Source organism: Pseudomonas sp. 203-8 (assembly GCF_020708595.1).
Lineage (GTDB): Bacteria > Pseudomonadota > Gammaproteobacteria > Pseudomonadales > Pseudomonadaceae > Pseudomonas > Pseudomonas aeruginosa.
The window spans coordinates 167,621-225,291 of sequence record NZ_JAJFDF010000006.1 but is presented as its reverse complement, the minus strand read 5'-3'; the positions used below and the strand labels follow the sequence as shown (position 1 = coordinate 225,291).

Here is a 57,671-nt window from a genome sequence, read left to right as displayed (position 1 = left end):
CCCGCTGGACCACGTGAAGCGGATAATTCGGTAAAACCACTCGCCCTTGCCTAGGCATCGCGGAGCCTCCTTACGGCGTCTGCACTGGAGCCTCCCTGCTTAGAAAATTAGAGTAGGGAAAATAAATCTGTCCCCTTTATGCTGGTCCCCTTTATGCTGTGTCCCCTTTATGCTGTTGGCGCAAGATCAACAAACTCTTGCCGTTCGACTAAATGTTTCTGGAACGCGTGGCCATTCGCAACCTCCTCAGACAGGAGCTGAGAATTAAGCCTGCCTTGATTGATAGCACTTTCTGCGCCGGAGCTACCTTTTGCCCCAACTAAATATCAAAAGACTCTCTGCGACGGTATACAACCCTACCCACCTCCGAAAGCCCCGGAAGGCGTTCACGCCCCACGATCAACTCAGACCTGCATCTCAAACTAGAGCCCTGATATGCCGTATATTGGCAAACAACATCCTCAATCTCCTCAACGTCCTCTTCGTTGCTCTCTTCAAGATAAAATCTCAATACCCACTCATCGCCATCCCATAACAATGCAATCATTCTAAAATTGGCAGATATCGCACCTACCAACGCTTGAATTAGCATTAACACTTGAAAATTCCATTCTTCCAACGTTGGCTGGCTACTCATTTGGGACTCCAGTTTGGATTTGTAGGGACAATACTTGGACTCTTTGTGCCCTTGATAATAAATACATTGGTTGCCTGATCAGTTATACCAACACCGAGATTAACGTTAGTTCCAGTAACGCCCTCAAACTTGACTACTGGGAATCCCTGAGCATTTCTCCCTAGGATTTTCACTTGGCCGGTATGGTAGGCATCAAGCACTTTTTGAGCATCAGAGACACTGTTTAAGAAACCACCGCCTCCCCGTGCCTCAAGCTGCTGTGTTCCAGCAATATGGCGAAGCTGCTTCTGGCTTATCTTGGTAGAGACATCAGGAAAATCTTTCAGTGTAAGTATTCCTTTCGGACCATCCGTAACGACGCCCTTGCCTGCCCCTGCCAACCCTCCATCAATGGCCAGCCCAACCTCAACTCCCAATGCAGTCGAACTCGCGGCGTTGTCCCGCACCACGCTGGCACCCTGGCCTTGCATGGTGTGCAAGGCATCCAGATAGCCTTTCATACGGATGTCTTCAGGTAACGAGGCAACCGAGTTCCAAGCGTTCTGGATATCCCGCTCCGCACAGCTTGAACAGGTTAGCGCACCCATCAACCACAAGGCAGTTTTTGAAGGCGCGCTGACGATCCCTTCCAGTGCCAGCCCAAAGCCCGCTTGGCTACCTTCACCTTTGGCATTCAGCACTTCCGCACGGTTCGCGGGGTCCCTCGTATAGCTCGCGGGATTCGCTAGGGCTATGTTTTCCAGAACGCTGGTCAGGGCCTCCTTGTTCTTGAATAGCGCCGTCAGCCCCACCCGCTCGTTGTAGTAGTCAGCCTGGGTCACCTGGAAGAGATTGCTGTCCGGGCCTGTGCCCAGCTCCGTACGCAGATACTGAGCAGCCCGGGCAGCGTTGATGTCTGTGCCGGCCAAGGCCTGGTTCCAGCCATTGTCCACCATCATGGCGGCCGTGCTGAGAAGCTCTTTGCGGGCGGTGTCCTCGCTCAGCCCATTTTCCTGGGCATAACGTTTGACGCGCTCCACATCCGATGCGAATTTGATTTCATCTGGGTGTAGCTGCCGGTTGTACGCCGTCCCGCTTTTGGCGATCTCGGCGCCCAGACTCACATCGCCATTGACCGCACTTGCCGCGGCTACGCCAACGAGTTGCGAGGCCATCAGTTCGAGGTTTTGATCGCCACCTACCATTTTCCCAAGGAGGTTGATCATGGCCTCGTTGGCACCAGCGGCCGCCGCTCCAGTCTTGAAGTCACTGCCGGAGGCTTCGGCCAGCAGACCTCCCATCAGGGCGTGAGCCATGATTTTCGGCGGGCTGCCATCAGGGTATTTGACCGAGTCGCCAATGAAATTGAAACCTACCGCCATTCCCAGGTTGCGCGCCTGACCTGCCATGGCATTACCGAGGTTGTCGATGTAGCTGCCGCCATAGGCGGCCTGCTGCATGACCGATTGAGCAAAGCCTTGGGCAATGCTGTAGGCAGCAAATCCACCGATTCCCTCAACTGTGCTGAGCTTGAATCCTTTGGTGACTTTGTTGATGTTGTCACTGGATACGCCGAATGCCTTGTCCAACTGCGGGCTGACGAGATAAGCCGTGGCCGCTGCGATGGCGTACCCTTTCAGACTGTCAGCGCTGGTGGCCTGTTGCAGCCCCTTGCCAAGGTCACCGCCATTGTTGATGGTGCCAATGGCGAGGTTGCTGGCCATTGCGCCATACACCGGGCCGAGGTAAGCAGCTGCAACGATGGCAATGGCCAGTGACGGCGCAGCCCCCAACCCCGAGTTGCTGTACTTCCAGCTATCGTGCACCTCCTGCACCATGCGCCAGTCCACATCCCCGCGCTGCTCGGCCTCCTTCAGCCACGCCAGTTGCGGATCCGCCTGCACCATCGCGTCGATGGTCTGGCTCACGGTCTTCTGGTCGATATGCTTGAGGTCGATCTTCAGCCCTTCCACGGCCTTGATCGCCAGATTCCCCTGGGCCACGATCTGGCTCTGGCGCACGGTTTCGTCGGTCTGGCCCTTGCCCTTCGACGACTGCCACGCCAGGTCGCCCTTGCTCTTCTCGTGGCTTTCCTGGTGCAGGTCCTTTACCGCCTCGAAGGTCACCGCGCCGCCGCTGACGATGGCCAGGTCGTTGCCCGATTCCAGCTTCGCGCCCTGGTAGGTCTGGTCACCACCGCTGAGCAGGGTGAGGTCGCCGCCGCTGCTGATCTGGCTGCCCACCGCCTTGACGTCGGTGACTTCGTCGCGCCGGGTTTCCTTGCGGCCGAAGTCGCCTTTCTTCTTCTTGTCGTACAGGTAGTAGTTGCTGTCGTTGGCGGCCAGCAGTTCCAGCTTGTCGCCGGCCACCAGGTAGGCCTCGTCGCCGGCGCTGGCCTGGCTCGCGATCAGGCGCAGGTCCTGTCCGGCATTGATCGCCAGGTCGCCGCCGGCATCCACGCGGGTGCCTTGCTGGGCGACCTTGTCTTCCTGGTAGGTGACCTTCCTGGTCTTGCTGTAGGCATGCTCCTCGTTCGCCGCCGCCGCCAGGGTCACGTCGCGCCCGGCGGAGAGGGCGATGTCGCGGCGCGCTTCGAGGGCGCTGGCCACTGCGCTGAGGTCGCGCCCGGCGCTGACGTTCAGGTCCCGCCCGGCACTGACTTCGGCGCCGAGCTGGGTCACGCTCTGTAGCCGCGACGTGTTCCAGCGGGTCTGGCCCTGGCGGTCCTCGACGGCGGCGACGGTGACGTCGCGTCCGGCGTCGAGGCTGAGGTCGCCGCGGCTCTGCAGCACCCCGCCGAGGTTGGCGATGTCGCGTCCGGCCTGGACGTTCAGGCTGTTCGCCGCCTCCACCCGCGCGGCGCTGTCGGCGAAGCTGCGTTCCCAGGTGCGGCCGTCGAGCGCGCTGTCGTAGCGGGTCACGCTGCGTTCGTTGATCACGTCGCCGGTCAGCGCGGTGAGGCTCACGTCACGCCCGGCGATGACCCCGCCCTGGCGGTTGCGGATCGAGTCGCCGGCGAGCAGATCGAGGCGCTTGCCGGCCTCGATCAGGCCGCTGTTGTCGAGGTTGTCGGCCGTCGCCGAGAGGTCGTTCCGCGCGCGCAGGGTGCCGACGTTATGCAGGTCGCCGCCGCTCACCAGCTTCACGTCGCGGCCCTGGATCAGCGCACCGTTGGGTGCCAGCCGACCCTCCGCCTGGGCCAGGTAGACCACTGGCGCGAGGACCTTCTCGCCGTTCACCTCGACCTCTTCCAGCCACACGATGTCGTGGGTCAGCGCCGCCATCTGCTCCGCGCTCAAACCCACGCCCAGTTGCAGCTGGAGCTTGTCCTTGTAAGCGATGGCGTTGTCCATCAGGTAGCGGAACAGCGCCTCGTCGCTGCTCAGCCCGTCGATGTAGCGCTGGCCGGTGCGCGCCACCACCGCGTCGCGGATCAGCCGCTGCTCGTAGAGACCGTCGCCGAGACGCTTCTTGCTATCGTCCGGGTTCATGCCCAGGCCGCTGAGCAGGTAGTCCGAGTTGAGGAACTGCTTCAGTTCGGTGAGCGCCGGGTTGGTCTCGATCAGGTACTTGTGGCTGGCGCTCGGCGTGGCGTTGCCGGGCACGCCCTGGACCCGGGCGACGCCCGGCAGGCTACCGCCGAGCGTGCTGCCGCCCTGACCCTGGACGTTGGCCGCGCCAGCCAGGCCGTCGACTCGCACGCCCTGGCCCTGCCAGGTACCGGCGACGTTGCCGGCGCCCTGCTGGCCGACCGAGACGCCGCTGCCGCCCTGGGTGCGGTCGGCGCCGGCACCGAGCGCGGCGCTGCCATTGCCGTCCTCGGCGAAGCGCGAGCTGAGACGGAACAGGCCGTTGTCGCCCTGGGGCAGGCTGAAGCCGGGCAGGGTGACCGGGTTGACCTGGCGCCGCGCCAGGTCGGGCGGCAGTTGCGAGGTCAGCGGCACGACCACCGAAACCCCGCTGCCGCCCACCGCGCTGTCGCCCACCTGGCGGCCGCTGCCGACGAAGGTGTAGCCGGGGCGGGTGACGCCGTTGTCGATGCGCGTGCTGGCATTGACCGTGACGTCGCCGGCGGCCTGGATCACCGCTGCGTAGGACTGGTCGCCACTGCTGATCGGGGTCGGCCCCTTGCTCGGGAATTCGTACTCGAAGGACCAGTCGCTGAGGATCGCGTTGAGCGCGGCGGGGATCTCGCCCGCGCGCGCCGGGTCGAAATTGGCGCTCTGGTACCAGTAGAGGTTGGTGAAGTTGCGCGACTTCTGATCGATGCCGCCGATATCGCCGCCGCGAGCGGTACGCAGCACGCGGATGGTTTCCAGCTCGCCGGTTTCCAGGCCCTGGTTGTCGAGGACTTCGAGGTTGGCGGTGAGGTTGCCGCCGCTGCCGATCAGGCTGGAAAGGTTGTTCAGGGTGCCGCCGTCGATGGCGAAGTCGCCTCCGGCCAGCAGTTGCCCCATGGCGCTGCTGGCGGTGACCTCGGTCTTGTCGCGCTGGGTGATGGTCCAGATGGCGTTGCGCTTGCCGCTGCAGTCGCCCGCGTTGACGCCTTCGATGCAGGCGGTCTGCTCCATCTTCGCGGTGTACAGGCCCGACTTGCTTTCCAGCACGGCGCGACGGTTCTCGATCAGGCTGGCACGCAGGCTGAAGTCCTTGCCGCTCTCGATCACCCCGGAAAGGTTGCGCAGGCTGGCGGCACGGTTGCCGGCATCGTCGCGGGCGATATCCAGCCTGCCGAGGCTGTACACATCCCCGTAGAGGTTGGTGATGTCGCCGGCGCGCAGGGTCATGTCGGCGCCACTGAACAGCAACCCGCGCTCGTTGAGCAGGGCGGGCGCGTTCAATCGCAGGTTGCCGCCGCCGCCCAGGGTGCCGTAGTTGTTCAGGCTCGCGGCGCTGGCCACGAGGTCGCCGGCGGCGGTGATCCGCCCACGGTTGACCAGCAGGTTGCCGGCGCCGAGCGTGACATTGGCGCCGCCGGCGAGGCTGGCGGCATTGCCGAGGTCGAGGCTGGCGGCGTTCAGGGCGAAGTCGCCGAGGCTGGTGGCGCGGCCGTTGCCACGGTAGCCGCCGCTCAGCTCGAGGCGCAAGCTGCCGTCGCTGGCCAGCAGGCCGTCGTTGCTCCAGTCGCCGCCGCGGCCAGTGAAGGACTGCACCGCCAGCAGCTTGCCCTCGGCCGTCTGGCGGAAGGTGCCGATGTCCAGGTTCAGGCGTCCGGCTTGCAGCACGCTGCTGTTGGTCCATTCGCTGGCGCGGATGTCCAGCAGGCCATTGGTGGTCAGTTCCCCGCCAGCGCGGATCACCTGCCCGGAATCCAGGCCAAAGGTGCCATTGCCGGTATGGAGGATGCGCCCGCCGGCGTTGGCCAGGCTGCCCAGTTGCAGGTCGAGGTCCTGGTTGGCGCTTTCCAGCACGCCGTAGGCGTTGTTCAGGCCGCCAGCGACCAACCGCGTGCTGCCGCTGCGGCCGAGGGCGCGCAGGCTGCCGCCGCTGTTGTCGATCGCGGCGGCGCGCAGGTGCAGCTCGCTTTCGCTTTCCAACTGGCCGAAGCGGTTGGCCAGCGCGCCGGCCAGGCTGAAGTCGATGCGCCCGGCGCCGACCTTGCCGCCCTGGCCCGCCGCCGCGCCCTGGTTGAGGAAGCGCTGGCCGTCGAGGCTGAGCAGGCCGCTGGCGTAGAGGCCGCCACCCTGGTTGTCGAAGTCGGCGGTGACGATGCGGTTGTCGCCGCCCAGCGCCGAGAGATGGCCCTGCTGGTTGCGCACGCCTTGCCCGGCGCGGATTTCCAGCGACTGCGCCTGGGTGACGCCGGCGCTGTTGTCGAACAGCCCGGTGACCAGCTTCAGCCAACCCTTGGCGCTGTTGAGCACGCCGCCGGCGCCGTTGTCGAGGCTGCCGCTCTGCAGGTCGAGGTTACCGGCCCGGCTGTCCAGGCGGCCGCCCTGGTTGTCCAGCGCGCCGCCGATACGCAGCCGGTTGTCGCCCTGGGCCTGGAGCGTGCCCTGGCGGTTGTCCAGGCTGCCGGCCTGCACCTCGAGGGCGCCGGCCTGGCTGAAGATCAGGCCGTCCTGCTGGTTGCGCAGGGCGCTGCCGCCCAGGCGCAGGCTCATGCCGGCCTGGCTGGCGAGGGTGCCGGAGGCGCTGTTGTCGAGGCTGCCGGCGCTGATCTCCAGCAGCCCCTGGCTGATCAGCTTGCCGCCGCGGTTGTCGACGCTGGCGCTGCGCAGCAGCAGGTCGCCGCCGCTGGCCAGGCGCGCCGTGCCGGCGTTGACCAGGGCGCCGCCGAGGATGGCGTCGAGCCGGCCCTGACTGATCAACTGGCCGTCGCTGTTATCCAGGCTGGCGCCCTTGAGCAGCAGGCTGCCGCCGTTGATCCGGCCGCCGGCGTTGTTCAGCAGCGTATCGTCGCGCTCGAAGCTCAGCGCGCGCTGCGCCGAGACCAGGCCGCCCTGGCCGTTGTCCAGCTTCCCGGCGATGCTCAGGGTCACGTCGCTTTCGCCGGAGACGATGCCCTGGGCGTTATCCAGGCTGGCGGCGTCGATCCGTTGCGCGCCCTTGCTGACCAGCGCGCCCTGGCCGTGGTTGTCCAGCGCGCCGCCGAGGCTGATGGCCAGCTCGCCGTCCTTGCTCGAAAGGGTGCCGCCGGCGCTGTTGTCCAGGCTCCCGCCTGTCACCGTCAGGCCCTGCCATCCGGAGAGCAGGCCGGCGCCGGCGTTGCCCAGCGCGTCGGCGTCCAGGCGCAGTTTCCCGGCGCTGATGATGCGCCCCTGCTGGCCGTTGTCGATGCGCCTGGCCAGCAGCTCGAAGCCCTGCTGGCTGGAAATCTCGCCGCCCTGGCGGTTGTCGAGGACGTTCAGCCGCTCGATGCTCAGCGGGCCGCGGGCACTGATCAGGCCGCCCTGGTTGTCCAGGTCGCCGCCCCGCAGGTCGAGACTGACGCCGCGCTCGCCAATCAGCCGGCCCTGGCGTTGCACCAGGCGCTCGACCGTCAGGCGCAGGTCGCCCCGGGCGGAGATTTCGCCGCCGTCGGCGGAATCGACGCGCCCTGCCGTCAGTTCCAGTTCGCCGTCGCTGGTGAGCAGGCCGCCACGGTTGTCCAGGTTGGCGGCGCTCAGGCGCAGCGACTGCTTGCCACTGAGGGCGCCGCCACGGTTGTCGAGGTCGGCGCTGCTGACGTCCAGCACGCCCTGGCTGATCAGTTGGCCACCCTCGGCGTTGTCCAGCGCGCCAGTGGCGACGCTCAGGCCGGCGTTGCCGGAGAGCAGGCCCTTGCCGCTGTTGTCCAGGGAGGCGCTGGCGAGCGTCAGGCGGGCGCCGGAGACGGTGCCTTCGGCGTGGTTGTCCAGCGCGCCATCGACGCGCAGGTCGATGCCGGCGCGGCTGGCCAGGGTGCCCTTGGCGCTGTTGTCCAGGCGAGCGGCCGCGATGTCCAGGCCGGCGGCGCCGGAGATCACCCCGCCCAGACTGTTGTCCAGGGCCTGGGCGATGCGCAGGGTCAGGCTGTCGGCGCCGATCAGGCGCCCGCCGCGGTTGTCCAGGCTGGCGGCGGCGAGGGTGAAGGCGCGGTCGCTGGAGATTTCCCCGCCGGCGCCGTTGTCCACCGCGCCGAGCTGGCGCAGCAGCAGCGCGCCGGGCGTGGCGATCAGGCCGCCGTCGCGGTTGACCAGCGTGCCGCCATTGAGGTCGAGGGTGACGCCGGTTTCGCTGACCAGGACGCCGCCTCCGCGCTGGTCGAGGCCTTTCAGGTTGGCGTCGAGCAGGCCCTTGGCGCTGACCCGGCCCTGCTGGCCGTTGTCCAGCCGGGCGGCCACCAGGGTGATGCCGGCGTTGCTGCCGATGCCGCCGTTGCGGCTGTTGTCCAGCACGCCGGTGCGGATATCCACCGCACCCTTGGCGCTGATCACGCCGGAACGGCTGTTGTCGAGGCTGGCGCCCTTCAGCGTCACGCCGGCATCGCTGAGCAGCCTGCCGCCCTGGTTGTCCAGCGCGGCCTGGCTGGTCAGCGCCAGCGCACCGGCGCTGGAGAAGGTTCCGCCACGGTTGTCCAGGCGCGCGGCGCGCGCCGTCAGGCTGCCTTCGCTGACCAGCGCGCCGCCCTGGTTGTCCAGCACGCCGCCGAGGCTCACGCTCAGGCTGTTCTGGCTGTCGAGCCGCCCGCCGTCGCCGTTGAACAGTTCGCCGCCGTCCAGGCTCAGGCCGTCGCGCCCGGCCAGCACCCCCTTGGCCTGGTTCAGCAGGCGCTGCACGGTGAGGCGCAGGCCGCTGTCGCCGATGACCTTGCCGCCGCGGTTGTCCAGTTGCTCGCGGGCGTTCACGGCGACCTTCGAGGTACTGGAAATCTCGCCGGCGCGGTTGTCGACCTGCCGCGCCTCGATAGCGATGCCGCCATTCGCGGCGATCAGCCCGGACTGGCTGTTGTCGAGCGTGTCGGCCGCGACCTTCAGGGTCTTTTCGCTGACCAGTTCGCCACCTTGCTGGGCCAGGCTGCCAAGCGTCGCCTGCAGGTCGCCCTTGGCGGCGATACGCCCTCCGGCGTTGCCGACGGCGTTCGCTGCGAGGTCCAGGCGGCCATCGCTGAGCAGCTTGCCACCCTGGTCGTTGCGCAGGCTGGCGACCTCCACGCGCACGCCAGCCTTGCCGCTGGCGCTGCCGCCGTCGCGGTTGTCGAAGGCGCCTCCCGTGGCGCTCAGGCCGGCGTCGGCCACCAGCACGCCGCCACGGTTGTCCAGGCTGGCGCCGTGGACGTTCAACTCGCTGCGGCTCGACAGCAGGCCGCCGGCGCGGTTGTCCAGTTGCCCCACCGTCACGCGCTGCGCGCCCTGGCTGAGCAGGTTGCCTTCATCGCGGTTGTCCAGCAGGCCGCCGAGGCTGACCTCCAGGCCGCCCCGGCTGCTCAGCGTGCCCTTGCCGCTGTTGTCCAGGCTGCGCGCCCGCAGGTCGAGGCGGTTGGCTGCGGAGAACAAGCCGAGGCGGTTGTCGATGGCACCGCTGGCGACCACCAGCAGGTCGTCGCCGATCAGCTTGCCGCCGCGATTGTCGAGGCTGCCGACGCGGGCCTCGACGCGCTTGCCGGAGACTTCGCCGTCCCCCCGGTTGACCAGCGCCTGGGCACTGACGCGGGTGGACTGCTGGCTGCCGAGCAGGCCTTGCTGGCCGTTGTCGAGCGTCGCCGCGCCGACCTCCAGGTCGTTCAGGCCGATCACCTGGCCGCCACGGTTGTCGAGATCGCCACGGGTCTTGACCACGGCGCGGTCCCGGCTCTGCAACAGGCCGTCCTGGCGGTTGTCCAGGCTGCTCGCCTCGACCCGCAGTTCGCCCTCGGCGAGCAGCTTGCCGCCACGGTTGTCCAGGTGCCCGGCGTCGACCCGGACGGTCGCCCCCTTCAGGCTGCCGCCCTGGTTGTCCAGCGCCTGGCTCGCCTTCGCTTCCAGCGCGCGGCTGGCCACCAGGCTGCCGGCGTTGCGCAGGGTGCCGCTGCGCAGCTCGAGGTCGCCGCGCGCGTTGCGCCGCTCGTCCGGCTCGACGCCGGCTTCGATCACCCCGGCGTTGTCGATATGCGCCGCCTCCAGCGCGATGCGTTCGCGCGCCGCCAGGCTCTGCCGGTTGACCAGTTCCTCCACGCTGCGAATCTCGGCGCTGCCGCCGGCGTAGGTCTTGCCGTTCAGCTCCACGGCCTGGGCCGCGATCTTCAGGTCGCCCTGGCTGGAGGCCTGGGCCAGGCTCAGCTTGCCGCTGGCGTCGATGCGGATGTCGCCGCCGCTGGCGGCCATGTCGCCGGCCAGCTTCACCCCCACGCCCTGCTCGGTGCCGACCAGGCGGATCGCCCCGGCGTACATCCCGCCCAGCGCCGAGCTGTCGATCGCCAGCTGCGGCTTCTCGCTGCCATCGGCGGCGCGCGGCGTGGCCTGCAGGCTGTCGGCCTGGACGTCGTTGCGGCCGGTGACGATGTTGAGGTTCTTCGCGTAGAGCTTGGCGTTGAGCTTGGCGCTGCGGGTGATCAGGTCGAACTGTTCGAGGTTGCCGACGTTCAGTTCGGCGCCTTCGACGACGATGTCGCCGCCGTCCACCTGGAAGCGCTCCAGGCGCTGGCCGTCCATGATCGGCTTGCCGGTGGTGAGGGTCGCGCGCGGCGTGTTGATGAAGCCGCAGCCCTGGCAGGTGATGCCGTGCGGGTTGGCGACGATCACCCGCGCCGACTGCCCGGCCACCTCGGTGTAGCCGGCCAGGGTGCTGCGGTTGCCGCCGGTGACCTGGTTGAGGATCACCTGCGCCGCCTGGCCCTTGAGGTTGGGGTTGCCGAGGATGATCCCGCCGAGCTGGGTACCCTGGGTCTTGCCGGTGGCGTTGTTGAGGATCAGCCCGTTGGCACCGACGTTGTAGTCGCGGAAATGGTTGTTCGACAGCCCGGCGCCGTTGGGCGTGGCGATATTGACGACGGGCACGCCGTTGCCCGCCTGGCCCAGGCCGGTGTTGCCGCCGGCGGCCTTGTCCAGCGCCAGCCCCGCCGCCGCGGCGACGATCGGGTTGAGGAACAGGATGCCGGCCAGGGACAGGGCGATGCACTGGTTCAGCGGGCTGCGGATGTCCATATCGTTACTCCTTGGCGGGTAGGGGCCCGGCGAGGTTAAGCAAGGTTTTCCAAGGAAAGGGCCTCGATGCAGGTAGGCGCTTTCCTAAAGCGTTCAGGAGGTCGCCGCGTCTTCAGAAGAACGCGTCGACCCGGAAATAGATCGGGTGCTCGCGCCGCTCGATGGCGCTGGGCCGCTCCAGCGAGCGGGCGAAGCCGACGCTGGCGGCGAAATAGCGGCCGCGGGCATCCAGTTCGATGGCGTTGCCGCTCATGCGCCCGCTGGCGCCGTCGTTGTAGCGGTCGTGGCGGATCACGCCGACGTCGTAGGCGAAGGCCACGCCGTATTCCTGCAGCCAGGGCCGCAGCGGCGCCCATTCCACCGCGCGCCGCCAGCGCAACTGGTTGCGCCAGTAGCCGCCGCTGTCGCCGGTCAGGGTCTGGTCCTTGAAGCCGCGCACCGAGCTGTTGCCGCCGAGGCTGATGCGCTGCGGGCTGAACAGCACGTCCTCGCTCCTTTGCCCGGTGGCCAGGCTGTCGAAGCTGAAGCGCTCGCCCCATAGCTGGAACGGCTGCAGGTAGCTGAGGGTCAGGCTGTACTTGTCGTAGCGCGCATTCGGATCGCCCGCCTGCGGGTGGCCGCGACCCTGCGCGCCAAGGGCGCCGATGCCCTGCTGCCAGCCGAGGTCGAGGTTGACGAAGCCGCTGCCGATCCGCCGGCCATGGTTGAAGCCGAGCTGGGTCTCGGTGATCCGCGTGCTCTGGTCTTCCAGGCGGGTGTCTTCGACATAGTTGTTGGTGCGCTGGTGGCTGAGCCCCAGGCTCATGGCGGTCTTGCTCACACCGTCGCGGTGCAGCACGCGTTCGGCGCGGAACTGGTGGCTGCGGCTGTCGCCATCGAGCTTGAAGGGGAAGCCGCTGGCCTCGTTGCGCGTGCGGTAGTCGCTCTGGCTGTAGCCGTAGGTGAAGGTCCACCAGCCCCAGGGCAGGCTGTAGAACAGGCTCTGGCTGTCGGAATGGCGCCAGCGGTCGGTCACCGCGTCGCGGTTGGCGCGCAGGTTGAGCTGGTCGGCCAGGCCCAGCGGGCTGTCCCAGTCCAGGCCCAGGCCCATCTGCTGCTCGCCGGTGCTGACGTCGCCGTCGTTGTTGCGCGTGGCGGAGACCCGCCAGGGCTTGTCGCGCTCGCCCTTGAGACGCACCCGGCTGCCGCCGACCTCGCTGCCGGGCACCAGCTCCAGTTGCGCCTGGCGCGACGGCAGGCGGCTCAACTGGTCGACCAGTTGCTCCAGCTCGCGCAGGTCGAGCAGCTCGCCGGTCCTGCCCGGAAAGCTCATCGCCAGTTCGCGCGGGCTGGCCAGCGCGGAGCTGTCCAGGCCCTCCAGGCGGCCTTCGACGACGATGATGCGCAGGGTCCCGGAGGCCAGGTCCTGCTGTGGCAGGTAGGCACGGGTGGTGACGTAGCCGCGATCCAGGTAATGGTCGGTGACGGCCTTGAGCAGCGCATTGAGCTGGCCGACGCCCAGGCAGCGCCCCTGGTAGGGCGCCAGCAGTTGGCGACGCGCGCTTTCGCCGAGGTGCCCGGCGCCTTCCAGCTCGATGCGGCGGATCTCGAAGCAGCGCTCGTCGTCGCCGGAGGCATCCGCAGCGGCGGGCGCTCCCTTGCCGGGCAGTTGCTGGAGTTCCTCCAGGCGCTTGCGCTGTTCGTCCAGCAGGCGCTGCTGGCGGTCGCGGATCAGGTCGCGGTCGCCGGGGGAGGTGAAGGGGGCGGCGCTGGCCATGAGCGGCAGGCACAGGAAGATAAAGGCCAGGCGATGGAGAGCCACGATTTCATTCCTTGAAATACAGAAAGGCGCGATGTTGGCCCAGCGGCTACAGCGGGTAAGCAGGAATATTCCGAAATCCGTCTTCCATGAGTCGGACAATCCGGAAGTAAGGCACAAGGCCATCTGGGCGTGCCGAAAAACCTAACACAGACTTTGGGATTAATCCGTTAGATGGCACGCTTTCTCGACGAGCTGCAACAAGACCCATCGTTGGCAGGGTACTCATCGCGGCAAAAAGAAAGGGCCGGCTCCCATGGGAAAGCCGGCCCCGGATACTGCTCGTCGCAGGCGCTGCATCAGCCGCGCTGGTAGACGATTTCCTTGGTGCCGCCGTCGCAGGTGCCGACTACCTTCTTGTCGGTGACGCTGCCCTTGTCGACGATTTCCAGGGTGTAGGCAGGAACGCCGTTGGCCTTGATCTTCGCATCGATCTCGGCTTTCAGTTCCTCACAGGGCTTGGCGGCGAATGCGCTGCCCGCCACGGCAAACAGGCCGACTGCCAACATCAACTTCTTCATGAACACATTCCCTCGTTGCATGGATGAAGACCCGAACGGGTCAGGCTTGCCAAATGCGGCAAGGTTGAGACGAGCGCGCCGCCCATGGAGGCACGCCGCCCTCATAGCCTGTGCATGATCCGGCGAAGCGGAAAGACACGGCGGCCTTTCCAGGGCGCAGGCGATCGTGGACAGGTTTCCAGGGTGCCATCAGCTATTGGCGATACGGAACCCTACTTTCAGGGTCACCTGGTAATGGCCGACGGCGCCGTTCTCGATGTGCCCGCGGGTATCCACCACCTCGAACCATTCCAGATGCTGGATGCTCTTCGCCGCTTCGGCGAGGGCGTTGTTGATGGCGTCCTCGATGCTGGTCTTGGACGAGCCGACCAGTTCGATCTTCTTGTAGGTGTGGTGATTGGACATGAACTCTCTCCCCGGACGATGCCTGGTTCTTCGCGCCCGACGGGCGCCTCTGTTCAATGGACACTAGCCGAGCCGGAAAAGTGCAGCAAATCGCCAGCGCTCAGCCTGCCAACTGCTCCCGCAACCATTGCGCCAGGCGCCCGGCACGCGGATCGTGCAGGCGCGCCGGTACCCACAGGGCCAGGCGCGCATCGGTCTCGATGAAGCCCCAGGGCGCCGCCAGGCGGCCCGCGGCGAGATCGTCGCGGACCAGCGCCTCCGGGGCGATGGCCACGCCGAGGCCCGCCACCGCCGCTTCCAGCAGGTAGTAGAGATGCTCGAACCCCTGGCCATAGCGCAGCGCCTCCGCCGCCAGCCCCTGGCTCGCGGCCCAGGCCGGCCAGGCCTGGGGTCGCGAGGCGGTATGCAGCAGCGGCTCCTGCAACAGCCGCGCGGCGGGCGCCTGGGCCAGGCCGGTTTCCTGCGCCAGGCGCGGGCTGACCACCGGGCCCATGCGCTCGGGCGCCAGTTCGAAGACCTGCATGTCCGCCGGCCAGGGCGGCTCGGCGAACCAGAGCATGGCGTCCAGGCCGGGACGACGCGGATCGAACTCGCCCTCGCTGGTGGACAGTTGCAGGCGCAGGTCGGGGAGGGCACGGTTGAGCCGGTCCAGCCGCGGGATGAACCAGCGCGCCAGCAGGCTGCCGGGTACGCCGAGGACGAACGGGGCCTCGGCGGTCTGCCGGCGCAGCTCGGCACAGACGCCACGCAGTCGCTCGAACGCATCGCCGCAGGCGTCACGCAGGCGAACGCCGGAATCGGTGAGTTTTACGCCGCGCCCATCCTTGCCGAACAGGGCCACCCCTAGATCGTCCTCGAGCAACCGCACCTGCCGGCTCACGGCGCCATGGGTAACGTGCAGTTCCTCGGCCGCCAGGCTGATGCTGTGCAACCGGGCAGCGGCTTCGAAAGCGCGCAGGGCATTCAGGGAGGGCAGGTCGCGGCTCATGGCTATTCGTGAGTTTTTCTGACAGGTTTGCGCAATCTTATCGGTTTCTTTTACCCGGCGGGGGGATTAGATTCTGCCCATACGTCATTTCCTGGAGCCCTCCATGACTTCCTATCGCAACGGCCCCGACGCCAAGGGCCTGTTCGGCCGCTTCGGCGGCCAGTACGTCGCCGAGACCCTGATGCCGCTGATCCTCGACCTCGCCCGCGAGTACGAGAAGGCCAAGGACGACCCGGCGTTCCAGGAGGAACTGGCCTACTTCCAGCGCGACTACGTCGGCCGGCCGAGCCCGCTGTACTTCGCCGAGCGCCTGACCGAGCACTGCGGCGGGGCGAAGATCTACCTCAAGCGCGAGGAGCTGAACCATACCGGCGCGCACAAGATCAACAACTGCATCGGCCAGATCCTCCTGGCCCGGCGCATGGGCAAGAAACGCATCATCGCCGAGACCGGCGCCGGCATGCACGGCGTGGCCACCGCCACCGTCGCCGCGCGCTTCGGCCTGCAGTGCGTGATCTACATGGGCACCACCGACATCGACCGGCAGCAGGCCAACGTCTTCCGCATGAAGCTGCTGGGCGCCGAGGTGATCCCGGTGACCGCCGGCACCGGTACCCTGAAGGACGCCATGAACGAGGCGCTGCGCGATTGGGTGACCAACGTCGACAGTACCTTCTACCTGATCGGCACGGTCGCCGGCCCGCATCCGTACCCGGCGATGGTCCGTGACTTCCAGGCGGTGATCGGCAAGGAAACCCGCGAGCAACTGGCCGAGAAGGAAGGGCGCCTGCCCGATTCGCTGGTCGCCTGCATCGGCGGCGGCTCCAACGCCATGGGCCTGTTCCACCCGTTCCTCGACGACGCCGGGGTGCAGATCGTCGGCGTGGAAGCCGCCGGCCACGGCATCGACACCGGCAAGCACGCGGCCAGCCTGAACGGCGGGGTTCCCGGCGTGCTGCACGGCAACCGCACCTTCCTGCTGCAGGACGCGGATGGCCAGATCATCGACGCACACTCCATCTCCGCCGGCCTCGACTATCCCGGCATCGGCCCGGAACACGCCTGGCTGCACGACACCGGCCGCGTCGAGTACACCTCGATCACCGACGACGAAGCCCTGGAGGCCTTCCACACCTGCTGCCGCCTCGAAGGCATCATCCCGGCGCTGGAAAGCTCCCATGCCCTGGCCGAGGTCTTCAAGCGTGCGCCCAGCCTGCCCAAGGAGCACATCATGGTGGTGAACCTGTCCGGTCGCGGCGACAAGGACATGCAGACCGTCATGCACCACATGCAACAGGAGTCGAAAGCATGAGCCGCCTGCAGACCCGCTTCGCCCAGCTCAAGCAGGAAAACCGCGCCGCCCTGGTGACCTTCGTCACCGCCGGCGACCCGGACTACGCGTCTTCCCTGGAAATCCTCAAAGGCCTGCCGGCGGCCGGAGCCGACGTGATCGAACTGGGCATGCCGTTCACCGATCCGATGGCGGACGGCCCGGCCATCCAGTTGGCCAACATCCGCGCCCTCGAAGGCGGCCAGACCCTGGCCAGGACGTTGCAGATGGTCCGCGAATTCCGCAGCGGCGACAGTGAGACGCCCCTGGTGCTGATGGGCTACTTCAACCCGATCCACCACTACGGCGTCGAACGCTTCATTGCCGAGGCGAAGGAGGTGGGGGTGGACGGCCTGATCGTGGTCGACCTGCCGCCGGAGCACAACGAAGACCTCTGCGACCCGGCCCAGGCCGCCGGCCTCGACTTCATCCGCCTGACCACCCCGACCACCGGCGACCAGCGCCTGCCGACGGTGCTCGAAGGCAGTTCCGGGTTCGTCTACTACGTGTCGGTGGCCGGCGTCACCGGCGCCAACGCGGCGACCCTGGAGCACGTCGAGGAAGCAGTGGCGCGCCTGCGCCGGCATACCGACCTGCCGATCGGTATCGGCTTCGGCATCCGCAGCGCCGAACACGCCGCCGCGGTCGCGCGGTTGGCCGACGGCGTGGTGGTCGGCTCGGCGCTGATCGACCGGATCGCCAAGGCCCGCGACAATGCCCAGGCGGTCAAGGATGTCCTCGCCCTGTGCGGCGAGCTGGCCGAAGGCGTGCGCAACGCACGCTGACAGACCCTGACAGCGGCATTCGCCAGGCGCAGGCAACCCGCTGCGCCTGGCCTTGCGTTGCACGCTGCCAGAACCGTGAGGAAAAATTCACGGTCACTTTCAGAAACGTCTTATTGTCCGCCGACTCTGCCGAAGCCTTGAATAGCGCCTCACCCAAATAGCCAACGCATTCAAAGAAGGTTCGCATGAGTAAGGTGCTGATCGTCGATGATCATCCCGCTATCCGCCTGGCCGTGCGCTTGCTGTTCGAGCGCGACGGTTTCACCATCGTCGGCGAGGCCGACAACGGTGCCGAAGCCCTGCAGGTAGCCCGCAAGAAGTCTCCCGACCTGGCCATCCTGGACATCGGCATCCCCAAGATCGACGGTCTCGAAGTGATAGCCCGCCTGAAGTCCCTGAAGCTGGACACCAAGGTCCTGGTCCTGACCCGGCAGAATCCGGCGCAGTTCGCCCCGCGCTGCCTGCAGGCCGGCGCCATGGGCTTCGTCAGCAAAAGGGAAAACCTCTCCGAGCTGCTGCTCGCCGCCAAGGCCGTGCTGGCCGGCTACATCCACTTCCCCACCGGGGCGTTGCGCAGCATCAACCAGCAGAGCCGCGACAACGAGGCCCGCATGCTGGAAAGCCTTTCCGACCGCGAGATGACCGTGCTGCAGTACCTGGCCAACGGCAACACCAACAAGGCCATCGCCCAGCAGCTGTTCCTCAGCGAGAAAACCGTGAGCACCTACAAGTCACGCATCATGCTGAAACTCAACGCCCATTCCCTGGCCGGCCTGATCGATTTCGCCCGCCGCCACGAGCTGATCTGAGGATCCCATGCGAACGTTCGACCTGACCGCCGCCCTGGGCGACCGCGCCAACCAACCGGAGATCAGCCGCCTGCTCGTCGCGCAGCTGATGACCAGCAACAACGAAGACACCCGCAAGCTGCGGCGCGCCCAGGAGCGCGAGCAGACCCAGGAACTCAACGAGCTGGCGCACCGCCTGGCGGGCATGGCCTCGCTGATCCACGCCCACGCCGTGGAACGCGCCTGCCACCAACTGGAGATCGCCTGCGGCGAAAGCTCCGTGCGCAAGCTCGCCGATGCCGTCGACGACCTGGTGACGGCACTGGGCGAGCTGCAATGCGAACTGCACGACTGGATGACGATGACCGCGCCTCAAGGCACGGCGAAGTCATAGCGTTGCGGGCCTTCGTCCAGGATCGACAGGTCCAGCGGGCGAATGGCTCCCATCCAGATGGCTCGGTCGCGATGGTCGAGCAGATCGTTGCCGGTGACCGGGTGGATGAACACCACCAGGTCCTGCCGATGGATGGCCAGCCAGGGCACCAGCTCGCCGAACACCTCGGGAGCGAACGCCAGCTGGCAGCTCCAGTCCGGATGCGGCCCTACCGGCCGCTCATGGACCCGCCCCATCTTCAGCGGAAAGCGCCGCGCCGCCTCTTCGCAAAGGGCGCGGGCTCGCTCGATGCTCTGCGCATCGAAATAGACGTGAGCATGGAAGCCCTGGATGCGGGGGGTGGAATACTCGTTCATCGTCACCTCTTCAAGCGCCGCCGGCCTGCAACTCGGCCTGCAGCCAGTCGACGAAACCGTCGACCAGCCGCTGGCGCCGCTTGCGCTCCGGCAATACCGCATAGTACCCGTATCGCGACAGGCAGCTTTCGCCAATGGGCCGGCAAAGCAGCCCCTGTTCGAGCAGGCCGTCGACCAGGTGGCGCCAGCCGATGGCCACGCCCTGGCCGGCGATGGCCGCCTGGATCAGCAAGGTGTAGTTGTCGAAGCTGAGCACCGCCGGAATCGGCTGCCGATCGATGGCCAACGCTTCGAACAACGCCGGCCAGTCGAACCAGCGGGCGTGCTGCGCCGGCTTCAGATGCAGCATCGGCAGGCGCGCCAGGTGCGCCTTGGCCAGCGGCAACTGCAATCCCTCGACCAGCCGCGGGCTACAGACCGGGAACACCTCCTCGCGAAACAGCCGGTGCGCTTCGCCGTGCTTGGAACGACCGTCGCCGAACAGGATCGCCACGTCGATATCGCCGCGCTGGCCGGCCAGGCCGCGCTCGCTGGTCACCAGGCTCACGTCCAGGTGCGGATGGGCCTGATGGAAGCGCGGAAGGCGCGGCATCAGCCAGTAGGCAGCGAAGGCGTAGTCGGTGGCCACCTGGAGCACCTCGTGGCGCTGGCGCGCGCCCAGCGCGGCGATGCCGGCATCGATCGTCTCGAGGCCGGCGGCCACGTGGCGGAGCAGAAGCTGGCCGGCGTCGGTGAGCACGATGCCTCGATGAACGCGCTGGAACAGAGGGGTCGCCAGCTCTTTCTCCAGGCGTTTGATCTGCTGGCTGACCGCAGGCTGGGTGGTCCCCAGTTCCTCGGCGGCAGCGGTGAAGCTGAGTTGGCGGGCGGCGGACTCGAATACCCGGAGCAGGTCGAGGGATGGCGGCATGAGGTGTTCTCACATAAGCCCGGCTTATCCAACGCATCCAGCCCCATGCGGTTTACCAGGGATTTCGATGCACTGATGATCGACGCAGCACTATCGCATAACCCAATCGCATGGGATAAGCCGCCCGATGAAGACCTCGCCGAACATCCTGTTCATCATGGCCGACCAGATGGCCGCGCCGCTGCTGCCGCTTCACGATCCGCGCTCGGCGCTGCGCATGCCTCACCTCTCGCGCCTCGCCGAACGGGCCGTGGTGTTCGACTCGGCATACTGCAACAGCCCGCTCTGCGCGCCGTCGCGCTTCACCCTGGTCAGCGGTCGCTTGCCTACCCGCATCGGCGCCTGGGACAACGCTGCCGACTTCGCCGCCGATACCCCCACCTACGCCCACTACCTGCGTAACCTCGGCTATCGCACGGCGCTGTCGGGCAAGATGCACTTCTGCGGTCCCGACCAGTTGCACGGCTACGAGGAACGCCTGACCAGCGACATCTATCCGGCGGACTATGGCTGGGCGGTGAACTGGGACGAGCCGGAGGTGCGCCCGAGCTGGTACCACAACATGTCCTCGGTTTTGCAGGCCGGTCCCTGCGTGCGCACCAACCAGCTGGACTTCGACGAGGAGGTGGTGTTCAAGGCCCGCCAGTACCTCTACGACCATGTTCGCCAGCACGCCGGCCAGCCATTCTGCCTGACCGTGTCGATGACCCATCCGCACGACCCCTACAGCATCCCGGCGAGCTACTGGAATCTCTACCGCGACGAGGACATCCCGCTGCCGCGCCAGCGCTTCGCCCAGGAGGAGCAGGACCCTCATTCGCAACGCCTGCTGAAGGTCATCGACCTGTGGGACAAGCCGTTGCCCGAGGAGCGCATCCGCGCCGCCCGGCGTGCCTACTTCGGCGCCTGCAGCTACGTCGACGCGCAGATCGGTGCGCTGCTGGCGACCCTGGAGAAATGCGGGCTGGCCGACGACACCATCGTGGTGTTCTCCGGAGACCATGGCGACATGCTCGGCGAGCGCGGCCTCTGGTACAAGATGCACTGGTTCGAGATGGCCGCGCGCGTGCCGCTGCTGGTCCATGCGCCGGCGCGCTTCGCGCCGCGCCGCATCGGCGCTTCGGTATCCACCGTGGACCTGCTGCCGACCCTGGTGGAGCTGGCCGGCGGCCAGGTCGATCCACGCCTGCCGCTGGAAGGCCGCTCGCTGCTGCCGCACCTGCGCGACGGCAGCGGGCATGACGAGGTGATCGGCGAATACACCGCCGAGGGCACCCTCAGCCCGCTGATGATGATCCGCCGCGGCGACTACAAGTTCATCTACTCCGAGCAGGACCCCTGCCTGCTCTACGACCTGCGCAACGATCCGCAGGAACGCGAGAACCTCGCCGCCAGTCCGGCCCACCGCGGAACGTTCGAGGCGTTCCTCGACGAGGCCCGGCGACGCTGGGACATCCCCGCGATCACCCGCGCCGTACTCGACAGCCAGCGCCGCCGACGCCTGGTGGCCGCCGCGCTGGCGCGAGGACGGCTGGCCAGCTGGGACCACCAGCCGTGGGTCGATGCCAGCCAGCAGTACATGCGCAACCATATCGACCTGGACGATCTCGAGCGCCGCGCGCGCTTCCCGCAACCCTGAGCACGAGGGCACCTCCATGAACCGGCTTCCCACCTGCCTGCTGGCCGCAACCCTGTTCCTGGGCAGCGCCTCGCTATACGCCGAAGACCCCGCCTGTACCCGCGTCAGGCTGGCCGATCCAGGCTGGAGCGATATCGCGGTGACCAACGCCACCGCCGCGTTTCTCCTGGAAAGCCTCGGCTACCAGGTGAAGATCGATACCCTGTCGGTGCCGATCATCTATGGCGGCCTGCGCGACGGCCAGGTGGACGCCTTCCTCGGCGGCTGGATGCCCGCGCACCAGGACTATCACGACAAGTTCGTCGCCAGCGGCCAGGTCGAACGCCTCGGTCGCAACCTCGACGGCACCCGCTTCACCCTGGCGGTGCCGCGCTACGTCTGGGACGCCGGCGTACACCGCTTCGAGGACCTCGCCGCGCAAGGGCAACGCTTCAACCGCAAGCTGTACGGGATCGGCTCCGGCGCGCCGGCCAATCAGTCGATCCAGAAGATGATCGACGCCAACCAGTTCGGCCTCGGCGACTGGAAGCTGGTGGAGTCCAGCGAGCAGGCGATGCTCGCCGAACTCGGCCGGGCCGAGAAGCGCCAGCGCTGGCTGGTGTTCCTCGGCTGGACGCCGCACCCGATGAACATCCGCCATGACCTGCGCTACCTGGAAGGCGGCGAGCAGTACTTCGGCGACCGCGGCCAGGTCTACACCCTGGCACGCAAGGGCTACGCCGCGCAGTGCCCGAACCCGGCGCGGCTGCTGGCCAACCTGCGCTTCGACCTGGATATGGAGAACCGCCTGATGAGCGACGCGCTGGAAGGCACGGCGACTCCGGCCTCGGCGACCCGCGCCTGGCTCAAGGCCAACCCGCAGGTGCTCGAGGCCTGGCTGCAAGGGGTGACCAGCCGCGACGGCGGCGACGCCCTGGCCGCGGTTCGCGGCCAGCCATAGCGCCATGTGGACGCGCCTGCTGCCGTTCCTCGCCTGGCTACCGGGGCTGCACCGGGGCATGCTCGGGCGCGAGGCCTGGGTCGGCCTGAATGGCGCAATCCTGGCACTGCCGCAATCGATGGCCTATGCGCTGATCGCCGGCCTGCCAGCGGAGTACGGCCTGTACGCGGCGATGCTGCCAGTGGCGATCGCCTGCCTGTGGGGCTCGTCGCGCTACCTGGTGAGCGGTCCCACCGCGGCGATCTCGGTGCTGCTGTTCAGTTCGGTGGCCCCGCTGGCGCCGCTGGGCAGCCCGCAATACGTCCAGGCCGTGCTGCTGCTGACCTTTCTCGCCGGCGCCTTCCAGTGGCTGCTCGGCGTCCTGCGCGTCGGGTCGCTGGTCAATTTCGTCTCGCATTCGGTGATGCTCGGCTTCACCCTTGGCGCGGCGCTGCTGATCGTCCTCGGCCAACTGCCCTATCTTCTCGGCCTGGCCGCGAGCGGGGAGGGCGCAGCGCCGGGAAACGGCTGGCGGCTGCTGGCGCGGTTCGCCGAGTTCGATGGCCCATCGCTGCTGGTGGGCGGCTTCAGCTTCGCGCTCAGCCTGCTGGTCAGGCGCCTGCGACCGCGCTGGCCGGCCCTGCTGCTTGGCTTGCTGGGCGGTGCCACGCTGGTCTGGGCGCTACCCGGGACCTTCGCCTCGGTAGCCCATGTGCAGGCCTTATCGAGCGCACTGCCGGGCTGGAGTCCGCTGGTCTTCGATTCCCGATCGATCCTCGACCTGCTACCTGCGGCGGTGGCCTGCGGCATGCTCGGGCTGGTCACCAGCCTATCGATCGCCCGCGCCCTGGCCGCGCGCCAGGGAGACGCGTTCGATGCCAACCAGGAGGTCCGCGCCCAGGGCCTGTCGAACCTGCTCGGGCCTTGGCTGTCGGCGAGCCTGTCGGCGGGCTCCTTCACCCGCTCCGGGCTGAATCTGGAAGCCGGTGCGCGCTCCCCGCTGGCGGGTGCGTTTTCGGCGCTCTGGGTGGCACTGCTGGCCGTGCTCGGTGCGCGCCTGATCGAGCATGTGCCGTTGCCGGCGATGGCCGCAGGCATCCTGCTGATCGCCTGGGGCCTGATCGACCGCCCAGCGCTCCGCGCGCTCTACCGCAGCGGCCGCGCCGAATGCCTGGTGGCCGGCCTAACCGCCCTGGCCACGCTGCTGTTGCCGCTGCAGAACGCCATCTACGCGGGAGTGCTGGCGTCGCTGGTCTTCTACCTGCGGCGCACCTCGACACCACGCGTACTGCGCCAGCACAACGACGAGGAAGAAGTGCTGCGCATCGAAGGCTCGATCTTCTTCGGCGCCTGCGACTACCTGCAACGCCTCATGCGCCAATGCGACAGGCCACGGCTGGTGCTGGACGCCCGCCAGGTGAACTTCATCGACTTCGCCGGCGCAGTGCTGTTGCAGCAGGAAGCCCGCCGCCTGCACGCCGAGGGCCGCCGCCTGGTATTGCGCCACGCCCGCCCGCAGGTCCGCGAAGCGCTGGGCCGGCAGGCCGACGAAGGCTGCCGCCTGCACTACGAAGGCTGACGCTCAGGGCGCCGCCGGCGATGTCGGTGCGCTGTCGCCGGGCAGCAGTTGCGGCGATTCCCGCTGCAGCTTGTCGCGCATCATCTCCAACTGTCCAAGGGCGGCGCGAGCCTCGTCGATTTCCTCGGCGCTGCGCTCGCCACCCTGTTCGGCCGCCTCGATCCGCGCGCGGATTTCCGGTATCTGCTGTACGCCGCTGGTGTAGGCCTGTACCAGTTCGCGGGTCTGTCGTTCCTCGAAGGCCTGGTACTGCTTCGGATCGGCCAGCTCCTGCGCCGTCGCGCCCTGGCGTGGTTGCAGGCCGCCGAGCGGCGGGCTGCGCGGGTCGCCCTCGTCGCGCAGCATCTGCATGAACTGGATCGCCTGCTCGCGATCCAGTTCCGCCGCCGGCGGCTCCGCCTCGTACGCAGGTGCTGCCGCTTGCGATCGCACCGGCGCCGGCGGCGGCGGACGGTCGTCGACCGCGGGCAGTGCCGCAACCGTCCTGGCTGGCGACGGAGAAGACGAGGAAGCGGCCATATCGGCAGGCGCCAGCAACACGCCGGCGCAGGTCAGGGCGATCGCCAGCCCGCTGCAGCCGAGGGCAACGCCGAGCCAGCGCTTCACAGGCCTTCCACCCTGGCGCCGGCCAGCAGGTTGCGCAGGCGCGTCTCGAACTGCGCTGCCAGTTGCTCGCGCGCCACCGCCTGGTTCACCTCGAAGCGCACGCTGCGGTCGTCGAGGGGCAACTGGCGATCCTTGCGGCTACGCACCCGGACGATCTCGAACGCGCCGTCGATGCGCATCGGCTGGGAAACCGTATCGGCCTTCTGGATCAGCGCAGTCTTGCGCAGCAGGTCGAGCCGGCCGTCCTGGGGCCGTATCAGGCCTAGGTCGCCGGGCGGGTCGCGGTCCCTGTCGTCGGCCAGGGAATAGCGGCGTACCGCCTCGTCGAAGGCCAGGCCGCCGCGCAACTCGGCGTAGACCTTGTCCGCGCTCGCCTGGTCGGCCAGGCGGATATGCGCCGCCTGCACCTGCGCGACGTTGCGGTAACGCTCCAGGTTGCGCCGATAGTAGGCCTCGGCGTCCTTGTCGCTGACCTTGCCGGCGAGTTCCCGCAGCGCATCGGACTCATGGTGGAAATCACTGTAGAGGCCGATCTGGTGCAGATAGCGATGGCGCACCAGCTTGTCCCGCACCAGGGTCCTCACGCCCTGCCGCTCTGCCGGGCCGAAGCCGTCCCGGGCCAGGCGGTACCAGAGGTAGTCGCGGCGGATGCGGGTCTGGACCTGGCGCGCCAGGTAAGCGAGGTTGCCCTGTTGCAATTCCACCTGGCCCTGGACGTTGTCGCCTTCGTACAGCGATAGCAGGTCGAGGACCTGTGCCGGCTGGCCGGGAAACTGCCAGCCGATCAGCTCGACCCCGGCCGCCTCGCGGCGCTGCGTCTCGTCCAGCAGCAGGCTGTTTTCCACCAGGCCGCGGCTCCTCGGCGCCAGCACCTCGCGCAAACGCTCCGCGCTCAGGGCCCGGGGCTGGCGCAGGTATGGCCCGAGGTCCTCGCGGTAGCGCCTGCCGTATACCTGTTCGAGCAGGTTGCCGGCCTCGATCTCCACGCTGGCGTCGAGATCGGCGCGGCTCTGCGCGGTGAGCTGGTCTTCCACCGCGCGCGCCAGCAGGCGGTTTTCCACCAGGCCACGGCGCAACTGCTGCGGGTCGGTGTTGAACTTGACCCGCGACAGGGCCTGCTCGAGCAAGTCGATGCTTCTCCCCGGCAGCACCTCGCCGTCGATCCGCAGATCCTGCGGCGCCTTGGCGGGGACGCCATGGGCGCTCCACGCCAGCAGCCCGAGGACGATCCCGCACAGTGCGCGACGCCAGCCCCGGGCGCGATCAGAGAGCAGTCGGTGCATCGAAGCTGTTGGCGCCCTTGGTCAGTACGGTGACGGTCAGGGCGATGGACTCGGGAATCAGCTCCTTCGCCACCCGCAGGCGCGTCTCGTAGCTGGTGTCGTAGAGCGGCTCGGGGCGCGCGTAGGCGACCTGGCCGGTCTGGGTGAGCAGGTCGCGGATGCTCTTGCTCGGGTCGTAGCGCCCCACCAGGTTGGCCACCGCCGCCGGGTCGTTGAGCTTCTCGCTGGCGTAGTGGTCGTCGACCCAGCCTTCCCAGCTGGAATGGCCGTTGGCCGAGGTGATCCACACATGGTGCGGCTGGGCCACGTCGCCGGTGGCATGCAGGGCATAGCCGATGGTCTGCAGCGAAGGCGCGGCGCGGAACTGCTCGAACCAGTAGGTGGCGAGGTTATCGATCGGCTGGAAGGCGGCGGTCTGGAAGTCGCCGTAGTGCTCCTGCCAGTCCGAGCGGGTGCCCTGGCGGTAGTGCGCCTCGGTGGTGTCGAAGTCCTCGCGCTTCAGCTCGCGGTTGTAGAGGTAGACCATGGCGTACCAGTCGACGTCGGCGATGCCGCCGTCGACCTTGTGGTAGCGGTAGTCGTAGCCGCCGTGGGGGTTGCCATGGGAGTCGCCGTCCCGGGCCAGGTTGAGGAAGTGCCAGTACGAGGTGTAGTTGACGATGCCCGAAGCCGCGCCCCACAGCGGCGCGTGTTCGTAGCCGACCCACCAGCCACCGAGACGGGTGTCCTTGAAGTCGTCCACGTCGAAGGCCGCCTGGCCGAGGATCTCCCCGGCCTGCGCCTCGCTGCCGGCGGCGCTCACGTAGAACCGGTAGGCCTGGCGCATCTCCTCGGTGGCGTAGGAGGAGTTCATGAAGGCCAGGGCATCCTTGACGATGTTCTTGTGGGTCGGTTGCGACCAGGCGTTGGCCTGGCTGGCGATGGCGCAGATGCAGAGACCGGCGGCCAGGCGGGCGAAGGTTTTCATCGGCAGCGCTCGAGAGTGAGTGAAGCCTGAAGTCTTAACCCGGTTTTGTGATTCCTACATGTCAGATGGAAGCCAATTTGAGACGTACGTCTCAAATGCCGCCTGACAACTCAGACAGTTGCCAACTGTCGGCGCAGCGTCTCCAACACTGGCGCCGAGGCAGGACGCACGCCGCGCCAGAGGAAGAATGCCTCGGCGGCCTGCTCCACCAGCATGCCCAGGCCATCCAGGGTACGCGCCGCACCGCGTTCGGCGGCCCAGCGGTTGAAGGCAGTCGGTTCCTTGGCATACATCATGTCGTAGCAGACGGTACGGCCGGGCTCGATCACGCTCTGCGCCAGCGGCGGCACGTCGCCGGCAAGACTGGCCGAGGTGCCGTTGACGATCAGGTCGAAAGGCCCTTCGACCTCGGCGAAACCGCAGCCGTGCACCGCGCCGAGGTCGGCGAACCGCTCGGCCAGGTCCACGGCCTTCCGCGCCGTGCGGTTGGCGATCAGCAACTCCGCCGGGCACTCGCCGAGGAAGGGTTCGAGCACCCCACGCACCGCACCGCCGGCGCCGAGCAGGAGAACCCGCTTGCCGCGCAGCTCGACCCCGGCGTTCGCCGTCAGGTCCCGCAGCAGGCCGGCGCCGTCGGTGTTGTCGCCGCGCAGGCGACCGTCGGCGAGGCGGATCAGGGTGTTCACCGCCCCGGCCCGGGTGGCCCGCTCGCTCAACTCGTCCACCAGACGATAGGCCTCTTCCTTGAACGGCACGGTGACATTGGCGCCCTTGCCCTGCTCGAAGAAGCGCCGGGCGAACCCGGGGAAATCGTCCAGCGGCGCCAGTTGCGCGTCATAGACCAGCGCCTCGCCGGTCTGCTCGGCGAACAGGCGGTGGATCAGCGGCGACTTGCTGTGGCCGATGGGGTTGCCGAATACGCAATAGCGGTCCATGGGTCGTTCCTTTGCCGGAGTGGGACGGGACGAGCGGACTCGTCCCCTGCGGGCGGGTCAGGGCTGGCCGGCGAGCCAATCGCGGTCGGCGAGGAAATACTCGGTCAGGCGCGCTTCCTCGCTGCCCGGCTCGGGTTTCCAGTCATAGCCCCAGCGCACCTGCGGCGGCAACGACATCAGGATCGATTCGGTACGGCCGCCGGACTGCAGGCCGAACAGGGTGCCACGATCGAAGACCAGGTTGAACTCCACATAGCGACCGCGACGATAGGCCTGGAACTCTCGCTGCCGTTCATCGAACGGCGTGTGCTTGCGGCGCTGGACGATCGGCAGGTAGGCGTCGATATAGGCATCGCCGATGGCGCGGATGAAGGCGAAGCAGGTGTCGAAGTCCCACTGGTTGAGGTCGTCGAAGAACAGGCCGCCGATGCCGCGCGGCTCGTTGCGGTGCTTGAGGTGGAAGTAGCGGTCGCACCATTCCTTGTAGCGCGGGTAGACGTCCGCGCCGAACGGCGCGCAGGCGTCGCGAGCGACCCGGTGCCAATGCACGCAGTCTTCCTCGTGGGCGTAGTAGGGGGTCAGATCGAAGCCGCCGCCGAACCACCAGACCGGCTCCTCGCCTTCCTTCTCGGCGCAGAAGAAACGCACGTTGGCATGGGACGTCGGCACGTGGGGGTTTTCCGGATGGATCACCAGCGACACGCCGAGCGCCTGGAAACCGCGCCCGGCCAGTTCCGGCCGATGGGCGCTGGCCGAGGGCGGCAGGCTATCGCCGAAGACGTGGGAAAAATTCACCCCGCCCTTCTCGATCAATGCGCCGTCGCCGATTACCCGCGTCCGTCCGCCGCCACCGGCCGGACGCTCCCAGGCGTCCTCGGCGAAGCGGGCCTTGCCGTCCTCCGCCTCGAGGGCGGCGCAGATGCGGTCTTGCAGGTCGAGCAGGTAGGTTTTGACAGCGGCGATACGGTCGGTCACGGAGTTCACCTTGGAGCGGGGAGGCCGCGCGGGGCGCGGGCTGGCGACGAAACGAGGGCGCAAGCATACCACCCTGGATGGGTAGCCGGCGCTTGACGGCCGTCAAGGGGAAGGCTTGGATGAAGGCCTTTACCCAGGGTCGCCCACCCGGCGCGACCGTCCGAAACCCTGACGAAGCAGGAGTTCCAGCATGGCCAAGCGCATCCAGTTCGCTGCCTACGGCGGCCCCGAAGTCCTCGAATACCGCGACTACCAACCCGCCGAGCCGGGCCCCCGGGAAGTCCGCGTGCGCAATCGCGCCATTGGCCTGAACTTCATCGACACCTACTACCGCAGCGGCCTCTATCCGGCCCCCGGCTTACCCTCGGGACTGGGTAGCGAAGGTGCCGGCGAGGTCGAGGCGGTGGGCAGCGAAGTGACCCGTTTCAAGGTCGGCGACCGCGTCGCCTACGCCACCGGCCCGCTGGGCGCCTACAGCGAACTGCATGTGCTGGCGGAGGAGAAGCTGGTCCACCTGCCCGACGGCATCGACTTCGAACAGGCCGCCGCGGTGATGCTCAAGGGGCTCACCACCCAATACCTGCTGCGCCAGACCTACGAACTGCGGGGCGGCGAAACCATTCTCTTCCATGCCGCCGCGGGCGGCGTGGGCCTGTTCGCCTGCCAATGGGCCAAGGCCCTTGGAGTGCAGCTGATCGGCACCGTCAGCTCGCCGGAAAAGGCGCGCCTGGCCAGGCAGCACGGTGCCTGGGAGACCATCGACTATAGCCATGAGAACGTGGCGCGGCGGGTGCTCGAACTGACCGACGGGAAGAAGTGCCCGGTGGTCTACGACTCGGTGGGCAAGGATACCTGGGAAACCTCGCTGGACTGCGTGGCGCCGCGCGGCTTGCTGGTCAGCTTCGGCAACGCCTCGGGGCCGGTGACCGGGGTCAACCTGGGCATCCTCTCGCAGAAGGGTTCGCTGTACGTGACCCGGCCGACCCTGGGCAGCTACGCCGATACCCCGGAAAAACTCCAGGCGATGGCCGACGAGCTGTTCGGCCTGATCGAGCGCGGCGACATCCGCATCGAGATCAACCAGCGCTTCGCCCTGGCCGAAGCAGCCAGGGCGCATACCGAACTGGCCGCACGGCGAACCACCGGCTCGACCGTACTGTTGCCCTGAAGCGCGTACTCAGGCCGGGCGGATGACCTGTCCGGTCACCAGGTCGCGGATCAGGCTGGGGTTGCGGCGCCCGCCAAGGGCGCCGCCGAGGATAGCGTCCAGCTCGTCGTGGAAGTATTGCTCCACCCGCAGCCGCGTGCGCGCCGCCGGGCGCCCGGCCGGATTGGCCGAGGTGGAGATCAGCGGACCGGTGAGATGGCACAGTTCCTGTACCAGGGGATGGTCGGTGACCCGCACGGCGACGCTGTCGTGGACGCCGGTGACCCACTCCGGCAGGCGCTCCTGGTGCGGCACCAGCCAGGTGTTCGGCCCCGGCCAGGTACCGGCCAGGCGGTCCAGCCAGACGTCCGGCAGGTCTTCGAGAAGGAAGTCGAGCTGGTGGATATTCGCCGCCACCACGATCAGGCCCTTTTCCACCGGCCGCGCCTTCAGCGCCAGCAGGCGATACACCGCATCCTCGTTCCACGGGTCGCAGCCGAGCCCCCATACCGCCTCGGTGGGATAGGCGATCACGCCGCCCTCGCGGACGACCCGGGCGGCGCATTGCGCACGAAAGCTGCTGATCATCGACTCACTCCAGCGGACAGGGTGCGCGAAGTGTACGGTTTCAGCCGGAGCGATGCACCCAGGTGCCGGCCTCGCAGGCGACCCGGCCGTCGAGTTCCAGTTCGCAGAGCGTCGCCAGCACATCGGGCAGCGTCATGCCGCTGGCGGCGGCCAGGCCTTCGCTGGTGTAGGGCGCGGCGCGCAGCAGCGCCAGCAAAGGGTGGGGCAGGGGCTGCGCCGGCGCTTCCGCTGGCTCCGCCTGCGCCCAGCCGCGCAGTGCTTCGAGCACGTGCCCGACGCTTTCCACCAGCAGCGCGCCATCGCGAATCAGTTGGTGGCAGCCACGTGCGCCGGGATGGTGGATGGAACCCGGAATGGCGTACACCTCGCGCCCCTGTTCCGCCGCCAGCCGCGCGGTGATCAGCGAGCCGCTGGCGGGACTTGCCTCGACCACCAGCACACCCAGCGAGAGTCCGCTGATGATGCGGTTGCGCCGGGGAAAGTTTGCCGGCAGCGGCGGGCTGTCCAGCGGCAGCTCCGAAACCAGCGCGCCGCCACCCTCGACGATGCGCCGCGCCAGCGCCTCGTGGCGCCGCGGATAGAGCCTGCGCAGGCCGGTGCCGAGGACTGCCACGGTCGCGCCGCCAGCCTCCAGCGCGCCCTCGTGGGCGGCGCCATCGATGCCCAGGGCCAGCCCGCTGGTGATGGCGAAGCCGCCCTGCGCCAGGCTGCGCGCAAAGCTCCGGGCGGTGCCCAGCCCGGCGGGGCTGGCGCGGCGGCTGCCGACCATCGCCAGTTGCGGCCGTTCCAGAGTCTCCGGAGCGCCTTCGACGTACAGCAGCGGCGGGGCATCGGCGACTTCGGCGAGCAGTGCCGGGTATCCCGGGTCGTCCCACATCAGCAGGTGCCTGCGCGGACCTTCCAGCCAGCGCAGGGCTTCACCCGCCGCTTCCCGCACCGCCGGGCTGCGCCGCGCGGCGGCGGCCTCGGCAGGCACTCCCAGGGTGCGCCAGGCGCCGGCTGGCGCGGCAAGCGCGGAAGAGGCCGAACCGAAGGCCTCGATCAAGCGCAGGAAGCGCATGGGTCCCAGTTCGGGCAGGCCATGCAGGCGCAGCCGTGCTTCCAGTTCGGCTGGAGAATGGTTCTTCATCGCGACTCATCCATAGCAGGCAGGTCCATCGCTGACAGGAAGAGGGGAAGGGTCCGGCTTCCATCCTGGAAACCGTCGTATGAAATTTCCTTCCCCCAGAAACGCGAAACCCCCGCCGAGGCGGGGGTTTCGAGTCAGGGATTCTGCACCCTGTCGGTTACCGAGAGCGGCCTGCTGGCCATCAGAACCAGGGCGTAGCTCAGCTTCTTGTAGGTACGGAACACCATCAGCAGGCCGGCGCGTTCGTCGGGAATCTTCACCGACTCACCGGTAACGCGGTCGCGCACCGTCTCGCCGACCTTGTAGATCGCCAGCACGTTGCCCTCGGCCAGCCCGTCGCGCTGGCCACGGTTCAGGGTGACCACGTCGAACTGGCCGATCTGGGTCACGCCGCGCGGTACGTCGATGATTTCGCCCTTCACCTCGCGGCTCGGCTCGCCGGGCATGAAGGTGGAATTCACCGCACGCTCCTCGGTGGGGAACAGGCGGTCGCCCAGGCGCACTTCCTGGGTGGTGCGGGTCAGCGCCAGGGTCGCGACGTCGCCTTCGGTGGCCACCACCTCGCCGCCGCCGATGTCGTCGGCGTTGATGCCGAGGACTTCCTTGGTCTTCGGATCGATGTAGACCTTGCCCTGGCGGAAGATGCCATAGGCCGGCTGGCCGTCGGCGAACTTGCCGCGGGCATAGATGCGGTCGCCGGTGCCGCTGACGATCCGCTCGGCGTTGCCGGCGACGATGTACGGCGCACTGGTGAAGGTCTTCTCGTCATCGACGATGCGGTTGGCCAGCAGGAAGCTGTTGATCTTGTCCAGCGGGATGGTCGGGATGGCCTCGGCGATCGGCGTGCTGCGGATCTTCGGCGACAGCTTGATGGTCCCGCGCGATTCGCCACGGTTCAGCACCAGCCGCGGCTGGCCATCGACGTAGACCAGGCTGAGTGTGTCGCCGGGGTAGATCAGGTGGGGATTCTGGATCTGCGGGTTGGCGTGCCAGAGTTCCGGCCACTTCCATGGCTGGCGGAGGAATTTCCCCGAGATGTCCCACAGGGTATCGCCCCTGACCACCGTGTAGCGGTCCGGATGCCCTTCCCTGAGGTCGACCTGGGCCTGCGCCAGACCGCTCGCGGCAAGGAGCAGAAGGGCGACTAGTGATTTCCTCATGCAGTGAATCCCTTTATCATGTCGACATACGCGAAACGCCCGAAGCCCGCGAGAATCGCGGTCTGAAGCCGTTTTCAAGCTGCGCGCCATCTTAGCAGCGGATTTTCAATCGATTCCACAAGTGCATCACAAACGCATATGGCCATCCTGAACATTCTCGAATTCCCCGATCCGCGCCTGCGGACCATCGCCAAACCGGTGGAGGTGGTCGACGACGCGGTGCGCCAGCTGATCGACGACATGTTCGAAACCATGTACGAAGCCCCGGGCATCGGCCTCGCCGCGACCCAGGTGAACGTGCACAAGCGCATCGTGGTCATGGACCTCAGCGAAGACAAGTCCGAGCCGAGGGTATTCATCAACCCCGAGTTCGAACCGCTGACCGAGGATATGGACCAGTACCAGGAAGGCTGCCTGTCGGTACCCGGCTTCTACGAGAACGTGGACCGACCGCAGAAGGTCCGGATCAAGGCCCTCGACCGCGATGGCAACCCCTTCGAGGAAGTCGCCGAAGGCCTGCTGGCGGTATGCATCCAGCACGAATGCGACCACCTCAACGGCAAGCTGTTCGTCGACTACCTGTCCACCCTCAAGCGCGACCGCATCCGCAAGAAGCTGGAAAAGCAGCATCGACAGCAGGCGTGACCCCATCCCCCAAAGGCTTGCCCCGGCAAGCCTTTTTCTTTTAGCGAGCCCCGCATGAGCCAAGCATTGCGCATCGTCTTCGCCGGAACCCCGGAATTCGCCGCCGAGCATCTCAAGGCCCTGCTCGACACCCCACATCGGATCGTCGCCGTCTACACCCAGCCTGACCGGCCGGCCGGCCGCGGGCAGAAACTGATGCCCAGCGCGGTGAAGAACCTGGCCCTGGAGCATGGCCTGCCGGTCATGCAGCCGCAGAGCCTGCGTAATGCCGAGGCCCAGGCGGAGCTGGCGGCCCTGCGCGCGGACCTGATGGTGGTGGTCGCCTATGGCCTGATCCTGCCCCAGGCGGTACTCGATATCCCGCGCCTGGGCTGCATCAACAGCCACGCCTCGCTGCTGCCGCGCTGGCGCGGCGCCGCGCCGATCCAGCGCGCGGTGGAAGCCGGCGACGCGGAGAGCGGCGTCACCGTGATGCAGATGGAAGCAGGGCTCGACACCGGCCCGATGCTGCTCAAGGTGAGCACGCCGATTTCCGCCGCGGACACCGGCGGCAGCCTGCACGACCGGCTCGCCGCGCTCGGCCCGAAAGCGGTGATCGAAGCCATCGCCGGCCTGGCCGCCGGCACCCTGCATGGCGAGATCCAGGACGACGCCCTGGCCACCTACGCGCACAAGCTGAACAAGGACGAGGCACGCCTCGACTGGAGCCGTCCGGCCGTCGAACTGGAGCGCCAGGTCCGCGCCTTCACCCCCTGGCCGGTCTGCCACACCAGCCTCGCCGATGCGCCGCTGAAAGTCCTCGGCGCCAGCCTGGGGCAGGGTAGCGGGGCGCCCGGAACCATCCTCGAGGCCAGCCGCGACGGCCTGCTGGTCGCCTGCGGCGAAGGCGCCCTGCGCCTGACCCGCCTGCAAGTGCCGGGCGGCAAGCCACTGGCCTTCGCCGACCTCTACAACAGCCGTCGCGAGCAATTCGCCGCCGGCCAGGTGCTCGGCCAATGAACCCGCGTCTCGCCGCCTGCCAGGCGCTGGCCGCGGTGCTCGCCGGACGCGCCTCGCTGTCTGGCGCGCTGCCGCCGCAACTGGACAAGGTCGCCCCGCGTGATCGCGGCCTGACCCAGGAGCTGGCCTTCGGCGCGGCGCGCTGGCAACCGCGCCTGCAGGCCCTGGCCGCGCGCCTGTTGCAGAAGCCGTTCAAGGCCACCGACACCGATATCCACGCCCTGCTGCTGATCGGCCTCTACCAGTTGCTCTACACGCGGATTCCGCCGCACGCCGCGATCGGCGAGACCGTCGGCTGCGCCGACAAGCTGAAGAAGGGCTGGGCCAAGGGCGTGCTCAACGCCGTGCTGCGCCGCGCGCAGCGCGAAGGCGAGACGCTGCTGGCCGAGGTCGACCGCGATCCCTCGGCGCGCCTGGGCCATCCGCGCTGGCTGCTGAAAGCGCTCAAGCAGGCCTGGCCGGAGCAACTCGACGCGCTCTGCGCGGCGAACAACGCACACCCGCCGATGACCTTGCGGGTCAATCGGCGCCACGGCGAGCGCGATGCCTACCTGGCCGAACTCGCCGAAGCCGGGATCAAGGCCCGCGCCTGCGACTACAGCCGCGACGGCATCCAGCTCGCCGCGCCGCGCGACGTACGCGAACTACCGGGCTTCGCGGAGGGCCGCGTCAGCGTCCAGGACGAAGCCGCGCAACTGGCCGCCGAGCTGCTCGAAAGCGCGCCCGGCCAGCGTGTCCTCGACGCCTGCTGTGCGCCTGGCGGCAAGACCTGCCACCTGCTGGAAACCCAGCCGGGACTGGCCGAAGTGGTCGCCGTCGACCTCGAGGAGAGCCGCCTGGTAAGGGTCCGGGAAAACCTCCAGCGGCTCGGCCTGCAAGCCAGCCTGGTCGCCGCCGACGCCAGGGCCACCGGGGAGTGGTGGGACGGCAAGCCGTTCCAGCGCATCCTCCTCGACGCGCCGTGCTCGGCCACCGGGGTGATCCGCCGCCACCCGGACATCAAGCTGGCGCGCAAGCCGGAAGACATCGCCGCCCTGGCGCACCTGCAGGGTGAATTGCTCGACGCGCTGTGGCCTACCCTGGAAGTCGGTGGCGTACTGCTCTACGCCACCTGTTCGGTGATGCCGGCGGAAAACAGCGACAGCATCGCCGCCTTCCTCGCCCGCACGCCCGGCGCCCGCGAACTGGACCTTCCCGGTCCCTGGGGCATGAAACAGCCCCACGGCCGCCAGTTGCTGCCGCAGGTGGAGGGCCACGATGGCTTCTACTATGCCAAGCTGATCAAGATATCCGCCCGTTGATCGAAACCTGACGAGCCGTTTCCTGCCATGAAAATCATCATCCTCGGTGCCGGCCAGGTCGGCGGCACACTGGCCGAGCACCTGGCCAGCGAAGCTAACGACATCACCGTGGTCGACACCGACGGCGACCGCCTGCGCGACCTCGGCGACCGCCTCGACATCCGCACCGTGCAAGGCAAGGCCTCGTTCCCCACGGTGCTGCGCCAGGCCGGCGCCGACGACGCCGACATGCTGGTGGCGGTGACCAATAGCGACGAGACCAACATGGTCGCCTGCCAGGTCGCCTACACCCTGTTCAACACCCCGACCAAGATCGCCCGCGTCCGCGAGCCGGCCTACCTGACCCGTACCGGGCTGTTCGACAACGAGGCGATCCCGGTGGACGTGCTGATCAGCCCGGAGCAGGTGGTCACCAACTACATCAAGCGCCTGATCGAACACCCCGGCGCGCTGCAAGTCATCGACTTCGCCGAGGGCAAGGCGCAGTTGGTCGGGATCAAGGCCTACTACGGCGGCCCTCTGGTAGGGCAGGAGCTGCGCCAGTTGCGCGAGCACATGCCGAACGTAGATACCCGCGTCGCCGCGATCTACCGCCGCAACCGGCCGATCATTCCCCAGGGCGACACGGTGATCGAGGCCGACGACGAAGTCTTCTTCATCGCCGCCAAGGCCCATATCCGCGCGGTAATGGGCGAGATGCGCAGGCTCGACGACAGCTACAAGCGGATCATCATCGCCGGCGGCGGCAATGTCGGCGAGCGCCTGGCCGAGGCCATCGAGAGCCGCTACCAGGTAAAGATCATCGAGCGCAGCCCGCTGCGCTGCCGGCACCTCTCGGATACCCTGGACAGCACCATCGTGCTCAACGGCAGCGCTTCCGACCGCGACCTGCTGCTGGAGGAAAACATCGGCGAGACCGACGTGTTCCTCGCCCTGACCAACGACGACGAGGCCAACATCATGTCCTCGCTGCTGGCCAAGCGGCTCGGCGCGAGCAAGGTGATGACCCTGATCAACAACCCGGCCTATGTCGACCTGGTGCAAGGCGGCGAGATCGACATCGCCATCAGCCCGCAACTGGCGACCATCGGCACCCTGCTGGCCCACGTTCGCCGCGGCGACATCGAGAGCGTACACTCGCTGCGCCGCGGCGCAGCCGAAGCGATCGAAGTGGTAGCCCATGGCGACGCCAAGTCGAGCAAGGTGATCGGTCGCTCGATCAACGAGATCAAGCTGCCGCCGGGCACCACTATCGGCGCGCTGGTGCGCGACGAGGAAGTGCTGATCGCCCATGGCGACACCCGCATCGAGAGCGGCGACCACGTGCTGCTGTTTCTGGTCGACAAGAAATACATCCGCGACGTCGAGCGACTGTTCCAGGCCGGCCTGACGTTCTTCTGAGGCACGCCCTATCGCGAACGGCGATAGGGCTTCGGCCTACGAACACCAAGGGGCCGCGTGCCTCCTTCGCAACGGCCGAATCCCTCTGTTCCGTGCAAAGCCTGGCCGGAGCCGGGCACAATGGCCGACATCGTTGGAAGAGGGCAGGATGATGATCGAAGGTCTGGAAAAGATGCTGGCCAAAGGCGTGGACAATGCGCTGCTGCGCTTCGGCCTGGGCAAGGGCTACCTGGACGCGGGCGACGCCGAACGCGCGGCGGAACACCTCCAGCGCTGCGTAGAGCAGGACCCGAAGTATTCCGCCGGCTGGAAGCTGCTGGGCAAGGCGCGCCAGGCTGCCGGCGATCTCGCGGGCGCCCGGCAGGCCTGGGAGCAGGGCCTGGCAACTGCCGCGACGCATGGCGACAAGCAGGCCGAAAAGGAAATGACGGTGTTCCTGCGCAAGCTCGACAGGGCGAGAACCTGAGCGTCCGGCCAAGGCTTGCGCAGCGCGTTCTCGCCATCCGCCGGCCGGAGTTCCGGCAGACGGGTCGGGCGTGCTCATCGAGCGCTGGCAGAACGGTTCGAGCACGCCCCGACGACACTTTTACAAAGACCTGTTCCACACATTCGTAGGCAACTTCTGTCAACGATGTAGCCTGCATCCCGAACGCCCAACACCCCATTGAGCGACCGCTGCCGGCCCTCTAGCTTCGACTCATCGCTTCGGTCAAAGCCCGAACGCGACACCTGACTTCAACTACTTTTCCGGAGCCAACATGTCGAAGCAAGAGCGTTCAGTCCCGTCCTATGTCGAATACCCATACGAGCAAGCGATTCTCTACGTTCACCGGAACGCCTCCGCCAATGAGATGCTCGAATCCGTACAGGAGCGCCTCAGGGCTCTCCTCGGCCTCCTCCATGCCTTGGAAAGGATCGAAGTGCGGACGGGGCAGGGCGTTCCCATTCAGCGCGTGGCGCACATCCTGGTCACGCTCGGCGGCGATGCCCTGACGCTGCTCACGGCCGCGCACCGGGCTACCACCTCCTGAACGAAGAAGGGCGCAACGGTCATCACGGCCTGTTGCGCCCTTCCTCCAGATTGCCTCGATGAGCCTCAAGCGTTGCTCTGCGGCCGCCCCGGCAGCATCTTCAGGATGCCGTTGAGTAGCATGCCGTAGAGCGGCACGAACAGTAGAAGACTGATACTCAGCTTCACTCCGTAGTCCACCGTGGCGATTTCCACCCAGTGCTGCGCCATGAACGGATTGTCGCTACGCCAGAACGCCACGAAGAAGAAGGTGAAGGTGTCCAGCAGGTTGCCGAGGATGGTCGAGGCGACTGGCGCGGTCCACCAGTGCCGGGAACGACGGAGGCGGTCGAATACCTGGATATCGAGGATCTGTCCGAGCACATAGGCGAGGAAGCTTGCCAGGGAGATCCGGGCGACGAAGGTGTTGAACTCGAGCAGCGCGGAGAAACCACGGAACGCCGCTTCCTGGAACAACACCGAGACCACGTAGGAGGCGATCAACACCGGGATCATGACCCGGGCGATGACCAGCCGGGCAGGGCCCTTGCCCAGCAGGCGTACGGTGAGGTCGGTAGCCAGGAAGATGAACGGAAAGCTGAAGGCGCCCCAGGTGGTGTGCCAGCCAAACAGGGTGATCGGCAACTGCACCAGGTAGTTGCTGGCGATGATGATGAAGATGTGGAAGGCGATCAGGCCGGCCAGGGTGCCGCGCCAGGCCGCCGGAGAAGAGGCTGACATGTGCTGTCCTTTTTGCGCGATGGGGTGAGGGAACCCATGCCCGGCACCATGCCGAGCGGCGCGCATTCTAGCCGATAACCGGCAGCGGTTTCGCCCACTCTGTGATCAGTGGCTCATGCCTGGGGTTCCACGTGGAACATCACCGTTCAGGCTTCGCTGAGAAAGCGCAGGCCGACGCCTTCCGCATCGACTCGCACGACTTCCATCTGCAGGATCGGCGCGTCGATCGGCAGATCCTGTACCTGGCCAGTAACGACACTGCCTGTTGGGAGCTGGGTCAGATCCGGGTGTTTGACATAGACCCCGGTGTCGGAGAGGTCGCGTGTCTGCGCCATCAGCTCGCCAAATAGCGGGTGACTGATACGGATTCGGCACTTGAGCGGGGTTCGTGGGTATTGTCGTTGATTATCCATCGAGTCCCTCGGGACCTGCGGAGGAGGCGGCAGAGCTGAGCATAGTACCCGGATATGAAAAAGGCGTCTTCCGACGCCCTTTCCTCAATACCATTTTTTCTCGCCATCCGGGCGGTTCTTGAAGCGCTTCATGCTCCACATGTACTGGCTGGGATAGGCTCGTACATACTTCGCCAACTCGCGGCTCATGGCTGCTACAGACACTTCCAGGTCCTTGTCGTACATGTCCGCCGGAGCCGCTTCGAGGATCACCTTGTAACCGCTACCATCGGGCAGGCGCACCGCATGGAAGAACACTCCACGCGCCTTGCCGCGTGAAAGCAACTGCGGCACGAATTTGCTGATCAATGCAGTGGTGCCCAGGTAGGGCACGAAGAGCCCAGCGGTACGCGCGGGCTCGGGGTCGGCGGGAATCCCTACGCAACCGCCTTTCTTCACTTCCTTGATGACGCTGAGGATACCCTCCGGAGTGGAAGGCGCGACGCGATTGCCCAATTGCACGCGTTGCTTCTTCAGCAACTCGTCCACTGCCTTCAGCTTGGGCGGACGATAGAAGATGATCGGCTTGGCGTAAGAGCAATAGAAGTGGTTGAGTACTTCCCAGTTTCCCAGGTGACTGGTAATGCCGACCAGGCCATCGCCGGAAGCCAGCGCTTCCTCCAGCACTTCCATGCCTTCGACCTCGCGGATGTACCTCAGCGACTTTTCAGGCGGCCAGATCCAGGCACAGGCACTTTCGGTGAGGGTACGGCCAATATCCATCAGGCTTTGTCCGACCAGCTTTTCCAGTTCGGTTTCGGACAACTCGGGGAAGCACTTGGACAGGTTGATCCGCACTACCTCGCGGGATCGATTCGGCAATTTCCACATCAGCCAGCCTATGCCGGCCCCGACGCCTTGCACGGCACGCCAGGGCAATAGCGCGAACAGGCGTAGGGCCCCCACCACCAGGGCACCTTTGAATTTCTCCACGAAACACTCCTCGCTCGACTCGAACGCGCATTGTACGCCAGGAAGAAGGGCGAGGGCGGCAGCCAAGGAAGCGGGGCGACCAGCTATGCTGCGCGCCGATGTTCCACGTGGAACATCCGAACGCATCCATCAGGGAGCGCCCGGCTAGCCGACGAGTTGGGCGTAACGGTCGCAGTCCTGGGTATGGTCCATGACCATGCCGCTGGCCTGCATGAAGGCGTAGCAGATGGTCGGCCCGACGAAGTTGAAGCCGGCCTTGCGCAGCGCCTTGCTCATGGCCTCGGCTTCCGGGGTAATCGCCGGCACCTCGGCACGACCAGCGAAATGGTTGATCTTCGGCTGGCCGCCGACGAAGGACCAGAGGAACCCAGCCGGGTCATCCAGCTCCAGCCAGGCCTGGGCGTTCTGCCGCGCAGCGTTGAGCTTGGCCCGATTGCGAATGATGCCGGGGTCGAGCATCAGTTCGTCGATCTCCGCGTCGCTCATCTGTGCCACTCGCTGCACATCGAAGCCGAACAGCACCTGGCGGTAGCGCTCGCGCTTCTTCAGCACGGTGATCCAGGACAACCCGGCCTGGAAGCCCTCCAGCAGCAGAAGTTCGAACAGCGCGTCGGGATCGCGCTGCGGCACACCCCACTCCTCGTCGTGGTAGGCCATGTAGAGAGGATCGTCGTTGCACCAGAAGCAGCGTGGCATAAGGCTTTCCGTGGTTTTCCAGGGATCGGGGGGACGGGCGAGGCGGCGCGGGAATCGGGTATACTTCCGCGTTTTGTATCGAAGCCTCAGCACAGGTGAATTTCGTGAGCCAGACTACGCCCGCCGTGCGCACCTTCCAAGACCTGATTCTCGCCCTGCAGAACTACTGGGCAGAGCAGGGCTGCGTGGTGCTGCAGCCCTACGACATGGAAGTGGGCGCCGGCACCTTCCACACCGCCACCTTCCTCCGCGCCATCGGCCCGGAGACCTGGAACGCCGCCTACGTCCAGCCGAGCCGCCGCCCCACCGACGGCCGCTACGGCGAGAACCCCAACCGCCTGCAGCACTACTACCAGTTTCAGGTGGTCCTGAAGCCGAACCCGGAGAACTTCCAGGAGCTGTACCTCGGCTCGCTGAAAGCCATCGGCATCGACCCGCTGGTCCACGACATCCGCTTCGTCGAGGACAACTGGGAGTCGCCGACCCTCGGCGCCTGGGGCCTGGGTTGGGAAATCTGGCTGAACGGCATGGAAGTCACCCAGTTCACCTACTTCCAGCAGGTCGGCGGCATCGAGTGCTATCCGGTCACCGGCGAGATCACCTACGGCCTGGAGCGCCTGGCCATGTACCTGCAGGGCGTGGACTCGGTCTACGACCTGGTCTGGACCGACGGCCCGTTCGGCAAGGTCACCTATGGCGACGTGTTCCACCAGAACGAGGTGGAGCAATCCACCTTCAACTTCGAGCACGCCAACGTGCCGAAGCTGTTCGAACTGTTCGACTTCTACGAAAGCGAAGCCAACCGCCTGATCGCGCTGGAGCTGCCGTTGCCGACCTACGAGATGGTCCTCAAGGCTTCGCATACCTTCAACCTGCTGGATGCGCGGCGCGCCATCTCGGTCACCGAGCGCCAGCGCTACATCCTTCGCGTGCGTACCCTGGCCCGCGCCGTGGCGCAGAGCTACCTGCAGGCCCGCGCGCGCCTCGGCTTCCCCATGGCCACCCCCGAATTGCGTGACGAAGTACTGGCCAAGCTGAAGGAGGCCGAATGATGAGCGCCAAGGATTTCCTGGTCGAACTGGGCACCGAAGAGCTGCCGCCAAAAGCCCTCAACAGCCTCGGCGAAGCCTTCCTCAGCGGTATCGAGAAGGGCCTCAAGGCTGCCGGTCTGAGCTACGCCGCTGCGCGTTTCTATGCGGCGCCGCGCCGTCTCGCCGTGCTGGTCGAGCAACTCGCCGTGCAGCAGCCCGACCGTACCGTCAACCTCGACGGTCCGCCGCTGCAGGCCGCCTTCGACGCCAGCGGTAACCCGACCCAGGCCGCCCTGGGCTTCGCCAAGAAGTGCGGCGTGGATCTGCAGCAGATCGACAAGAGCGGTCCGAAGCTGCGCTTCAGCCAGACCATCGCCGGCCAACCGGCTGCCGGCCTGCTGCCGGGCATCGTCGAGGCCTCGTTGAACGAACTGCCGATTCCCAAGCGGATGCGCTGGGCAGCTCGCCGCGAGGAGTTCGTGCGTCCGACCCAATGGCTGGTGATGCTGTTCGGCGACGACGTGGTCGAGTGCGAGATCCTCGCCCAGAAAGCCGGGCGCGAATCCCGTGGCCACCGCTTCCACAATCCGGACAATGTGCGTATTTCCAGCCCGGCAGCGTACCTGGAAGACCTGCGCGGCGCTCATGTGCTGGCCGATTTCGCCGAGCGCCGCGAGCTGATCGCCAAGCGCGTGGCCGAACTGGCCGCCGAGCAACAAGGCAGCGCCATCGTGCCGCCGAGCCTGCTCGACGAAGTGACTGCACTGGTCGAGTGGCCGGTGCCGCTGGTCTGCTCCTTCGAGGAGCGCTTCCTCGAGGTCCCGCAGGAAGCCCTGATCACCACCATGCAGGACAACCAGAAATACTTCTGCCTGCTGGACGCCGACGGCAAGCTGCTGCCGCGCTTCATCACCGTCGCCAACGTCGAGAGCAAGGCGCCGGAAAACATCGTCAGCGGTAACGAGAAGGTGGTTCGCCCGCGCCTCACCGACGCCGAGTTCTTCTTCAAGCAGGACAAGAAGCAGCCGCTCGAAAGCTTCAACGAGCGCCTGCGCAACGTAGTGTTCCAGGCCCAGCTCGGCACCGTGTTCGAGAAGGCCCAGCGCGTCTCCGGCCTGGCCGCCTACATCGCCGAACGTATAGGCGGCAATGCGCAGAACGCCGCGCGCGCCGGCATCCTGTCCAAGTGCGACCTGGCGACCGAGATGGTCGGCGAGTTCCCCGAGATGCAGGGCATCGCCGGCTACTACTACGCCACCCACGGCGGCGAAGCGGAAGACGTCGCTCTGGCCCTCAACGAGCAGTACATGCCGCGCGGCGCCGGCGCCGAGCTACCCTCGACCCTGACCGGCGCCGCCGTGGCGGTGGCCGACAAGCTCGATACCCTGGTCGGTATCTTCGGCATCGGCATGCTTCCCACCGGCAGCAAGGACCCCTACGCGCTGCGCCGTGCCGCGCTGGGCGTGCTGCGCATCCTCATCGAGAAGCAGCTCGACCTGGACCTGGTAGCCGCGGTCAACGCCGCCGTCGAGCAATACGGCGACAAGGTCAAGGCCGCCGGCCTGGCCGAGCAGGTGCTGGACTTCGTGTTCGACCGCCTGCGCGCGCGCTACGAGGACGAAGGCGTGGACGTGGCCGTGTACCAGTCGGTGCGCGCGCTCAAGCCAAGCTCGCCGCTGGACTTCGACCAGCGCGTACAGGCCGTCCAGGCCTTCCGCCAGTTGCCTGAAGCCGAGGCCCTGGCCGCGGCGAACAAACGGGTGTCGAATATTCTCGCCAAGTCCGAGGACGAGGTTCCGCCGAACGTGGATGCCAGCCTGCTGGTGGAAGCCGCCGAGAAGGCCCTGGGCAGCGCCGTGGCGAACGCCGAAAGCGAAGTCGCGCCGCTGGCAGCGGCACGCGACTATCGCGCCGCGCTGGCCCGCCTGGCGGCCTTGCGCGAGCCGGTGGATACGTTCTTCGCCGATGTGATGGTCAATGTCGACGACGCGGCGGTGCGCGCCAACCGCTATGCGCTGCTGGCCAAGCTGCGCGGGTCGTTCCTCGGGGTGGCGGACATCTCGCTGCTCGGCTGAGCCAGTCCCGCCTCGAAGAAAAGGCCCGGCGTCCTCGCGACACCGGGCCTTTTTCACTACAGGACCTTCAGATACTCCAGCAGCGCACGCTTCTCCTCGGCCGACAGGCTGGTGCCGTACTCATGGCCGCAGCGGCTGTTGCCGGAATCACGCTGCTCGCAGCCGGTGGTCTTCAGCACATAGCTGCCGAATTGGGTCTGCTGGGCGGCGAGGCCGACCTTGTCCACGTCGTAGGCCGAGCCCACCGGGAAGGATTCCACCCGCTCCGCGGCCGGCTTCAGCAACTCTTCCAGGGTCGGCACCGAGCCGTTGTGCAGGTACGGCGCCGCCGCCCAGATCCCCTGCAGGACCCGCGACTCGTAGGGGTAGGGGTCGGCCTGGGTACGCACCGGCTTCTGGAAGGCGGTCAGCAGTTGCCGGGTTTCGTCGGTCATCACGCTTTCCGGCTTGACCGCCGCCGCCTTGGCATCGTGCTTCTCACCGAGGATCGGCACGAAGTGCTGCAGGATCGAACCGGCCACCGCTACGGCGAGTACATCGAAGGCTCCGTCGGTCGCCTTCAGCGGCTGGCCGAACGGCATCCGCGCGCCCTCCATCACGCCGGTCTGCACCTGGCCATCGAGGATGGCGTGCTGGCGGCTGTCGCTGCCGACGTCCCTCAGCGGAGTGTCCCAAAGCACCAGGTCCTTGATCCGGATGCCGTGGCACTCCACGCAGCCACCCTCGTCGGTCTTGCGGGCGAAGATCAGCGCGCCTTTCCTGGCCAGGTGCTTGTCCACCGCCCAGGGCCACTTCGGCGGGCCGATCTTCTTGATCAGCTCCTCCAGCTTGCCCAACCCGTGGAAGTTGGCCGAGTTGACCTTCAGGTAGTCCATGCCCAGCAGGTGGAACTTGCTCTTCTGCGGGTGGAAGGTGGCGAACACCCCGTAGACCTCGCCGACATTGCGCGCCAGGCCGAGCAGGTCGTTGCCGTTGGCGGCGAAGCCGGGCCACTGGGTCTTGTTCTGCCGCGCCGCGTTCCACAGGAACGGGTAGCGCACCGGCGCATCCGCCGCCTTGATGTTGTCGGGAATCAGATAGGGCGGCGCGGTGCCGATATCCAGCCCGGTAAGGCGGTTGAAGATCATCGATACCGCGTCCAGTCGCGCCGGTCCCCAGGTGTCCTTGGGCAGCGCGCGCTCGATCAGCGTGTGATAGGGCTCGTACCATTCCTTCACCGCCGCGAGCAGGGCGTCGCGCGCACCGGGAGGCGGATTGGCCCCGAGGATCTGCTTGGCGAAGGCGTCGAAGGCGGCGTCATCGCTGGTCAGCGGTCCCACGGCCCGATCGAGGTCGGCGAGGAATGCCTGGAAGTCGACGATCGCCGGACCGCCGTCGATCCGATAGGCCGTGCCCTTCACCTCGATCTGCCGGGTATGGCAGGCCGAACAGGTCATGCCGACCATCTGCCGGGCGCCCGTGCCGGCTACGGTGAAGCCCACCGGCAGGCCTTCCGCGGGTGCCTTGGAATTGGGCAAATAGCCGTAGCGGGCCAGGCTGTCGGCGAGGAAAGGCGTTCCATCCGGCTGTCGCAACGCCTTGAGCCAGGGCAGGGGCATTACCTGCGAGCCCTGGTCGCGGCTGTAGAAGTCCTGGCGGTGGCTTTCGGTCCATTCCTTGCCCTGGTCGAGCATGACCGGAGCGGCCGCCAGGGCGGCGGAAGAAAGTGCCAGGGAAGCGAGGGACAAGCTTGAAAGGTGCAGTGTCTTTTTCAGGCGTTTCACGGTTACCGTCCTTGGGAACGGGCAGACGCCCCGGAACTCCCCGTCGCCATGCCCGCTCCACCTGTGGTGGAAACACGGCCGGTCGGCCGTGCTGGCATGCGATAGGCGCTTACTGCGTTACTCCGGTGATCCACCCGCCAAGGGGTTCGCACGTACTCCGAGACACCCACTGCTGCGTGCCAAATGACTCCCTGGCCTGGGATTGCCATTCCATTGCCATTATTGAATCTAGTACAGATTGTCCAGCGTAGGGGGCTCGTCGATCCATCCGCGATGCTCCGGCTGGCTGAGGTAGAATCGATCCTTTCCGTTCATGGCCAACTGCGCATCGATGTCCCGTTCCCTGCTGATTCTCGACCGCGATGGAGTCATCAACCTCGACTCCGACGATTACATCAAGACCCTCGACGAGTGGATCCCCATCCCCAGCTCGATCGAGGCCATCGCCCGCCTGAGCCAGGCCGGCTGGACCGTCGCGGTGGCTACCAACCAGTCCGGCATCGCCCGTGGCTATTACGACCTGGCAGTGCTCGAGGCCATGCATGCGCGCTTGCGCGAACTGGTCGCGGAGCAGGGCGGCGAGGTCGGCCTCATCGTCTATTGTCCGCATGGACCGGACGACGGTTGCGACTGCCGCAAGCCGAAGCCGGGTATGCTGCGGCAGATCGGCGAGCACTACGGGGTCGATCTGTCGGGTATCTGGTTCGTCGGCGACAGCATCGGTGACCTGGAGGCGGCGCGGGCCGTCGATTGTCAGCCGGTATTGGTAAAGACCGGAAAAGGTGTACGTACGCTGGGCAAGCCCTTGCCAGAGGGCACCCTGATATTCGACGATCTGGCGGCAGTCGCCAGCGCATTACTTCAGTAAGGTCAGAATACATGTCGACAGTGCAGGCCATCAGAACCGTCCTCTTTTACCTGCTGCTGTCCGCCAGCGCGTTCGTCTGGGGCACCCTCAGCTTCTTCATCGCGCCGATCCTGCCGTTCCGCGCCCGCTACCGCTTCGTGGTACAGAACTGGTGCCGCTTCGCGATCTGGCTGACCCGCGTGGTCGCCGGCATCCGCTACGAGGTGCGCGGACTGGAGAACATCCCGGAAAAGCCCTGCGTGATCCTCTCCAAGCACCAGAGCACCTGGGAAACCTTCTTCCTCTCCGGCTTCTTCGAGCCACTCAGCCAGGTACTCAAGCGCGAGCTGCTCTACGTGCCGTTCTTCGGCTGGGCCCTGGCCCTGCTCAAGCCCATCGCCATCGACCGCAGCCAGCCCAAGCTGGCCCTCAAGCAACTGGCCAAGCAGGGCGACGAGTGCCTGAAGAAAGGCGCCTGGGTGCTGATCTTCCCGGAAGGCACGCGTATTCCGGTGGGGCAGATGGGCAAGTTCTCCCGCGGCGGCACCGCCCTGGCGGTCAACGCCGGGCTACCGGTACTGCCGATCGCCCACAACGCCGGGCAGTATTGGCCCAAGGCCGGCTGGGCCAAGTACCCGGGCACCATCCAGGTGGTGATCGGCCCGGCCATGCACGCCGAAGGCGAAGGCCCGCGCGCCATCGCCGAGCTAAACCAGCGCGCCGAAGCCTGGGTCAGCGAGACCATGGCCGAGATCAGCCCCATCCAGCAGCGGGTCAGCCATCCGGAGCCGTCGGTGGTCTCGTGAAGGGCCGCAAAGCCCCCTGCAAGGCGCACTGTGCGCCGATTCGATAAAAGAAGCCCCGCCATAGCGGGGCTTCTTGTTTTCACGCGAGGCGCAAAGCAAGGCCGGCTGGCAACGATCGACCGAACCGACCGACGACCGCTGCCCACAGAAGCGGTGCCACGCCGCCAGGAGGCCTGGGTCCAGGGTGCCAATGCTGGCGAGCAACCGGGGCTCGGCCACACCTTGGCAAGGCACATATCCAGGCTACCTGACGCAAAAAGAAAACCCCGGCGCCAGGCCGGGGTTTCCATGAGGGTCGGTCTGCCGACCCGTCACACGTCCAGGTTCGACACCGCCAGCGCGTTGCTTTCGATGAAGTCGCGGCGCGGCTCCACGGCATCGCCCATCAGGGTGTTGAAGATCTGGTCGGCGGCGATGGCGTCCTCGATGGTCACCTTGAGCATGCGCCGGACGTTCGGATCCATGGTGGTTTCCCACAGCTGCTCAGGGTTCATCTCGCCCAGCCCCTTGTATCGCTGGATGCTGTGGCGCTTGGTACCTTCGGCCATCAGCCAGTCCAGGCCGTCCTTGAAGGCGCTGATCGGGCGCTTGCGCTCACCCTTCTGCACGTAGGCGCCGTCTTCCAGCAGGCTGTTCAGCTGGTCGCCGAGCAGCGACACCGAGCGGTAGTCATTGCTGGCGAAGAAGTCACGGTTGAAGGTGACGTAGCTGGACAGGCCGTGGGCCACCAGTTCCACCTCGGGCAGCCACAGGTGGCGCTCGCGGTCTTCGCGCAGGCTGGCCTTGTAGGTCAGGCCGGACTTCTCGGCGGCGGTCAGGCGCGCCTGGAACTTCTCCAACCAGCCCTGCATGGCCGACTCGTTAGCCAGGTCGTCCACCGACACGGTAGGCAGGTAGATGAAGTGCTCGGTCAGCTCCTGGGGGTACAGGCGCGACAGGCGCTTGAGGGTGGCGATCACCCCGCGATACTCGTTGACCAGTTTCTCCAGCGCTGCTCCGGACAGGCCCGGAGCGTGCTCGTTGACGTGCAGGCTGGCGTCTTCCAGGGCCGACTGGGTCATGTACTCTTCCATGGCCTGGTCGTCCTTGATGTACTGCTCCTGCTTGCCGCGCTTGACCTTGTACAACGGGGGCTGGGCGATGTAGATGTAGCCACGCTCGATCAGCTCGGGCATCTGGCGGAAGAAGAAGGTCAACAGCAGGGTGCGGATGTGCGAACCGTCGACGTCAGCATCGGTCATGATGATGATGTTGTGGTAGCGCAGCTTGTCGATGTTGTATTCCTCGCGGCCGATGCCACAGCCCAGGGCGGTGATCAGCGTACCGACCTCCTGGGAGGAGAGCATCTTGTCGAAGCGCGCCTTTTCGACGTTGAGGATCTTGCCCTTGAGCGGCAGGATCGCCTGGGTCCGGCGATTGCGGCCCTGCTTGGCGGAACCGCCCGCGGAGTCACCCTCCACGATGTACAGTTCGGAGAGCGCCGGGTCCTTTTCCTGGCAATCGGCCAGTTTGCCGGGCAGGCCGGCGATGTCCAGCGCGCCCTTGCGGCGGGTCATCTCGCGCGCCTTGCGCGCGGCCTCGCGGGCACGGGCGGCGTCGATCATCTTGCCGACCACGGCCTTGGCTTCGTTGGGATTCTCCAGCAGGAAGTCGGCGAAGTACTTGCCCATCTCCTGTTCCACCGCAGTCTTCACCTCGGAGGAGACCAGCTTGTCCTTGGTCTGCGAGCTGAACTTCGGGTCCGGTACCTTCACCGAGATGATCGCGGTGAGGCCTTCGCGGGCATCGTCGCCGGTGGTGGCGATCTTGAACTTCTTCGCCAGGCCTTCGGCCTCGATGTAGTTGTTCAGGTTACGCGTCAGCGCCGAACGGAAACCGGCCAGGTGGGTGCCGCCGTCACGCTGCGGGATGTTGTTGGTGAAGCAGAGCAGGTTCTCGTTGAAGCTGTCGTTCCACTGCAAGGCGACTTCCACACCCACGCCGTCCTCTTCACGCTGGACGTTGAAGTGGAATACCTCGTTCACCGCGGTCTTGTTGGTGTTCAGGTACTCGACGAAGGCCTTCAGACCGCCTTCGTACTTGAACAGCTCCTCCTTGCCGGTACGCTCGTCGCGCAGCAGGATGCCGACGCCGGAGTTGAGGAAGGACAGCTCGCGGATGCGCTTGGCCAGGATGTCCCAACTGAAGTGGATGTTGCTGAAGGTCTCCGGGGACGGCTTGAAGTGAACTTCGGTGCCGGAGCCATCGGTCTCGCCCACTTCGCGCAGTGGGAACTGCGGAACGCCGTGGTGGTAGACCTGTTCCCAGACCTTGTTGTGGCGACGGATGGTCAGGCGCAGTTCATGGGACAGCGCGTTCACCACCGAGACGCCCACACCGTGCAAGCCGCCGGACACCTTGTAGGTGTTGTCGTCGAACTTGCCGCCGGCGTGGAGGACGGTCATGATCACTTCCGCCGCAGAAACCCCTTCTTCCTTGTGGATATCCACCGGAATACCGCGTCCATTGTCGCGGACAGTGATCGACTCATCCGTATGGATGGTGATGCTGATTTCGCTGCAGTAACCGGCCAGCGCTTCGTCGATGGAGTTATCCACCACCTCGAACACCATGTGGTGCAGACCGGTGCCATCGTCGGTGTCGCCGATGTACATGCCGGGGCGCTTGCGTACGGCATCCAGCCCCTTCAGCACCTTGATGCTGGAAGAGTCGTACGTGTTGTTCTCGCTCATGCTTCACTCCCGATGGTCGTGGTCTGAGAGACTTTTCCATGTTCCACGTGGAACATGGATACCGGCGTATCCGTGCGCCAGCCGTCTTTCAATAGTTGCGGGTCCACGCAGGTGATGAATACCTGGCAACCCAAATCTTCAAGCAAGCGGCAAAGAGCCATTCGATGCTGCTCATCCAGTTCCGAGGGCAGGTCGTCCACCAGGTAGACGCACTGTCCGCGCTTGGCGCGATTGATCAGATGGCCTTGGGCGATGCGCAGGGCGCATACCACCAGCTTCTGCTGACCGCGCGAGAGAATCTCCGCGGCGTTATGACCTGCCAACCGTATGCGAAGATCCGCACGCTGCGGTCCCGCCTGGGTGTGGCCCATCTGCTGGTCGCGTAACAGGCTGGAAGCCAGGACCTCCAGGAGGTCCCGGTCCTTGTCCCAGCCTCGGTAGTAGCTAAGGGTCAGGTCATCCAGTGAAACCAATTCGGCGAGGGTTTCCTCGAATACCGGTTTCAACGCCTGGATATAGCTTCTGCGGTAGGCATCGATCTCATCGCTGGCCAGGCTCAATTCCCGGTCCCAGGCCGCTTGCGACGCGGGGTCCAGTTTACCATGCCGGAGCCAGGAGTTCCGCTGGCGCAGCGCCTTCTGCAGGCGCTGCCAGACGGGCAGAAACCGAGGTTCCACGTGGAACACTCCCCAATCGAGGAACTGTCGGCGGATCTTCGGCGCTCCCTCGAGCAACCGAAAGCTGTCCGGGTTGATCAGTTGCAGTGGAAGTGTTTCCGCTAATTGAGCCGCACTTCGGGCGTTCTGCCCATCGATGCGAATGGTGAACTCGCCCTGGCGTTCACGGGAAATCCCCAGGTTGCTGGCGATGCCGTTGGCCAACATCACCTGGCCGAATACGGTGCAGGCCGCTTCCTCGTACTGGATCACCGGCTGCAAGCGCGCACTGCGGAATGAACGCGCCAGGCCCAGCAGGTGGATGGCTTCGAGCACGCTGGTCTTGCCGCTGCCGTTGTCGCCGTAGAGGATGTTGATGCGGGGGGAGGGGGAGAGGGTCACCGGGTGCAGGTTGCGCACCGCGGTGACCGAAACGCGGGTCAGGGACATTCAGTATGTTTAGAGGCGCATCGGCATGACGACATAGGCAGAATCGTCATTGTCGGCCTCGTGGACCAGGGCGCTGCTGTTGGAATCGGAAAGGATGAAGCGGACCTGCTCGGTACCGATCACACCCAGCACGTCGAGCAGGTAACTGACGTTGAAGCCGATCTCCAGGTTGCCGCCGTTGTACTCGACCTGCACTTCTTCCTCGGCCTCTTCCTGCTCCGGGTTGTTCGCCTGGATTTTCAGCAAACCGTTGGAAAGCTGCAGGCGAATGCCGCGGTACTTCTCGTTGGAGAGGATCGCGGTACGGCTGAAGGCTTCGCGCAGTTGCTGGCGGTCACCGACCACCAGCTTGTCGCCACCGCGCGGCAGTACGCGTTCGTAGTCCGGGAACTTGCCGTCCACCAGCTTCGAAGTGAAGGTGAATTCGCCAGTGGTGGCACGGATATGGTGCTGGCCCAGGACGATACCGACTTCGCCGTCCTGCTCGGTGAGCAGACGAGCCAGTTCGAGGATGCCTTTGCGCGGCACGATCACCTGGTGGCGGTCCTGCGACGGGATCTGCGCATCCAGCGAGCACATGGCCAGTCGGTGGCCGTCGGTGGCGACGGAACGCAGGGTACCGCCGTTCACTTCCAGCAGCATGCCGTTGAGGTAGTAACGCACGTCCTGCTGGGCCATGGCGAAGCTGGTGCGGTCGATCAGGCGACGCAGCTTGCTCTGGGCAATGCTGAAGTTCAGCGAGCCGGGACCTTCCTCTACGGTGGGGAAATCGTTGGCCGGCAGGGTGGACAGGGTGAAGCGGCTACGCCCGGCCTTCACCAGAAGTTTCTGCTCTTCGACACGGATGTCGATCAGCACGTCGTTCGGCAGGCTCTTGCAGATGTCCATCAGCTTGCGCGCCGGTACGGTGATCTCGCCGGGTTCGGCGGCATCTTCCAGTACCACGCGACCAACCAGCTCGACTTCGAGGTCGGTGCCGGTCAGCGACAGTTGCTGGCCTTCGACCACCAGCAGGACGTTGGAGAGAACCGGCAATGTCTGGCGGCGTTCCACGACGCCGGCGACCAGTTGCAGCGGTTTCAACAGGGCTTCGCGTTGAATGGTGAAATGCATGGTCTAGTCCCTTGCCTCGTGGGCTGCGTCAGGTTGTCAGGGTACGCAGCAGGTTCTTGTAGTCCTCGCGGATATCCGCGTCGGATTCCCTAAGTTGAGCGATCTTACGACAGGCGTGCAACACCGTGGTGTGATCCCGACCGCCGAAGGCCACGCCGATCTCCGGCAGGCTGTGGTTGGTCAGCTCCTTGGAGAGCGCCATGGCCACCTGGCGCGGGCGCGCCACCGAGCGCGAACGCCGCTTGGACAACAGATCGGATATCTTGATCTTGTAGTACTCAGCGACGGTGCGCTGGATGTTGTCGATGCTGACCAGCTTGTCCTGAAGGGCCAACAGGTCCTTCAGCGACTCGCGAATCAGCTCGATGGTGATCGGCCGGCCCATGAAGTGCGAGTGGGCGATCACCCGCTTCAGCGCACCTTCCAGTTCACGCACGTTGGAACGGATGCGCTGGGCGATGAAGAAGGCCGCATCGTGCGGCAGCTCGATCTTCGCCTGCTCGGCCTTCTTCATCAGGATCGCCACCCGGGTTTCCAGTTCCGGCGGCTCGACGGCCACCGTCAGGCCCCAGCCGAAGCGGGATTTCAGCCGCTCTTCCAGGCCTTCGATTTCCTTCGGATAGCGGTCGCTGGTGAGGATCACCTGCTGGCCGCCTTCGAGAAGGGCATTGAAGGTGTGGAAGAACTCCTCCTGGGAGCGCTCCTTACGGGCGAAGAACTGGATGTCGTCGATCAACAGTGCGTCCACCGAGCGGTAGAAGCGCTTGAATTCGTTGATGGCGTTGAGCTGCAAGGCCTTCACCATGTCCGCGACGAAACGTTCCGAATGCAGGTAGACCACCTTGGCGTTCGGGTTCTTCTTCAGCAGGTGGTTGCCCACCGCATGCATCAGGTGGGTCTTGCCCAGACCGACGCCACCGTAGAGGAACAGCGGGTTGTAGCCGTGCTTGAGGTTGTCCGCCACCTGCCAGGCGGCGGCGCGGGCCAACTGGTTGGACTTGCCCTCGACGAAGTTCTCGAAGGTGAAGGTACGGTTGAGATAGCTGGTGTGCTTCAGCGCACCTTCGACCTGGACGTTGCGCTCGGTGCGCACCGCAGGCGCTGCTCCGGCCGGCATAGCGGCGGCCAGCGGATCGATGCTGGGTTCTTCCGGCTCGTAGGGATCGCTCGAAACGCTGGGAGCCGTCGTCACTGGCGGCAGCTCTTCACGTGGCACTACCACGGGCGCGGCCGATACCGGCTGCACTGGCGCCGGCGGCGGAGCAACCGGAGGCGGGGGAGCCACGTGGGTCTGCGATGGGACAATGGCGGCGCGCGGCGTACGGCTACGCTTGCTGCCTATTAATAAGGAAAGCGCGGGCAACTGACCCTCGCCGCGTTCACCGAGCAGTTCCAGAAGCCGACCGAGGTATTTCTCGTTCACCCAATCGAGGACGAAACGGTTGGGTGCATACACACGCAATTCGTCGCCTTCGGCTTCGACCTGCAAGGGACGGATCCAGGTGTTGAATTGTTGGGACGGCAGCTCATCGCGGAGAAGATCCACGCACTGCTGCCAAAGTTCCACGGACACGGATATCCCCCAAAGATTGGAAAGGCGGCACAACGAAATAAGCGCCTATTGTAGCCGGACGGGCCGGACTTATCCACATGCCGATGCGCTGAGGCCCCAAGCAAATCAAGACCTTAATAAAAGCAGGCAGGCCGACGGACGGTCGTCCTGGACTTTGTGGATAACCCTTGCTTTGAAGGGGGTACATCCCTGCGCACAGCCGTGTGGAAAAAACCGCTGTGGATAACCATCTCGTTCATCCCCAGGCTTCGCTCAGGAAGGAAACAGCCTCGACACCGGTTCTCGACAACCTTTTGCCTGCCGGAGAAACACGCAGTTGCTGGGCTTCGTCGAGTTATGCACAGAAAAGCGCCGTCCCAAGAGCATTAACCGTTTCTATCCTTTAAAAGAAAAATGACTTCCTTGTATCTATCTATTACGTCATCGCTGGTTGGAAATTGACCTGCCCGTTCGATTTCACTAGAATCGCCGGTCTCTTTAAACGGGGTCACTGCGACCTCAAGTCGTCAACCCAGGTACCGAATCATGAAACGTACTTTCCAACCCAGCACCCTCAAGCGCGCTCGCGTCCACGGTTTCCGCGCCCGTATGGCCACCAAGAACGGCCGTCAGGTTCTGTCGCGTCGTCGCGCCAAAGGCCGTAAGCGTCTGACCGTCTGATTTATCCGGTACGGGTGGTGAGTCGGGACTTCGACCGGGACAAGCGTCTACTGACAGCCCGGCAATTCAGCGCAGTCTTCGACTCTCCGACCGGCAAGGTCCCCGGCAAGCACGTCCTGCTGCTGGCGCGCGAGAACGGTCTCGATCACCCCCGCCTGGGCCTGGTGATCGGCAAGAAGAACGTCAAGCTCGCCGTCCAGCGCAATCGCCTCAAACGCCTGATCCGCGAATCGTTCCGCCATAACCAGGAAACCCTGGCTGGCTGGGATATCGTGGTGATCGCGCGCAAAGGCCTGGGCGAACTGGAAAATCCGGAGCTGCACCAGCAGTTCGGCAAGCTCTGGAAACGCCTGTTGCGCAATCGACCTCGCACGGAAAGCCCTGCTGACGCCCCTGGCGTGGCCGACGGTACTCATGCATAGGTCGATGCCCGCGCATCCCGATCCCTGTAGTGTCATCCCCCCTTCGATGACCCGGCACCGTCGTTCCCAGCCAAGTTGTACTTCCCTAGCGTACGAGGCTATCGCGCAGCATGGCCCGCGACGCAATGGTCGCCCGAGTGCGGTTTCCTCCACTCGGCTCCATCACTGGCAATCCCGTAGCCGCGATCTGCTACTGTCAGTTTCCTTCAAGCACCGCCCTTTCTCGATGGCCGAGTAACCATGGACATTCAACGCTCGATTCTCATCGTCGCCCTTGCAGTCGTGTCCTACCTGCTGGTTCTCCAGTGGAACAAGGATTACGGTCAGCCTGAGCTGCCCGCCGCCAGCGCTTCGATGAACACCACGCAAGGCCTGCCGGACACTCCGTCCGCCTCGGGCACCAGCAGTGACGTTCCCACTGCCCAGAGCAGCGCGGCCGGCAGCGAAGCCGCCGACAAGCCGGTTGCGGTCAGCGACAAGCTGATCCAGGTGAAGACCGACGTCCTCGACCTGGCCATCGATCCCCGTGGCGGCGATATCGTCCAGCTCGGCCTGTTGCAGTATCCGCGCCGCCTGGACCGTCCGGACGTGCCGTTCCCGCTGTTCGACAACGGTCGCGAACGTACCTACCTGGCGCAGAGCGGCCTCACCGGTGCCGACGGCCCGGACGCCAGCAGCGCCGGCCGCCCGCTGTTCCACAGTGCGCAGAGCAGCTACCAGTTGGCCGACGGCCAGAACGAACTGGTCGTGGACCTGAGCTTCAGCCACGACGGTGTCAACTACATCAAGCGCTTCACCTTCCACCGTGGCCTGAAAGCCGATTGCTCGGACAAGGAAAAGGCCCAGAAGAAGATCGAGTGCATCAATGAAAACGCCTATCAGGTCGGCGTCAGCTACCTGATCGACAACCAGAGCGGCAAGACCTGGAGCGGCAACCTGTTCGCCCAGCTCAAGCGCGACGGCAGCGCCGACCCGTCCTCGACCACCGCCACCGGGGTGTCCACCTACCTCGGCGCCGCGGTCTGGACCCCGGATTCGCCGTACAAGAAGATCTCCACCAAGGACATGGACAAGGAACAGTTCAAGGAGTCCGTGCAGGGTGGCTGGGTCGCCTGGCTGCAACACTACTTCGTGACCGCCTGGGTTCCGACCAAGGGCGAGCAGCACCAGGTCATGACCCGCAAGGACGGCCAGGGCAACTACATCGTCGGTTTCACCGGCCCGACCCTGAGCGTTCCGGCGGGTAGCAAGGTGGAAACCGACCTGACCCTGTATGCCGGCCCGAAACTCCAGAAGCACCTGAAGGAACTCTCCCCGGGCCTGGAACTGACCGTCGACTACGGTTTCCTTTGGTTCATCGCCCAGCCGATCTTCTGGCTGCTGCAACATATCCACAGCCTGATCGGTAACTGGGGCTGGTCGATCATCGCCCTGACCGTCCTGATCAAGCTGGCCTTCTTCCCGTTGTCCGCCGCCAGCTACCGTTCGATGGCGCGCATGCGCGCGGTGTCGCCGAAGATGCAGGCGATCAAGGAACAGCACGGCGACGATCGGCAGAAGATGTCCCAGGCGATGATGGAGCTGTACAAGAAGGAGAAGATCAATCCGCTGGGCGGCTGCCTGCCGATCCTGGTCCAGATGCCGGTCTTCCTCTCCCTCTACTGGGTACTCCTGGAAAGCGTGGAAATGCGCCAGGCGCCGTGGCTCGGCTGGATCACCGACCTGTCGGTGAAGGATCCGTTCTTCATCCTGCCGATCGTCATGGGCGGCACCATGCTGATCCAGCAGATGCTCAACCCGACCCCGCCGGACCCGATGCAGGCCAAGGTGATGAAACTGATGCCGATCATCTTCACCTTCTTCTTCCTCTGGTTCCCAGCCGGTCTGGTGCTGTACTGGGTAGTCAACAACTGCCTGTCGATCGCACAGCAGTGGTACATTACCCGCAAGATCGAGGCAGCCGCGAAGACCGCCTGACGTCTATCGCGAAAACTGTCCACAACAAGACGCCCCCTCGAGGGGCGTCTTGCTATCCGGAGATATCCACATGCAAGCCGCCACCGAAACCATCGTCGCGATCGCTACCGCCCAGGGCCGCGGCGGCGTGGGAATCGTCCGCGTCTCCGGACCTCTCGCCGGACAGATGGCCGTGGCCGTGAGCGGACGCCAGCTGAAAGCCCGGCATGCGCATTACGGACCGTTCCTCGATGCCGGTGGTCAGGTGATCGACGAAGGCCTGTCACTGTATTTCCCAGGCCCGAACTCGTTCACCGGCGAAGACGTACTCGAACTGCAGGGGCACGGCGGCCCCGTGGTACTCGACCTGCTGGTGCAGCGTTGTCTGGAACTGGGCGCCCGCCAGGCGCGACCGGGCGAGTTCAGCGAGCGCGCGTTCCTCAACGACAAGCTCGACCTGGCCCAGGCCGAAGCCATCGCCGATCTGATCGAGGCCAGCTCGGAGCAGGCCGCGCGCAATGCATTGCGTTCCCTGCAGGGCGAATTCTCACGCCGGGTACATGCATTGACCGAGCAACTGATTTCCCTGCGCATCTATGTCGAAGCCGCCATCGACTTCCCCGAGGAAGAAATCGACTTCCTCGCCGATGGCCATGTACTGGGGCTTCTGGAAAAAGTACGCACAGAATTATCCACAGTGCAGCGCGAAGCTTCCCAAGGCGCCCTGCTGCGCGACGGCATGACCGTGGTCATCGCCGGACGACCGAATGCCGGCAAGTCCAGCCTGCTGAATGCCCTGGCCGGTCGCGAGGCGGCCATCGTCACGGACATAGCCGGCACCACCCGCGATGTACTACGCGAACATATCCACATCGATGGCATGCCCCTGCATGTGGTGGACACCGCAGGCCTGCGGGATACCGAGGACCATGTGGAAAAGATCGGCGTGGAACGTGCGCTGAAAGCCATCGGCGAAGCCGATCGCGTGCTGCTGGTGGTGGACGCCACC

General features: G+C 66.0%; 47 protein-coding genes and 1 pseudogene (2 of these 48 running past the window's edge). 22 read left to right on the top strand and 26 right to left on the bottom strand.

Annotated elements, in window-relative coordinates:
* From LJF27_RS15805 to trpI, 7 genes are all read right to left on the bottom strand, one after another.
* Positions 1-58, bottom strand: partial view of a transposase gene (locus LJF27_RS15805; RefSeq protein WP_023117270.1) — the 5' portion only. The gene continues 644 nt to the left of window position 1, outside the view; only the first 58 of its 702 coding nucleotides appear in the window; its start codon is at positions 56-58; its stop codon lies beyond the left edge, outside the window.
* Between the two features lie 261 nt (positions 59-319).
* Positions 320-637, bottom strand: a complete 318-nt coding sequence (locus LJF27_RS15800) for a hypothetical protein (RefSeq protein ID WP_019485604.1) — start codon at positions 635-637, stop codon at positions 320-322.
* A complete protein-coding gene (locus tag LJF27_RS15795) occupies positions 634-11,199 on the bottom strand; it encodes a two-partner secretion system putative hemagglutinin TpsA2 (RefSeq protein WP_023117271.1) in 10,566 nt (3,521 codons plus the stop codon). Before LJF27_RS15795 ends, LJF27_RS15800 begins: the two co-directional genes overlap by 4 nt.
* Before the next feature lie 112 nt (positions 11,200-11,311).
* Positions 11,312-13,000 carry a two-partner secretion system transporter TpsB2 gene (tpsB2, locus tag LJF27_RS15790; protein WP_016263998.1) on the bottom strand — a complete coding sequence of 563 codons (1,689 nt, stop codon included), beginning with the start codon at positions 12,998-13,000 and terminating at the stop codon, positions 11,312-11,314.
* 296 nt (positions 13,001-13,296) lie between these two features.
* On the bottom strand, positions 13,297-13,524 hold the full coding sequence (locus LJF27_RS15785; RefSeq protein ID WP_003097347.1) for a DUF1161 domain-containing protein: 228 nt from the start codon (positions 13,522-13,524) through the stop codon (positions 13,297-13,299).
* A gap of 183 nt (positions 13,525-13,707) precedes the next feature.
* Positions 13,708-13,923 carry a dodecin gene (locus LJF27_RS15780; RefSeq protein WP_003097345.1) on the bottom strand — a complete coding sequence of 72 codons (216 nt, stop codon included), beginning with the start codon at positions 13,921-13,923 and terminating at the stop codon, positions 13,708-13,710.
* Positions 13,924-14,023: 100 nt separating this feature from the next.
* The gene (gene trpI / locus LJF27_RS15775; RefSeq protein ID WP_003111191.1) at positions 14,024-14,911 is read right to left on the bottom strand and encodes a trpBA operon transcriptional activator TrpI; all 888 of its coding nucleotides are present in this window, start codon (positions 14,909-14,911) and stop codon (positions 14,024-14,026) included.
* A 103-nt stretch (positions 14,912-15,014) separates the two neighbouring features.
* Here trpI and trpB point away from each other — a divergent pair, with 103 nt between their 5' ends.
* The 4 genes from trpB to LJF27_RS15755 all read left to right on the top strand — a co-directional run bounded on the left by trpB (position 15,015) and on the right by LJF27_RS15755 (position 18,208).
* Entirely contained in the window at positions 15,015-16,223 is a 1,209-nt protein-coding gene (trpB, locus tag LJF27_RS15770) for a tryptophan synthase subunit beta (RefSeq protein ID WP_003097340.1), read from the top strand.
* Positions 16,220-17,026 carry a tryptophan synthase subunit alpha gene (trpA, locus tag LJF27_RS15765; RefSeq protein ID WP_009875638.1) on the top strand — a complete coding sequence of 269 codons (807 nt, stop codon included), beginning with the start codon at positions 16,220-16,222 and terminating at the stop codon, positions 17,024-17,026. The genes trpB and trpA overlap by 4 nt, the downstream gene beginning before the upstream one ends.
* Positions 17,027-17,211: 185 nt before the next feature.
* On the top strand, positions 17,212-17,835 hold the full coding sequence (locus LJF27_RS15760; protein ID WP_003111192.1) for a response regulator transcription factor: 624 nt from the start codon (positions 17,212-17,214) through the stop codon (positions 17,833-17,835).
* Positions 17,836-17,842: 7 nt separating this feature from the next.
* Positions 17,843-18,208, top strand: a complete 366-nt coding sequence (locus LJF27_RS15755) for an Hpt domain-containing protein (RefSeq protein ID WP_003097330.1) — start codon at positions 17,843-17,845, stop codon at positions 18,206-18,208.
* On the opposite strand, the gene LJF27_RS15750 is transcribed toward LJF27_RS15755, so the two are convergent.
* Both LJF27_RS15750 and LJF27_RS15745 read right to left on the bottom strand, forming a co-directional pair.
* Positions 18,187-18,564 (bottom strand): DOPA 4,5-dioxygenase family protein, encoded by a 378-nt coding sequence (locus LJF27_RS15750; protein ID WP_003114635.1) that lies wholly within the window; start codon positions 18,562-18,564, stop codon positions 18,187-18,189. The two genes, LJF27_RS15755 and LJF27_RS15750, sit on opposite strands and share 22 nt — an antisense overlap.
* A gap of 10 nt (positions 18,565-18,574) precedes the next feature.
* A complete protein-coding gene (locus LJF27_RS15745; RefSeq protein WP_010792427.1) occupies positions 18,575-19,474 on the bottom strand; it encodes a choline sulfate utilization transcriptional regulator in 900 nt (299 codons plus the stop codon).
* A gap of 127 nt (positions 19,475-19,601) precedes the next feature.
* Between LJF27_RS15745 and betC the strand changes: the two genes are divergently transcribed.
* From betC to LJF27_RS15730, 3 genes are read left to right on the top strand one after another with little or no spacing between them, the layout of a single operon-like run.
* Positions 19,602-21,113 carry a choline-sulfatase gene (betC, locus tag LJF27_RS15740; protein ID WP_023117272.1) on the top strand — a complete coding sequence of 504 codons (1,512 nt, stop codon included), beginning with the start codon at positions 19,602-19,604 and terminating at the stop codon, positions 21,111-21,113.
* Between the two features lie 16 nt (positions 21,114-21,129).
* On the top strand, positions 21,130-22,053 hold the full coding sequence (locus LJF27_RS15735) for a choline ABC transporter substrate-binding protein (RefSeq protein ID WP_023117273.1): 924 nt from the start codon (positions 21,130-21,132) through the stop codon (positions 22,051-22,053).
* Positions 22,054-22,057: 4 nt separating this feature from the next.
* Positions 22,058-23,611, top strand: coding sequence for a SulP family inorganic anion transporter (locus tag LJF27_RS15730; RefSeq protein ID WP_003158559.1), 1,554 nt, complete (start codon positions 22,058-22,060; stop codon positions 23,609-23,611).
* A gap of 3 nt (positions 23,612-23,614) precedes the next feature.
* Here LJF27_RS15730 and LJF27_RS15725 read toward each other — a convergent pair whose 3' ends face one another.
* The 5 genes from LJF27_RS15725 to hemF all read right to left on the bottom strand — a co-directional run bounded on the left by LJF27_RS15725 (position 23,615) and on the right by hemF (position 28,377).
* Positions 23,615-24,217 carry a hypothetical protein gene (locus tag LJF27_RS15725; protein WP_003118483.1) on the bottom strand — a complete coding sequence of 201 codons (603 nt, stop codon included), beginning with the start codon at positions 24,215-24,217 and terminating at the stop codon, positions 23,615-23,617.
* On the bottom strand, positions 24,214-25,500 hold the full coding sequence (locus LJF27_RS15720; protein ID WP_003158560.1) for a peptidylprolyl isomerase: 1,287 nt from the start codon (positions 25,498-25,500) through the stop codon (positions 24,214-24,216). Before LJF27_RS15720 ends, LJF27_RS15725 begins: the two co-directional genes overlap by 4 nt.
* The gene (locus tag LJF27_RS15715; RefSeq protein ID WP_003111200.1) at positions 25,481-26,467 is read right to left on the bottom strand and encodes a phospholipase C; all 987 of its coding nucleotides are present in this window, start codon (positions 26,465-26,467) and stop codon (positions 25,481-25,483) included. Before LJF27_RS15715 ends, LJF27_RS15720 begins: the two co-directional genes overlap by 20 nt.
* A gap of 110 nt (positions 26,468-26,577) precedes the next feature.
* Positions 26,578-27,402, bottom strand: coding sequence for a shikimate dehydrogenase (gene aroE, locus LJF27_RS15710; protein WP_003111201.1), 825 nt, complete (start codon positions 27,400-27,402; stop codon positions 26,578-26,580).
* A 57-nt stretch (positions 27,403-27,459) separates the two neighbouring features.
* Positions 27,460-28,377 (bottom strand): oxygen-dependent coproporphyrinogen oxidase, encoded by a 918-nt coding sequence (gene hemF, locus LJF27_RS15705; RefSeq protein WP_003097311.1) that lies wholly within the window; start codon positions 28,375-28,377, stop codon positions 27,460-27,462.
* A gap of 190 nt (positions 28,378-28,567) precedes the next feature.
* Between hemF and LJF27_RS15700 the strand changes: the two genes are divergently transcribed.
* Positions 28,568-29,545, top strand: a complete 978-nt coding sequence (locus LJF27_RS15700; RefSeq protein ID WP_003111202.1) for an NADPH:quinone reductase — start codon at positions 28,568-28,570, stop codon at positions 29,543-29,545.
* Between the two features lie 9 nt (positions 29,546-29,554).
* On the opposite strand, the gene LJF27_RS15695 is transcribed toward LJF27_RS15700, so the two are convergent.
* From LJF27_RS15695 to LJF27_RS15685, 3 genes are all read right to left on the bottom strand, one after another.
* Complete coding sequence (locus LJF27_RS15695; protein ID WP_003097300.1) at positions 29,555-30,112, bottom strand: L-threonylcarbamoyladenylate synthase; 558 nt, start codon at positions 30,110-30,112, stop codon at positions 29,555-29,557.
* 40 nt (positions 30,113-30,152) lie between these two features.
* Complete coding sequence (gene dprA, locus LJF27_RS15690) at positions 30,153-31,241, bottom strand: DNA-processing protein DprA (protein WP_016264002.1); 1,089 nt, start codon at positions 31,239-31,241, stop codon at positions 30,153-30,155.
* Positions 31,242-31,375: 134 nt separating this feature from the next.
* Entirely contained in the window at positions 31,376-32,401 is a 1,026-nt protein-coding gene (locus LJF27_RS15685; protein WP_003097294.1) for a LysM peptidoglycan-binding domain-containing protein, read from the bottom strand.
* Positions 32,402-32,539: 138 nt separating this feature from the next.
* On the opposite strand from LJF27_RS15685, the gene def reads away from it, so the two are divergent.
* From def to LJF27_RS15655, 6 genes are all read left to right on the top strand, one after another.
* Positions 32,540-33,046: a peptide deformylase gene (gene def, locus LJF27_RS15680; protein ID WP_003107059.1), complete on the top strand. Its 507-nt coding sequence runs from the start codon at positions 32,540-32,542 to the stop codon at positions 33,044-33,046.
* Between the two features lie 54 nt (positions 33,047-33,100).
* Entirely contained in the window at positions 33,101-34,045 is a 945-nt protein-coding gene (fmt, locus tag LJF27_RS15675; protein WP_023117274.1) for a methionyl-tRNA formyltransferase, read from the top strand.
* Positions 34,042-35,346 (top strand): 16S rRNA (cytosine(967)-C(5))-methyltransferase RsmB, encoded by a 1,305-nt coding sequence (gene rsmB, locus LJF27_RS15670; protein ID WP_003107055.1) that lies wholly within the window; start codon positions 34,042-34,044, stop codon positions 35,344-35,346. Before fmt ends, rsmB begins: the two co-directional genes overlap by 4 nt.
* A gap of 27 nt (positions 35,347-35,373) precedes the next feature.
* On the top strand, positions 35,374-36,747 hold the full coding sequence (gene trkA, locus LJF27_RS15665) for a Trk system potassium transporter TrkA (protein ID WP_003107053.1): 1,374 nt from the start codon (positions 35,374-35,376) through the stop codon (positions 36,745-36,747).
* A 148-nt stretch (positions 36,748-36,895) separates the two neighbouring features.
* The gene (locus LJF27_RS15660; protein ID WP_003120685.1) at positions 36,896-37,213 is read left to right on the top strand and encodes a tetratricopeptide repeat protein; all 318 of its coding nucleotides are present in this window, start codon (positions 36,896-36,898) and stop codon (positions 37,211-37,213) included.
* Between the two features lie 292 nt (positions 37,214-37,505).
* Entirely contained in the window at positions 37,506-37,778 is a 273-nt protein-coding gene (locus tag LJF27_RS15655) for a hypothetical protein (RefSeq protein ID WP_003107049.1), read from the top strand.
* A 65-nt stretch (positions 37,779-37,843) separates the two neighbouring features.
* Here LJF27_RS15655 and LJF27_RS15650 read toward each other — a convergent pair whose 3' ends face one another.
* From LJF27_RS15650 to LJF27_RS15635, 4 genes are all read right to left on the bottom strand, one after another.
* Positions 37,844-38,497 (bottom strand): 7-cyano-7-deazaguanine/7-aminomethyl-7-deazaguanine transporter, encoded by a 654-nt coding sequence (locus LJF27_RS15650; protein ID WP_023117275.1) that lies wholly within the window; start codon positions 38,495-38,497, stop codon positions 37,844-37,846.
* A gap of 146 nt (positions 38,498-38,643) precedes the next feature.
* Positions 38,644-38,910 (bottom strand): PilZ domain-containing protein, encoded by a 267-nt coding sequence (locus tag LJF27_RS15645; RefSeq protein ID WP_003114645.1) that lies wholly within the window; start codon positions 38,908-38,910, stop codon positions 38,644-38,646.
* 84 nt (positions 38,911-38,994) lie between these two features.
* Positions 38,995-39,882: a lysophospholipid acyltransferase gene (locus tag LJF27_RS15640; protein ID WP_003097282.1), complete on the bottom strand. Its 888-nt coding sequence runs from the start codon at positions 39,880-39,882 to the stop codon at positions 38,995-38,997.
* Positions 39,883-40,026: 144 nt separating this feature from the next.
* Positions 40,027-40,578: a DNA-3-methyladenine glycosylase I gene (locus LJF27_RS15635; RefSeq protein WP_022581122.1), complete on the bottom strand. Its 552-nt coding sequence runs from the start codon at positions 40,576-40,578 to the stop codon at positions 40,027-40,029.
* Positions 40,579-40,682: 104 nt separating this feature from the next.
* Here LJF27_RS15635 and glyQ point away from each other — a divergent pair, with 104 nt between their 5' ends.
* Positions 40,683-41,630, top strand: a complete 948-nt coding sequence (gene glyQ, locus LJF27_RS15630) for a glycine--tRNA ligase subunit alpha (protein ID WP_003097276.1) — start codon at positions 40,683-40,685, stop codon at positions 41,628-41,630.
* Positions 41,630-43,684 carry a glycine--tRNA ligase subunit beta gene (glyS, locus tag LJF27_RS15625; protein ID WP_025921219.1) on the top strand — a complete coding sequence of 685 codons (2,055 nt, stop codon included), beginning with the start codon at positions 41,630-41,632 and terminating at the stop codon, positions 43,682-43,684. Before glyQ ends, glyS begins: the two co-directional genes overlap by 1 nt.
* Positions 43,685-43,740: 56 nt before the next feature.
* Here the strand turns inward: glyS and LJF27_RS15620 are convergent, their stop codons facing one another.
* On the bottom strand, positions 43,741-45,447 hold the full coding sequence (locus LJF27_RS15620; protein WP_023117277.1) for a di-heme-cytochrome C peroxidase: 1,707 nt from the start codon (positions 45,445-45,447) through the stop codon (positions 43,741-43,743).
* Between the two features lie 331 nt (positions 45,448-45,778).
* On the opposite strand from LJF27_RS15620, the gene gmhB reads away from it, so the two are divergent.
* On the top strand, positions 45,779-46,315 hold the full coding sequence (gene gmhB / locus LJF27_RS15615) for a D-glycero-beta-D-manno-heptose 1,7-bisphosphate 7-phosphatase (RefSeq protein ID WP_003120688.1): 537 nt from the start codon (positions 45,779-45,781) through the stop codon (positions 46,313-46,315).
* A gap of 11 nt (positions 46,316-46,326) precedes the next feature.
* The gene (locus LJF27_RS15610; protein ID WP_003100265.1) at positions 46,327-47,100 is read left to right on the top strand and encodes a lysophospholipid acyltransferase family protein; all 774 of its coding nucleotides are present in this window, start codon (positions 46,327-46,329) and stop codon (positions 47,098-47,100) included.
* Positions 47,101-47,411: 311 nt separating this feature from the next.
* Here the strand turns inward: LJF27_RS15610 and gyrB are convergent, their stop codons facing one another.
* The 4 genes and pseudogenes from gyrB to dnaA all read right to left on the bottom strand — a co-directional run bounded on the left by gyrB (position 47,412) and on the right by dnaA (position 53,624).
* A complete protein-coding gene (gyrB, locus tag LJF27_RS15605) occupies positions 47,412-49,832 on the bottom strand; it encodes a DNA topoisomerase (ATP-hydrolyzing) subunit B (RefSeq protein WP_003097268.1) in 2,421 nt (806 codons plus the stop codon).
* A gap of 3 nt (positions 49,833-49,835) precedes the next feature.
* Positions 49,836-50,938: pseudogene (gene recF, locus LJF27_RS15600) on the bottom strand (DNA replication/repair protein RecF).
* Positions 50,939-50,947: 9 nt separating this feature from the next.
* Positions 50,948-52,051 carry a DNA polymerase III subunit beta gene (dnaN, locus tag LJF27_RS15595; protein WP_003097262.1) on the bottom strand — a complete coding sequence of 368 codons (1,104 nt, stop codon included), beginning with the start codon at positions 52,049-52,051 and terminating at the stop codon, positions 50,948-50,950.
* Between the two features lie 28 nt (positions 52,052-52,079).
* Positions 52,080-53,624, bottom strand: coding sequence for a chromosomal replication initiator protein DnaA (gene dnaA, locus LJF27_RS15590; RefSeq protein WP_003109151.1), 1,545 nt, complete (start codon positions 53,622-53,624; stop codon positions 52,080-52,082).
* A gap of 525 nt (positions 53,625-54,149) precedes the next feature.
* Between dnaA and rpmH the strand changes: the two genes are divergently transcribed.
* The 4 genes from rpmH to mnmE all read left to right on the top strand — a co-directional run.
* Entirely contained in the window at positions 54,150-54,284 is a 135-nt protein-coding gene (rpmH, locus tag LJF27_RS15585) for a 50S ribosomal protein L34 (protein WP_003100258.1), read from the top strand.
* Positions 54,285-54,298: 14 nt separating this feature from the next.
* A complete protein-coding gene (gene rnpA / locus LJF27_RS15580; protein WP_003100251.1) occupies positions 54,299-54,706 on the top strand; it encodes a ribonuclease P protein component in 408 nt (135 codons plus the stop codon).
* Between the two features lie 240 nt (positions 54,707-54,946).
* Complete coding sequence (yidC, locus tag LJF27_RS15575) at positions 54,947-56,683, top strand: membrane protein insertase YidC (protein ID WP_003097255.1); 1,737 nt, start codon at positions 54,947-54,949, stop codon at positions 56,681-56,683.
* A 70-nt stretch (positions 56,684-56,753) separates the two neighbouring features.
* Positions 56,754-57,671, top strand: partial view of a tRNA uridine-5-carboxymethylaminomethyl(34) synthesis GTPase MnmE gene (mnmE, locus tag LJF27_RS15570; protein ID WP_003100248.1) — the 5' portion only. Its footprint extends 450 nt past the window's final position; the window shows 918 of its 1,368 coding nt (coding positions 1-918); the start codon lies at positions 56,754-56,756; its stop codon lies off the right edge, out of view.

Excerpts from the sequence above, each read along its gene's own strand:
- LJF27_RS15800 (WP_019485604.1), bottom strand. The coding sequence starts at position 637 with ATGAGTAGCCAGCCAACGTTGGAAGAATGGAATTTTCAAGTGTTAATG.
- LJF27_RS15795 (WP_023117271.1), bottom strand. The coding sequence starts at position 11,199 with ATGGACATCCGCAGCCCGCTGAACCAGTGCATCGCCCTGTCCCTGGCC.
- LJF27_RS15780 (WP_003097345.1), bottom strand. The coding sequence starts at position 13,923 with ATGTCCAATCACCACACCTACAAGAAGATCGAACTGGTCGGCTCGTCC.
- trpI (WP_003111191.1), bottom strand. The coding sequence starts at position 14,911 with ATGAGCCGCGACCTGCCCTCCCTGAATGCCCTGCGCGCTTTCGAAGCC.
- trpB (WP_003097340.1), top strand. The coding sequence starts at position 15,015 with ATGACTTCCTATCGCAACGGCCCCGACGCCAAGGGCCTGTTCGGCCGC.
- trpA (WP_009875638.1), top strand. The coding sequence starts at position 16,220 with ATGAGCCGCCTGCAGACCCGCTTCGCCCAGCTCAAGCAGGAAAACCGC.
- LJF27_RS15760 (WP_003111192.1), top strand. The coding sequence starts at position 17,212 with ATGAGTAAGGTGCTGATCGTCGATGATCATCCCGCTATCCGCCTGGCC.
- LJF27_RS15755 (WP_003097330.1), top strand. The coding sequence starts at position 17,843 with ATGCGAACGTTCGACCTGACCGCCGCCCTGGGCGACCGCGCCAACCAA.
- LJF27_RS15750 (WP_003114635.1), bottom strand. The coding sequence starts at position 18,564 with ATGAACGAGTATTCCACCCCCCGCATCCAGGGCTTCCATGCTCACGTC.
- LJF27_RS15745 (WP_010792427.1), bottom strand. The coding sequence starts at position 19,474 with ATGCCGCCATCCCTCGACCTGCTCCGGGTATTCGAGTCCGCCGCCCGC.
- betC (WP_023117272.1), top strand. The coding sequence starts at position 19,602 with ATGAAGACCTCGCCGAACATCCTGTTCATCATGGCCGACCAGATGGCC.
- LJF27_RS15735 (WP_023117273.1), top strand. The coding sequence starts at position 21,130 with ATGAACCGGCTTCCCACCTGCCTGCTGGCCGCAACCCTGTTCCTGGGC.
- LJF27_RS15730 (WP_003158559.1), top strand. The coding sequence starts at position 22,058 with ATGTGGACGCGCCTGCTGCCGTTCCTCGCCTGGCTACCGGGGCTGCAC.
- LJF27_RS15720 (WP_003158560.1), bottom strand. The coding sequence starts at position 25,500 with ATGCACCGACTGCTCTCTGATCGCGCCCGGGGCTGGCGTCGCGCACTG.
- LJF27_RS15715 (WP_003111200.1), bottom strand. The coding sequence starts at position 26,467 with ATGAAAACCTTCGCCCGCCTGGCCGCCGGTCTCTGCATCTGCGCCATC.
- aroE (WP_003111201.1), bottom strand. The coding sequence starts at position 27,402 with ATGGACCGCTATTGCGTATTCGGCAACCCCATCGGCCACAGCAAGTCG.
- LJF27_RS15700 (WP_003111202.1), top strand. The coding sequence starts at position 28,568 with ATGGCCAAGCGCATCCAGTTCGCTGCCTACGGCGGCCCCGAAGTCCTC.
- LJF27_RS15695 (WP_003097300.1), bottom strand. The coding sequence starts at position 30,112 with ATGATCAGCAGCTTTCGTGCGCAATGCGCCGCCCGGGTCGTCCGCGAG.
- dprA (WP_016264002.1), bottom strand. The coding sequence starts at position 31,241 with ATGAAGAACCATTCTCCAGCCGAACTGGAAGCACGGCTGCGCCTGCAT.
- LJF27_RS15685 (WP_003097294.1), bottom strand. The coding sequence starts at position 32,401 with ATGAGGAAATCACTAGTCGCCCTTCTGCTCCTTGCCGCGAGCGGTCTG.
- def (WP_003107059.1), top strand. The coding sequence starts at position 32,540 with ATGGCCATCCTGAACATTCTCGAATTCCCCGATCCGCGCCTGCGGACC.
- fmt (WP_023117274.1), top strand. The coding sequence starts at position 33,101 with ATGAGCCAAGCATTGCGCATCGTCTTCGCCGGAACCCCGGAATTCGCC.
- rsmB (WP_003107055.1), top strand. The coding sequence starts at position 34,042 with ATGAACCCGCGTCTCGCCGCCTGCCAGGCGCTGGCCGCGGTGCTCGCC.
- trkA (WP_003107053.1), top strand. The coding sequence starts at position 35,374 with ATGAAAATCATCATCCTCGGTGCCGGCCAGGTCGGCGGCACACTGGCC.
- LJF27_RS15660 (WP_003120685.1), top strand. The coding sequence starts at position 36,896 with ATGATGATCGAAGGTCTGGAAAAGATGCTGGCCAAAGGCGTGGACAAT.
- LJF27_RS15655 (WP_003107049.1), top strand. The coding sequence starts at position 37,506 with ATGTCGAAGCAAGAGCGTTCAGTCCCGTCCTATGTCGAATACCCATAC.
- LJF27_RS15650 (WP_023117275.1), bottom strand. The coding sequence starts at position 38,497 with ATGTCAGCCTCTTCTCCGGCGGCCTGGCGCGGCACCCTGGCCGGCCTG.
- LJF27_RS15645 (WP_003114645.1), bottom strand. The coding sequence starts at position 38,910 with ATGGATAATCAACGACAATACCCACGAACCCCGCTCAAGTGCCGAATC.
- LJF27_RS15635 (WP_022581122.1), bottom strand. The coding sequence starts at position 40,578 with ATGCCACGCTGCTTCTGGTGCAACGACGATCCTCTCTACATGGCCTAC.
- glyS (WP_025921219.1), top strand. The coding sequence starts at position 41,630 with ATGAGCGCCAAGGATTTCCTGGTCGAACTGGGCACCGAAGAGCTGCCG.
- gmhB (WP_003120688.1), top strand. The coding sequence starts at position 45,779 with ATGTCCCGTTCCCTGCTGATTCTCGACCGCGATGGAGTCATCAACCTC.
- LJF27_RS15610 (WP_003100265.1), top strand. The coding sequence starts at position 46,327 with ATGTCGACAGTGCAGGCCATCAGAACCGTCCTCTTTTACCTGCTGCTG.
- gyrB (WP_003097268.1), bottom strand. The coding sequence starts at position 49,832 with ATGAGCGAGAACAACACGTACGACTCTTCCAGCATCAAGGTGCTGAAG.
- dnaN (WP_003097262.1), bottom strand. The coding sequence starts at position 52,051 with ATGCATTTCACCATTCAACGCGAAGCCCTGTTGAAACCGCTGCAACTG.
- rpmH (WP_003100258.1), top strand. The coding sequence starts at position 54,150 with ATGAAACGTACTTTCCAACCCAGCACCCTCAAGCGCGCTCGCGTCCAC.
- yidC (WP_003097255.1), top strand. The coding sequence starts at position 54,947 with ATGGACATTCAACGCTCGATTCTCATCGTCGCCCTTGCAGTCGTGTCC.